A 55,934-nucleotide genomic window follows, 5' to 3' on the forward strand; every position below is an offset into this window, starting at 1 on the left:
TTCGACGAGATCTATGTCCACAATGTGAACCGGAATCAGGAACCGTTCATCAAGACGTATGGCGAGAAGGTGATTCCGAAGCTCAAGTGGTCGAAGTAGCGAAACGCCGTCGGCCGGCGGGCAACTAACTCACTCGTTCGATGGAGCAGGCGGGGCATGGGCCCCGCCTGTCTTGTTGGCTGCCTTGGGTGGAGTGCCCACAGACTGCGCACGAAGATGGAACTCAGGCAAAGGTTCGCGGGTTCGCTATCTGCTATTCGGCTCAATCGCCCTGCAGATCGTCGAAGGCGCATTCTTTGGAGTTCGGGAGGAATCCGCGCGGTGCGCGTGAATACGGATCAATCGGTGCGGTTTATTCCCCAGCCTCGAATTCTCATGTTCTTCTCATAAGTTCATCATCACCCGCCCTCCCGGCACGTCTATTGTGATCGTGGGCCGCGCGCGAGGCTCGAAGGTGAATAGGTGATGTAGCAGTAATGGAGCACACACAATGTCTGCGGAATTGTTCGATAGTCAACGGGCACAGAGCATCGCAATGAAGGTGCTGACCGATGCAACTGCCACGCAAATGGGGACATTGCACGCCATTGGGCAGCGGCTCGGTTTGTTCGCGACAGTAGCAAGCGAGGGACCGCTGACGGCCCAGTCGCTGGCAACTGCGGCAGGAATCGATGAGCGCTACGCCATCGAATGGCTCGCTGCTATGGCGTGCGACCGATTCCTGGACTACGAACCGGCTACACGTCAATTCTGGATGTCACCCGAGCAACAAGCGTGTCTTGTGGATCAAACCAACCCGTTCTTTGTGGGGGGATTCGCCCTGCTCATGCCGGACTTCTGGAAGAACGTAGATCAGCTGCAACAAGCGTTTGTCACCGGCGGCGGGGTGCACCGGGAGAACTTCGGCGAGGAGTGGAATTGCGGTTTCGAGTTGGCCAGCGGTCCCGCCTTTGTGAACCGCCTGGTGCAAGAATGGCTTCCCGCGTTGCCCGGTGTCGTGTCGAAGCTACGCAATGGTGGATCCATGGCGGATGTCGGGTGCGGCAATGGCCGGGCGTTGATCGAGGTCGCGAAGGCCTTTCCAACTGCGCGCCTGGTCGGATTCGATGTGCATGCGCCGGTGTTGGAGCAGGCGCGCGCCAATGCGGAGATGGCGGACGTTGGCGATCGTATCACCTTCCTGCAAGGCGATGCGGCCAGCGGGATTCCAGGGAGCTTTGACCTCATCACGTGCCATGACGTGGTGCACGATCTGGCGCAACCGGTCCCGGCCATGACCGCCATTCGCAAGGCGCTCGCCCCTGGTGGAACGTTCTTTGTGCTGGAGTTCAATCTCTATAGCGACCTGGAGGACAACATCGCACATCCATTTGGGCTGGGAGCCTTTGGCTATTCGGCTAGTCTCAATTTCTGCATGACGACCGCGCTCGCGGAAGGCGGAGTTGGAACAGGGACATGCATGGGCGAGCGGCGCTTCCGCGCCTTCGCGGCGGAGGCCGGGTTCAGCAGGGTCGATCGCCTGGATATCCCGAACGATCCGCTGCACATCTTTTTCTCGCTTCGGGCAGAGCCGGAACGGTGGACTGAAGGCCGTCATGGATGGCCGTACGCTGGCAAGTGGTAAGTCGAAAAGCAAAGAGAGGCAATACGAAAATGAACGTACTTGTGATTCGTTTCAGATTGGCTGGAATATCGGCGTCCGACTATTTGGCAATGACGGAGAAGGTGGCGCCTACGGTGGCGCAAGCGCCAGGTCTCGTGCAGAAGGCATGGCTCGCCAACGACGAAGACGGAGTCTATGGAGGAGCCTACATCTTCACCGACCGCGAATCGATCGAGGCATATCTTGGCTCGGAGATCGGTCAAGGGATTCGCAACTCGGGACTCTTCGAGGATCTCTCGATAGAAGTGTTCGACACGATCGAACCCGCAACCTCGATTACGTTTCCCCACGAACTGGCCATCGCGTAGCGGGTCAGTTATCCAATCGATCGACCCGGAGCCCGTTCAGGGCTCCGGGTCGATGCGCTAAGTCGGCGGGACGTAGCGATATCCGACCCCATGCGCGGTCTGGATCACGGCGCGTCGATCTCCGAGTTTCTGGCGGAGAGCGCGGATCACGACATCGACGACATTGCTCCCGCCGGCGTAGTCGATCCCCCAAACCTCCAGAAGGAGCTGATCGCGTGACACGACCTGATTGGGCCGGTCGACGAGATAGCGCATGACCGCGTATTCCAGTCGCGAGAGTGTGATCTGCTGATCGTCCAGGCGGAGCGTGCGGGACGCAGCGTCGAGGAGGTCGTCCTCGCCGGCAAGTTCGAGAGCGAGATGCTGCCCGAGCCAGCCTTCGAACGATTCGGGTCCGAAGTCGAGTACAAGCGTATGGTGCACGATTCCGCCGAGATCGATATCACACGCAGGGACATGTCGGAACCCGAGATCGCCAAGCGACTGCAGGGCGAGGTCCAGATCGCGGACGACGACATACGTGCGGCCGAGCGCCGGCCGCATCTCCACGTAGAGTCGCTTGGCTTCGATCCAGGTAGCAGCCAGCGCCTCCGATGGCCGCTCGCCTCGTTGAGCGCCGAGCGCTTCACGGCAAAAGATGGCGCGCTGATGATTGGGAAGCGGGTTGCGCCGCAAGTGACTCGACCAGACGGCGAGAATGGGATCGGATTGGCCGATATCGGGCGCAAGCATGTCCGAACGAGTGATAGCCATGCACCCTGCAACCGGTTCGGAAAGGGTGCGAACCGCGAAGAACATCTCGGGAGCGCGATCCAGCAGCGCGGAGATCGATTCGCCAGCGGCTCGGCCTCCGTGGCGAACAACGATCGACAGGATCTCGCCAGTGTCGGCGGCCTTGGCGGGTTCGACGATGGCTGTGGAGCTGTTGGTTGGAAAAAACCCCTCACGTAGGACGGGATTCTCGATCAGATACAGGAGATCAGCAGTCAGCCGCCAGAGATCCGAATGCTGCGCGGTGCGAAGCTCTCCCTTGAGGGCGTTCCATGCGGACCAGCGCAACGACCGGAATCGCTGAGGGTCGCTTGTGCGCAGGTGCCCGGCGATCGCGTTTTGCACCGCGTCGTTCAGACCGAGACCGTCGACCCCGGAATCGACAAACGGAAGCTGGGAAAGCCATCGATAGGCAACCATCGGGTCGTGATGCGGCAGCAACGCCGCGAGCATCGGACGAGTAGCGCGGCGCACCAAGGCCGCAGCCTCGAGAACGTCTCTATTCTCTGGATCGGGAAGCGTGTCCAGAAATCGGTGCGTGAGCGCCTCGACCGTGCGCGGTACGGTGGTCTCCGCAAGCTCGATTTCGCTGTGATTCGTACTGGCGCTCAGTGCGAGTTGGATTCCCAATGGATTTCCGCGCGTCAGGCGAGCGAGTGTGGTCGCAGCAGTATCGGTGAACCCTGCTTGACGAAAAATCGAACGGGTGGTTTCGCGGTCGAGCGGTCCGAGCTCCATCACCTCGATCAGCCCATGCCATTCCATTGATGTGGTCCAACCGATGGAAGGTGGGAGTTGACTCACAAACACAATGCGCGCCGTTTCTGGCAGCGTGGGAACGAACTCCTGACGCAGCCACGTCTCCAGCAAGCGAAAAGACTCGAATTCGTCGAGTATCAACACCACCGGTTGCTCGCTCTGCATGACGTGCGCAGACAAGCTGGCAGTGTCGGTGGCGTCGACCCCAAGCAGCGCGGAGACAGCATCGGCGAAGGCAGCCCGAGTCGGCGGTATCGATCGGCAGTCGATCCAAACAACCCTCGCGCCCGAAGTCCTCAGATCGTCCGCCGCGACTCGAGCGAGGGTCGTTTTCCCGATGCCTGTGATGCCGTGCAGGAACCAGACTGGCGCATGGCCCGGAGCGCACATGGCCGCCAGTCGCATGCGTTCGGAGTCGCGCCCGGCAAGCGAGCGGGCACGGTTCTCAGCGATGCGAGCGGCGATCGATTGGGTCATCGGTCAAGTCGACACCTGCGCGTTCGACGAACAGTCTGGGATCAATCATACGGGGCCGCATGTGCACGATGGGCAGATTGATCGAGACAGTTGGGATGGCGACGACGGGCGCGCACAGAATTCTGGTCTCGAATCTATTGGAACGGTAGCAAGTCGACTCGAGCTCCAGAAGTCGCGCACCGAGCATAGCCCTCTAGCGTTTCGCAGGATCGTGCGATAGACTTACGAGAAATAAGCCTTCGGGGTTTGGGTGAGGCCGCGTGCTATGACGGCCAAGTCCCGACCGGCGGTGAAAGCCCGCGAGCGGCTGGTTGCACCAGTTGCACGATCCGGTGAAATTCCGGAGCCGACGGTAGAGTCCGGATGGGAGAAGGCGCAATTGCGAGCCGGCGGTCCGCCTGGCTCGGTATTGCGAATCCCTTGAAATCGTTCCACGCCCGACGGCCAGCCGTTGCGGGCGTTTTTGTTGCCCCGCGGATGGCCGAAGGCGCGCGTGGCGATTCCGAAGGCATCGTCGTATGCCAGCGCGAATGGATATGCCATTCGACGCCCAATGGAATCGCTCGCAGATGGCGCGATCGCTTGCAACTCGAATCCTGTACACGGTGCTCGTGGTGGCGACTGCCATGAGCATCGTCTTCCTGATGTTGCAGCTTTCCGGCGACCCGGCCGATGCGTTGATTCCGCCCGGGAGCGATCCGGCCGATGTAGCCGCGCTGCGCGCCAAGTTCGGGCTGGACGAGTCGCTGCCGGAGCAGTATCTCGACTACATGCGGCATGCGGCCGTGGGCGATTTCGGGACTTCATGGCGCACGCAGCAACCGGCCATGGCGTTGGTGCTGGAACGCCTCGGCGCGACATTGGTTCTGACCGGCACGGCATTCCTCCTTTCGCTCATCATCGCGATTCCGCTTGGAGTGCTGGCGGGATCGCGCAGCAGTCGCCCGATCGGCTGGTTGGCCAGCGGTGTCGGCGTGCTGGGACAAGCGTTTCCCGCCTTTTGGCTGGGCACGGTGTTGATCCTGTTGTTCAGCGTGCGGCTTGGATGGTTGCCATCGTCTGGCCGGAGTGGTTTCGACTCACTGATCTTGCCAGCGTTGGCGCTGGCCGCGTTCCCCACCGCAACCCTGATGCGCATCGTGCGGGTATCGGTGGCGGATGTGGCGCGTGCGGACTATGTGCGCACGGCGAACGCGAAAGGTCTTCCGGGGAGAGCTGTGCTTTGGCGGCATATCGCGCGAAACGCGTTGTTGCCGACGATCGCCTATGCGGGACTCGTTGGCGGATTCCTGGTTGCCGGGGCGATTGCGGTCGAAGTCGTCTTCGCCTGGCCGGGCATTGGACAACTCGCGATGCAATCGGTCGCCAGCCGGGACCTGCCGGTCATTCAGGCGTTCGTGGCAGTGGTTGCCGTGCTGATCGTGCTGGCGAATCTCGCGGCCGATGCTGTTGCCCTGGCAGTCGATCCTCGCTTGCGGGAAGCGGCGGTCTCGGGGGCATTCCAATGATGCCCACCAATGCCATGCGGCCGGCGTTCGCGCGATCCGACGCTCCCGTCGCGGCGGACGAACCCAGGCGGAGGCGCGCGCTGCCGCGCTATCCGGCGGGAGCCTGGGTTGGACTCGCGATCGTTGCGCTGTTGACGATCCTGGCATTGTTCGGACCGATGGTTGCAGGCGACCCAGACAAACAGGTATTGCGCGATCGGCTCGCGCCTCTGGCTTTCTTCGGGGGAACCTGGGAGCATCCGTTGGGAACCGATCAACTCGGACGTGACCAATTGGCGCGCGTGCTTGCCGGTTGCCGGATCACGCTGTTCTTGTCAGTGGCGGTCTCGCTCGCATCCCTCGTCATCGGCACACTGCTCGGTCTGCTGGGCGGACTACGACCTGGGCGCATCGACCGCGTGATTGGATTCATGGTCGATGTCCAGATCGCGCTGCCGGTGGTGGTGGTTGCCATTGCGGCGTCCGCATTGTTCGACCCTGGTTTTTTACTGGTCTTCCTGGTGCTGCTTTCGACCGGATGGGTTGCGTATCAGCGCGTTGTGCGGTTGCAAGCGCGTGCGTTGGGTCAGACGCAGTTTGTCGAAGCGAGCCGATCGATCGGCGGGAGCCGACTCTGGATTATTCGGCGGCACGTGCTTCCGAACCTGGCCGGCACGGTCGCGGTCCTGGCGACGCAGCAGATGGCGGCGGTGATCCTGTTCGAGGCGGCGTTGAGCTATCTCGGTCTGGGGATGCCAGTCGACGCTATCACCTGGGGACGCATGGTGGCCGATGGACGCGAAACGATGCTCACCGCCTGGTGGGTGCCGGTCGTGCCAGGGTGCTTCATCGCGCTAGCCGTACTTGGATTTCATTTGATCGGCGAATGGTTTGGAACGCGGCAGGCGGCGCCGCTTTTGTAATCGACGAAAGGAACGAACTATGGGTGAACATTGGATACGAACAGTCGACGATTGGAACCTGAACCGGCGACAGTTGCTCGGGGCGCTGGGAATGGGGCTGGGAGCGGCCGTGCTCACGCAAACCCGCGTGTCGGCGCAAACCCCGGAAGCCTCAGCCATTGCCCGGTCGGCCTCGCTGACCATCGACCTCAGCTCGGAGCCGGACACCCTCGACCCAGCCCTTACCTATGCACCGACTGGATGGTCGATCGTGCATTCGGTGTACGACTCGCTGCTGCAATTCGACAATGATGGCAATCTGGAGCTGTTGCTGGCCGAGCGATGGGAATGGACCTCGCCAACGACCATCGCTGTCACGCTGCGACCCGGCATCACCTTCCACAATGGCGAGCCGTTGACCAGCGCCGCGGTGAAGTTCTCGCTCGAGCATCTGACCGCGGAGGAAACCGCGTCGCAGGTGCGCGCGAACTTCGCCGTCATCGAATCGTTGACCGAAATCGACGAACTCAACTTCGAGTTGACGCTCTCGCAGCCGGCTCCCTGGTTGCCAGCGCAAGTAGCCGCCTGGTTGGCCGTGCTGCCGCCGGAGTATGCGGCCAGCAATGACTTTGCCCGCAACCCGGTCGGAACCGGACCGTATGTGTTCGGCGGGTGGTCGGCAGGCGAGGAGATCGCGCTCACTGCCAACGAGCACTACTTCACCGACAGCCCCAAAGGCGTTCCGATTGCCGATGCGGTGGCCTATCGCTTCGTGCCGGACGCCACGACGCGGGTGGCCGATCTGCTGTCAGGGAACGCGCAGCTCGTGCAGGGTGTGCCGGTCGATCAGGTGAGCGCGGTCGAAGACGGCGGCCAACAGGTGATTGCGCAGCAGGTTTCGGGGAGCGTTTTCGTGCGCGTGCCGAATACGGTCGAACCGTTCACCGATCCGCAAGTGCGTGCGGCGCTGAACTTCGCGGTGGATGTGCCGGCCATTGTCGACGCATTGCTTGGTGGGAATGGCGCGCCACTGGCGAATGTCTTCGTGCCGAGCAGCATGGGTTATGACGCGAATCTGTCACCCTATGCCTACGATCCCGACATGGCGAAGGAGCTGCTGGCGGCTGCCGGGTATCCCGACGGTTTTTCGACCACGATGGATGTTTCCGCCACCGAGCGCCTGGATATTGCGCAGGCGGTTGCCGGGATGCTGGGGGAAGTCGGCATCGAGGTCGAGGTCACGCAAAAGGAACTGGCAGTCTTCAATGCGCCCGATCAATGGAGTGGCGCGGCCGCCGATGCCGCCGACTTGCGCCTGATTTCGTGGCGTCCGTTGTTCGATCCCTACACGCTGCTGAGTTTGATGTTTTCCAACACCGGGTTTCTCTCCCGATTCGATGATCCCACGACACAGGAACTCATCGACCGGTTTGCCAACGAGCCCGATCCAGCGCTGCGCGCTTCGATCGGTAGGGAACTGGGCAAGGAGATGCACGACAATCCAGCCGCGATCTATCTCTATGACCTGACCGCGATCTACGGTGTGGCCGAGGGTACGCCCCCTTGGTCGCCGCGGGCAGATGAGTATCTGATCGCCACGTATCGCGGTTGATCGATCTCGCCGGGAGCTTGTGCTCAGAACAGGACGTTGGAGCGAATGTGAGCGAGCGGGAGCAAGAACTCGGGACCGTGATTCGCGGACGGCGGTCGGTGCGGGCGTTCTTGTCCGACCCGGTGCCATCCACCGTCGTGCGTGATGCCATCGCGGCTGCTGGTTGGGCGCCGTCTCCCCACGGGCGGCAGCCGTGGCGATTTGCAGTGGTGGAAGCTCCCGAACGGCGGCGCGGGCTGGCCGAGGCGATGGCCGCAACCTGGGATGAGCAACTGCGGCTCGACGGGCAGGATGAGGAGATCGTGCGTATCCGGTTGGAGAAGAGCAAGCAGCGTTTGATCGAGGCGCCGGTGCTGGTGATTCCATGCCTTTACCTCGCGGATCTCGATGTCTATCCCGATCCAGACCGGCAGGAAGCGGAACGAATCATGGCGATCCAGAGTATTGGGTCCGCGATCCAGAACTTCCTGTTGTCGGTCTACGCGTCCGGATTCGATGCTGGCTGGATGTGCGCGCCGCTCTTTTGTCCCGATGTCGTGGCGGGTTTTCTGGGGTTGGACCCAAAGTTGATCCCGCATGCCTTGTTGCCGGTGGGGAAGGCCGCAAAGGATCCGGTGCGTCGCGCCCGCATGCCGGTGAATGCGCTCATCGTGCAATGGGAGTGACGCGATCCTCGTCATTCCGAGCTTGCCGAGGAATCTCTTGGTGCGCGCAGCTTGGCATCCGGGAAGGACGCGCGGTTGTGTGGGAACGATAGAGAGATCCCTCCGCTTCGGTCGGGATGACGGAAGGGGCGGTCGGGATGACCAGGCTTCCGTCATTCCGAGCTTGTCGAGGAATCTCCTGGTGGGAGCAGCCCGGCATCCGGGGTCAATCGGCGGTGAAGCCGCCGTCGATATAGAGGGTTTGTCCGGTGACGAACCGGGCCGACTCTGAGCAGAGGAAGACCGAGGCTCCGACCAGGTCTTCGGGCAAACCGAAGCGGCCGGTGGGGATTCGGCTGACGAGTTTGGCCTGGACTTGCGGATCGGCCAGGATGTTGCGGGTGAGTTCGGTCTGGGTGTACGCCGGTCCGATGGCATTCACGGTCACCCAAAGGGAGCCCATTCGGTGGCGAAGGATTTGGTCATGATCGCGATTCCGCCCTTTGCGGCTGCATAGGGCGCGTTCTCCGGGTGGCCGAGCAGGCTGGAGACCGACCCGATCGAGAGAATCCGGCCATATCCCCGTTGAATCATGCCGCGGCCAACTGCCTGCGTGACATAAAAGACGCCGGAAAGATTGGTGTTGATCACTGCCATCCAGTCTTCCGGGGTGAAGTCGACCGCTGGCTTGCGAATGGTGATCCCGGCGCCGTTCAGCAGGATATCGATCCCGCCGGTGAGTTCGTCGATCTGTGAAATGACGTCTTCGACCATGTCCGGGTCGGTGACATCGAGCATCGCGGCCATCGCGTCCATACCCGGTCGGTCACACGCCGCGGCGGTTATCTCCGCATTGTCCAGATTGAGATCGGCAATGGCGATGCGCGCGCCGAAGTCCGCCATGGCGCTGGCGATCGCGCGCGCGAGGCCGCCTCCGCCGCCGACGATGAGCGCGGTCTTCCCGGTGAGATCGAACATGTTTGCGAAGATGCCGGGTGGATAGGGAAAGGGCATGCCCGGCCGAGCGGCTGGCGGCGGCGCGGCGGCAGTGGCTGGAGGTTCTTCGCCCGGACGCACGAGGCGCAGCCGTCGTCTGGAATCGTCTTCGCTCACGCGCTGCCCTCATTCTCCGCGCGGCCCATGGGAGCCGAAACCCGTCGTGGCGCCATTGTATTCAAAGTCTCGACGATTTCGCGCCCGGTCACCGTTGCGCCGTGCGGAACGTTGGCCGGGATAAGCGCGACATCACCTGCCGACAGCGTGAGCGGCGCGCCGTCGACCGTGAAGTCGATCGAGCCGCCAAGAATGATGGTGATCTGTTCCTCGGGGTGCTGATGAACGGGAAAGACCGATCCGGGCTGGTAGACATAGCGCACCAGCGTCTGATTCTCGCCGTGGATGGTCTGTCGGGTGATGCCGGCGAGCGGATGCTCGACCGGGATCGCGCTCCAGTCGATGGCAGACGGATCGGACATCGGTTTCTGTGTCAGAAGACGAACCAGCCGCAGAAGAGCGCCAGCGCGAGCAGGAAGAAGAAGACACTGGAAACGCCGCCACCGAAGACGAGGTAGAGAATGATCGCCAATGCGAGCAGCGCGGCAAGGATCCCAAGGTAGATCCACTGCGGGCTCGACATCGGCCCCTCTTCTTCATAGGAGACATAGCGCTGAGGAGCGCCAGGGTAGGGCGCAGAGGGGCTCGGCGGGCGAATATCGCTGCCGGAAATCACCTGACGGGCGCGATTGGCCCGTTGTTTCGCATCGTCGTTATACGGACTCGCCATCGCTCACACCTTCCCTTACTTCGGTCCGCCAGCAGGCGGCGGTCCATCGGATTGGGCGGGGGCATCGACGGGGATCGAAAAGAACGACTTCCAGATCGCGATCATGGCGATCTTCACCGTTCCCGCCACGAAGAGGAGCATGCCGGTCAGCGTCACGATCGGACTCAGATCGGCGACGGCTGCAGCCCCGACCAGCAACAGACCGATGACGGTCATGGCGACTGATACGATTCGGGCATGGGCCACGGGCCGGCTCGTTTCACTGGAACAGGAGCGTCTGTTGCGCCGCGAGGCGTCAACCGCTGGGATAATCCTATCCCGGCATCAGGGGCAGTGCAAACCAGTACCCGCGCTGCAGTTGTCGTCGATGGGTCACAATGCGCGGGTTTAGCGCAAGCTCAGGCGGAGGGACGGAGATGTTGCTCGAGGCGCAGCGGCGCAGGATCGTCGAAACCGGGATGGAGGCGTTGCGGCGGGGCATCGTGCATGGCACGGCCGGCAATTTCAGCGAGCGCGACCGCGCGACCGGATTGATCGCGATTTCGCCCAGCGGGATCCCGTATCCGGAAACGACGATCGAGGATGTGGTGATCGTCGACCTGGACGGCAACATCGTCGAGGGGCGCCGCCGGCCGAGTTCCGAGACGCCGATGCACACCATGGTGATGCGGCAATTCGATCATGTCGATGCCATCGTGCATACCCATTCGCACTACGCGACGGTGGTGAGCACGATTCGGTCCTACCTTCCACCGATTCTTACTGAGACATCCCTTGTGGTTGGCGCGCGCGTGCCAGTGACGCGCTATGGGTTGACCGCGCTCGATGATATCGGTCTGAGTGTTGTCGAGGTGATGACGCCTGCGTCCCGCGCGGTCATCATGCGCAACCATGGGCTGATTACCTTTGGGCAGAGTTTCGATCAGGCGTTGCTCTATTCGATGCTGGTCGAGGAAGCGGCTGAGGTCTATGTTCAGGCGTTGGCCGCAAATGGCGGCCGCGAGCCCAACCTGGTGCCGGAAGAACTCATCGATGAAATGACCGAGCGGTTCAATGCGGGATATGGACAGCCGCGGAACGAGGGGTGAGGAGAGACGTCGTCAGCTCCGGGTTCGGATCGCGAGCTGTTCGGCGGCGTAGCGGGCGTAGAGGTCGTTGTAGATAGCGACGGTTGCGGGATCTGGGGTGACTTCGGCGGTTGGAGCGGTCCAGGCGACGTGATCGTAGGGAATCTCGGCAGCAAGCATTCCGGCGATCACCGCGCCGCGGGCGGCAGTTTCTGGTTGTGGCGCGATATGGAGTGGAACGCCGAGGACGTCGGCCAGGAGCTGGCGAAAGGCAGGAGCACGCGAGCCGCCACCGGTGAGGGTGACCACGCCAAGCGGCAGTTCAGACGAAGCGATGCAAGCACGCGCCTGGAGCGCCAGGGCTTCGCATGACGCGCGAGCGAGGTCGTCTTTGGTGGTTGCGGTCGATAGCCCGGCGATGACACCGCGCGCGGCGGAGTCGAGATATGGCGCTGTTTCGCCCCCCTCGGAGAAGGACGGGATGATCGACGCACCATTGGATCCCGGTGGCGTACGTTTCAAAACTGCGTCGAGTCCGGCATAGGTGACGGATACCAGCGGCAGTAGCCAGTCGAGCAGTGTCATTCCGCTGGCCGACGTCAACAGCCGAATCCAGCGGTCATACCGTGGCAAGCAGACGGTGCGTCCGGCGGGGGAACCGTTCAATTCCAGGCGCTCGATCTGCACGCCGGTGAGCAGTTGCGGTCCCAGGATGATGAACGCGTCACCGGTGCCCTGCAAACCGGCGGCCAGACCGACCGCGATCGCGTCGAATGGCGCCGCATGCACTGCCAGGCCAGCTGGGAGCCCGGTCAGATCCGCGCCCGCATTGCTCAAGGGCCAAAGCGAACCAGTGGCGACATCGAGTTCCGGCAGGATCGCCCGCACTGTCCGAAGCCGGAGCAGATCGATGAGCTCTTCGTCGTAGACGCGCGAGCGGATGTCGAGAAACGGCGCCGACGCGTCGGTGATATCGGTGGCCCGGGCGCCGGTCAGCCGAAAGAGAAGCGCGTCTTTATAGGAGAACGCGGTCGCGGATCGCTCGATGGATGCTGGTTCGTGATCGATGAGCCACCGCAAGAGCGCGGCCTGCGTTTGGGGCGCAAGCGCGTATCCTGCGCGACGAAAGACTCCAGCGAGAATTCCGGTGCCCGCCCACTCCTGGGTATACGGGCTTGCTCGTCGGTCGGTGGACAGAATGGCATGCCGCGCCGGGGCGCCGTCTCGCTCCAGGAGCCAGAGACCGTCGGCTGGGGCGGTCAGGCAGAGCAGCTCGGGTGTTTCGGGGAGATTCGGTTTCAGTTCCTGAATTGCCTGGCCGACGGCAGCGAACACTGCGGACTGTTCGAGCTCGGCCCACCCCGGATGGGGCGAGATGGGGGTGAGCGCACGCGCGGCAGCCGACACGATCTGGCCGCGTTCGTCGAACGCGGTCGCGCGGACCGAGGTGGAACCAGCTTCGACACCGATGAGGATCATGCGGGCATTGTAGAAGCTCCGGGTCAGATACCGCGCGCGTTCAGGCGCGCGTGAACATCTCGTATTGCCCTACGCGAGGCTGCTGTCCCTGCAAGTTGACCCTTCTGCTCCTTCATGTCAGAATTGCCCGGTTCGCACTGCGGAAGCGGTGCGTTTTGGTTGTGCTCGCCTCATCACGTGTTTACTGCCACGGTCTTCGGACGAGCCTCCTTTGAGTTTGTTGAGCTTTTCGATATTCGAACTGGAGTCGTTCGTGATCAAACTTCGTCTTCGCCGCATGGGAGCCAAGAAGCGCCCGAGCTATCGCATCGTGGCGGCCGACAGCCGCTCGAAGCGCGACGGCCGCATCATCGAGCAGATCGGGTTCTATGACCCGCTGACCGAGCCGGCCACCCTCAAGGTGAACGAGGAACGCGCCGCGTACTGGCTTAGCGTTGGCGCTCAGCCGACCGAGACCGTGCACATTCTGCTGCGCAACCTGGGGCTCATCCCGGATGACAAGGCCGAGCGCGCTGCCCAGCACGCCAAGCCAGCCGCAAGCTAAGGCTTCCACGGGCGGCGAGAGCCGCCCGTTTTCACACGTATTCGTTCTTCACCGTCGGAGCGCATTATGTCGGCTGTAACCCCCGAGCAGCAGCTTCAGGGTCTCATCGAGTACATCGCGGGCGAGCTCGTCGATTCTCCGGACGATTTCGAGGTCATCTCTGAACGCCGCGGGGGTTCGGTGCATGTGACCCTGAAGGTAAAGGAAGAGGCGATGGGCCGGGTGATCGGCCGCCAGGGCCGTATCGCCAAGGCGATGCGCACGCTGGTCATGATTACCGGATCGCGCAACAACGTCCGTGCCAGCCTCGACATCGAAGGATAGTTCCAGCACTCCGGGCACACCTCGTCGCCGGGCGGCGCCGGTTGCCGTGCGTCCGAAGCGTGACCCTTCACCCGCGGCGGCGCAATCTGCGCCCTCCAGGGCTCCGCGACGGCGGCCACCGCCTCCCTCTGGACCGCTCATCGACAGCGCTGGACCCGAACCGGATACGCCGCTCGATCGTGTGTTTCTCACGATCGGCATCATCGTCGGCACGCACGGCGTCGTCGGCGAGTTGAAGGTCCGCCCGGTGACGGACGTACCTGAGCAGTTCGAAGCGCTCTCGTCGGTCTACGTCGGCGAAGAATCCCGACCGCGCAAGGTTCAGAATGCCCGGTTCCATTCCGGGAACTGGCTGCTCAAGCTGCGGGGTATCACGACCCCGGAGGAAGGAGCCGAGTTGCGGGGACAGGCGATCCGCATTTCCGGCAGAGATGCGATTCCACCGGAAGCGGGAGAGTTCCTGCTCTACCAGCTCATTGGGTTGACCGCATTCGACGAGGCGGGTCAGAAGATCGGCACCACTGTCGATCTGATCGAGACAGGTTCGCGCGATGTTTTCGTCATTCGGCCGGAGAGCGGACCGGATATCCTGCTGCCGAACACGGATACAGCGGTGCTGGAAATTGTGCCGACAGAGAAGCGCATGGTGGTGCGGCTGCTCGATTACCTGTAGTTCGTCACCTGTTCACTCGCCCACACTGCCCACTTGAAGCCGTAGGCTTCCGTGCCTCCTCTCGCCGAAATTGGCAGGCACAGAGGCCTGCGCCTACGGAATTCTGAGAGCGAAGCGTCCGGGCAGCCCGGAATGTTCAGATTGGATTCCTTCTGTCCCCAAACCCCGTAGTGGCAGCCCTCCGTGGCTGCTCCTGGCTCCTGTCCCCAAACCTGTAGCCGCAGCCTCCGTGGCTGCTCCCGCCAGTCAGCAGGCACAGAGGCCTGCGACTACGTGAGGAAGAGGTTGGCGGGCACAGAGGCCTGCGCCTACGGAGTTCTGAGAGCGAAGCGTCTGGGCAGCCCGGATTGTTCAGATTGGATTCCTACTGTCCCCAAACCCCGTAGTGGCAGCCCTCCGTGGAGCGAAGCGTCTGGGCAGCCGGATTGTTCAGTTGCTGCTCCTGGCTCCTGTCCCCAAACCTCGTAGCCGCAGCCCTCCGTGGCTGCTCCTGGCGCCAGACTGCAGGCACAGAGGCCTGCGACTACGTGAGGAGGAAGTTGGTAGGCACGGAGGGCTGCGCCTGCGTGAGGAGGAAGTTGGTAGGCACGGAGGGCTGCGACGACGTGAGGAAATGGGCGTGACCGGAGAATACGAAAAGCCCGGGCTAGAGGAGCGCGATGGTGTGAGCGAGCAGCGCGGCAGCCCGCTTGCCAACCTCGGCGACCGGGAAGTCAGAGAACTCCTGCAGATCGCTCTCGCGCAGGTACTCGTTGTTCGAGATGTCCTTGATGAACAGTGTCGGTATCCCGTGCAATCCGGCGATACGGCCGACGGCGGCGGCTTCCATCTCTTCGCAGAGCGAACCGTGCCGGTCGTGCAGGATGTCCAGCCGGGAATGCGCCTGGGTCCATGTGTCGGCAGAAACAACTGGTCCGAGATAGACGTTTGGCAAGCGGTATGGCATGGACGCAGGCCAGTAGAGCTCCTGTGGCCAGGGCTCCGGTGAGTTTGCCGCGGCGGCCTGTTGGGCCAACTCGACCAGTTTGGGATCGGGTTTCAACTCGAGTCCGTGCTGGTGCTCACCTTCGGATTCGGTGGCATAGCCGGTGTAGCGTTCGCTGCCATCGGGCAGGACCTGCATCAGGGCGTGATTGATGACCTCGGTTGCGATGATGACATCGCCGGGGAGCAGATCGCGCCGGTGCGCGCCCGCGCAGCCGAAGTTCGCGATTGCCGCTGGGTGTTCGGTTTGAATCAGGAATTCGGTTCCTGCGGCGGCATTCGCCATGCCGATACCGGAGGTGACGGCGACGACGTCATGTCCTCCAATGGCATAGCGGTCGACCCGCCAGGGCCCATGCTGCTCGGTGACCTGCGACGTTGCGTGCGGGTCGAGCTGCACCCGCTCGCTCGACATGGCGATGACGACTCCGATGTTCATTTGAGCAATGAGATGACGATGGAGGTGATCAAGATGGCGAGCACCCCCAGCGACAACGTGACGAACTTGCGCTCGCCAAGACGAAAGAAATCCACGGCAATCACGAGCACCGTCACTACCGGGGTCAGCATCATCAAGAGGATGCCCAGATCGATCAGCGACGACGGATTGCCATCGGCCAGCGCTCCGGGAATGTCCTGGAACGGAAGGACATCGGTCGACAGCGGGTGCCGGTCGACGATCGACCAGGCGGCGCCCAGCACCAGCGTCACAGCGGAGATGAGAAAGCCATAGCGCAACACCTTGGCGGCGCTGTGATAGATGAGGTCTTCGCGTGGAATCTGCTGCTCGGTCATCAGCGAATACTCGGTAGTTCGATGTTCAGCGCTTCGAGAATGAGGCGCATTCCAAGATAGAGCAAGACGACCACGAAAACGATGATCAGGCGGTCGGTGCGCACCTTGCGAGTGAGGCGCGAGCCGATCTGCGCTCCCGCGATGATGCCAATCATGGCTGGCAGTACGACGTGCGGGTCGATCTTGTTGTCGGAATAGAAGACGAACGATGTTGCCACCGCGGTGATACCGACCATCAGCGCGCTCGTGCCAGCGGCGGCTTTGACGGGAATAGACATGATCAGATTCATGGCGGGAACCTGGATCACCCCGCCCCCCACGCCGAGCATGCCGGAGATCATGCCGGCAAGCCCGCTGATCCCCATGCCTTTGTAGACCTGTCGAGGCACATAGGTGACTTCCCGCTGTGTTGCCGGATCGAAAAACGTGTCTCCCAGCAGCATTGGGTCAGGATCGGCGCTGGTGTCGACATGCGAGGTCTTGCGGCGCAGGAACATGGAGACCGCTGCATAGGTCAGGACCGCCCCGAACAGCGCATTGAGAATCCGGTCCGGAGCGCGCACCGCGAGGAGCGCTCCGACGAGCGCGCCGGCGGCGGTGGGCACCTGCAGCAGCATAGCGAGCCGAAGATTCGTGAAGCGGGAGTTCAGGTGTACGGTCGAGCCAACGACCGAGTTGGTCACGACGGCCACCGCGCTGGCGCCAATGGCCAGCTTGGGATCGATGCCGAAAAAGAGCGTGAAGATGGGCACCAGGAAGACGCCGCCGCCCAGACCGAGCATGGAACCCAGCACCGCGGCCCCGGCCGCGACGATGCTGAGCTCGATTGCTTGCGTCCAGTCCACGAAACAGGGGCTCCTTGCCGATCTCGCTGATTTATCGCACGATCCGGCGCTTCACGGTCAGCGGCGATCCGGGATTTGACGAGGTGAGTTTGGCGGAGGATACTGCAAAGGTCGCCGATGGACGGCGCTTTAACAATCTGGTCCGTGCGAGTCGGGGCGCTCTTCGCGAGCGCAGCAGGGGGAAGCCGGTGAGATGCCGGCGCTGATCCGCAACTGTATCGCCAGGTAGTTGTTCTGCCCGGCGGAGCCAGGTTTCCTGCCCGATTTCGCTCCGGCGCCCTTCGTGAAGGAGAGGGAGGACGGAATGCAAACGGCGCGCACCGAGTCATTCGACTCAGACGTTCCCGTAAATTCGATCCACCGCTCGCAAGAGCGGTTTTTTGTTGCCAGGCAAATTCGCCGCCTGACCGCGACCGGTGTGTTGCTGGTCGCGTTGGTGCTGTCTGCGTTTGCCGCGCCAGTTTCCGCGCAGGACAACACGCAATCGGTCGAGGCGGCGGTTCAGTGGTTACTGGCCCAGCAAGCTGAAGATGGCGGCTTCATCGGCTTTTCCGGAGAGAGCGATCCGGGGGCCACGGTCGATGCCGTGTTGGCGCTCGCGTCCGCGCAGCAGGTGGGCATCGATATCGATCTCGAAACGGCAATGAAGTACCTGGAGTCGCAGGCGCTTGTGTACGCGCAGTTCAGCCCGGGGGCGGCAGCGAAGCTCTCGATGGCGTTGGTTGCGGCCGGTATGGATCCGCACAATATCGACAATGTCGACCCGATGTCCATTGTGATCGTAGCGGCCGGGTTGGGCATGATCGGCCTCGGTCCGTATGACCATGCGCTTGGGTTGCAGGCCCTGGTGGCGACTGGCGAGCCGGTGCCCGATACGGCAATTCAGGCGGCACGGGACAGCCAGATCGAGGACGGTTCCTGGGCCTTCGACGGTTCGACCACCGCAGGGGCAGGGGATACCAACACTACGGCTCAGATGGTGATGGGTTTGATCGCGGCCGGCGTGCACGACGAAATGGTGGACCGCGGTCTGGCGTACCTTGCTGGCGCGACGAACGACGACGGCGGCTATCCCTATCAACCGGGCGCCGAGTCGGACGCGAATTCGACCGCGCTGGTGCTGCAGGCATTCATTGCGAGTGGCGATCCGGCGCTGGCCGATGCGCTGGACGAGGCGCTCGGCGCGCTGCTCGATATGCAGAACGAGAGTGGCGCGTTCGCGTATATGCGCTCAGTGCCGGATGACAACCAGTTCGCGACAGCCCAGGCCATTCCAGCGGTGGCGGGGGTTGCGTTCCCATTGCCGGTGAAGCTGGCCGTGCTGGCGACGCCGGAGGCGACTCCGGCCGGGTAGCGGCATGCAGGGGCGGCAGCAGCCCACCACCCTGAAGAATGGGGCAGCACGTAGCCAAGGCGCTCAGCGCCTGACGTGGCGAGGAGCCGGATCGAGGATCTGGCTTCTCGTCGTGCTGTTCGGGGTTCTCGGCCTCTTCGAAGCGACTGCTGCACAGGAGTCGCCAGACTATGCAGGCATCGTCATCCGCCCCGGCGATGGCACGGTGACGTATGCCTATGTGCCGCTCGAGGAACCAGTTTCCGGGATCGAGCTGCTGCGAAGGTCGGGGGTGTCGCTCGTCGCCATCGGGTTTGGCGGGCTTGGGGAAGGCGTTTGCCAAATCGCAGAGACGGGCTGCGATATCGACTCCTGCCGCTCTCGGTTGTGCCAGACCGGCGACCGGAATTCCCCTTACTGGCGCTACTTTCAGGCCGATCACGACGGGAATTGGGTAGCGTCGCCACTCGGAGGAAGTGCGACCAAGGTCGAACCGGGAGGAATCGACGGATGGTCGTGGACTCCTGATGAATCGTTGCTGCCCGACGTCGACATCGAGGACATTCCGGCGCTGGCCGGAGCGCTCGAAGCGCCTGGTGAGGCGCATTTCGCGCGGTACGACGCCAATGGCAATCTCGTCGATCGCGCGGACGTATCGGATGTGGAACAGCGGTCATACGTCGCGGTGATCGGTGTGCTGGGAGCAGTGGCGCTCTTCACGGTGGGTCTGCGGGCGCGTCAGCGAGGCGCCGCGTGAGCCGTGTCGTCATCGATCCACGAGCGTGGCTCTGCTGGGCGGCAGCAGCGATGCTGGTCCCATTGATGGGGCGCAACCCCTTCGCGCTGCTATCTGTTCTGCTGGCCGTGGTTGCTGTGCGCGAGACATTGCCACCCGAGAGCCGCGCTGGTTGGGGCTGGGTGATCCGAATGGGGATCGTGTTCGGGGCGATCGCTGTGTTCTTCAATCTCCTGACGGTACGGGTGGGCGATCGCGTGTTCGGCACGATCCCGGATTGGGTGCCCCTGATCGATGGGGACTTGACGGTGAACTCGATCGTTTTTGGACTGCTCAGCGGTCTGGCGGTGCTGACGCTGGTTCTCATCGGGGTCACCCTGGCGGCAGTGCTGGATTGGAGCGCTGTCCTGCGGATGCTGCCCCAGTCGTTGGTCGGGGCAGGCGTGGCCGGTTCGGTCGCGTTCTCGTTCTTCCCGCAGATGATTGCCACGTATCGTGAGATCGTGGACGCGCAAGCGATTCGGGGACAGGAGCTCAAGGGGCCGCGCGACTACCTGAATCTTGGTCCTCTGCTTCTCGCCGGCGGAATCGAACGAGCGGTGACCATGTCCGAGCTGTTGGAATCACGTGGTTTTGGTGGCGCGCCCGTCCGGCAACGGGCACCCTGGTTGCGATTGGCGCCCGCCGTGGCGCTGGCGCTGATCTGTGTGGCGGCGTATCTCTTTGCGGTGGGTGAAACCGTGGTCTCGCTTGCCTGCGCTCTTGGGGCCGGAGCGTTGCTGTTTGCCGCCTATCGATTCGGCCGTTCGACCGGTCATCAGCGGACTCGATATCGACAACTGCACTGGCAACGGACTGATTCTGTTGTGCTCGCTGGGGCGATGCTGGCGGCCATGTCGGTCGTCCTGGCAGAACCGCAAGCCACTCGATACGAACCGTATCCCACCTTGACCTGGCCGGTGGCGAGTCCCTTGCTGGCGCTGGGGTTGCTCGGGTTGCTCGGTCCGGCGATCGCCTTGCTGTGGTTGGAGCGGTCGCAACCATGAGCGGCGGACTCGATGTCGTCTTCGAATCGGTTTCGTTTCGCTATCCGAACGCGGAACGTGCGGTGCTGCGGGATTTCGACTGGGAGATCGGGGAATCGGAGTTGGTTCTCCTTGCGGGAGCATCGGGCAGCGGCAAATCGACAATCCTTCGCTGCCTGAACGGGTTGACACCGCATTTTTCCGGGGGGTCGTTTGGCGGTCGCGTGCTGGTGCGGGGCGAAGATACCCGCATGTTGCCCACAAGGGCGCTGGCGCGTTCGGTCGGCTTCGTCTTTCAGGACCCCGGCGCGCATTCCGTCTCGACCACGGTCGAAGACGAGGTGGCGTTCGGGTTGGAGCAACTGGGTGTCCCGGTCCCGGCCATGCGCCGGCGGGTCGAGGAAGCGCTCGATCTCACTGGCGCCGAACGCATCCGCAGGCGGAGCATCGCCACGCTTTCAGGGGGCGAACGGCAACGGGTTGCCATTGCCGCGGCACTGGCCTTGCAGCCGCGCATTCTGGCGCTCGACGAGCCGACCAGCCAGCTCGACCCCTCTGGCGCTGAAGATGTGCTGGATGCGGTGCGCCGATTGAATGAAGAGCTCGGCATCACCGTGGTGCTGGCCGAGCAACGGCTGGAGCGGGTGGCGGGTTTTGCCGATCGGATGCGGCTGCTGCGCCCCGATGGACTCGATCTCGACGGAGCCACGGCCGAAGTGTTGCGGAGTTGCGATCCGCGACTCGTTCCTCCGGTGGCGTTGCTCGGCCGAATCGAGGGTTGGGATCCGCTGCCGCTAACGGTGAAAGCGGCCAGGCGGATGGCGCGTGAGACAGGATTCGAGCCCGCAGTTTCGCCGGTCGATCATCCACGCCCGGACGTCGAGCCAGCCATCGCCGTCGACCGGATCTCGATCGGATACGACAAACGCCGTGTGCTCGACGAGGTTTCTTTCGATGTGCGCCCAGGCGAGCTGGTGGCCATCATGGGCCGCAATGGCACCGGGAAGTCGACGCTGTTGCGCGCCCTGATGGGGCTGCATCCCATGATTGGTGGGAGAGCGCGGATCGCAGGGTTCGACCCAACAACGGCGCGCACGCAGGAGATTGGTCGCAGAGTCGGTTTCTTGCCGCAACGCGCGGCGAGCCTGCTCTTTCACGAGACGGTGGCGGACGATGTCTCGGCGGCGCTCGCGAGCCGGGGCGCTTCGGCAACCGAGCTCGATCCATTGCTCGAACGCTTTGCGCTTGGCCAACTGCGGGAGCGGAATCCGCTCGATCTCAGCGCCGGTGAGCAGGAACGGGCCGCGTTGGCCGTGACGCTGGCGGGGGACCCATGCGTGGTCTTGCTCGATGAGCCGACCAGGGGAATGGACGCGCTGCGCAAGCATGAGCTGGCGCAGCACTTCATCGCGTTGCGGGAACGCGGGGTGGCGATCCTGATGGCGACGCACGATGTCGAGCTGGTGGCGCAGGTGGCCACGCGGGTGATTTTGCTCGGCGATGGTGGGATCGTCGCGCAGGGGGGAACGCGTGAGGTGCTGGCAGGATCATTGACCTTTGGAACGCAGATGAATCGGGTGTTCGGCAATGGCTGGCTCACGGTGGATGACGTGCTGCATGCGCGCATGCAGGACTGGGACACTATGCGCAGCGATTTGGGCGTTGTGAGAGTGGATCGATCCGAATGAGCATGAATCAGGGCGACTTGCGAAAGGACTATGTGCGAGCATCGCTCGATCCCAGCGATGTCACGCCAGATCCGCTGGATCAGTTCCGTCTCTGGTATGAGGAACAGAAGCGCACCACCTCGATCGAACCCAACGCCATGACGGTTGCCACCGCGAGCAAAGACGGCTGCCCCTCCGCGCGTGTGGTGCTCATGAAACACTGGGATGCCGACGGCTTTGTCTTCTTTTCCAGCTACAACAGTCCGAAGGGACAGGATCTGGAAGAAAACCCACGAGCGGCGTTGCTTTTTTATTGGCCGGAGACCGAGCGGCAGGTGCGCATCGAAGGAACGGTGACGCCGACCAGCCGCGAGGAAGCCATCGCGTACTTCCAAAGTCGACCGCGGGGCAGCCAGATCGCCGCGAACATTGCCCGGCAGAGCCAGCCGGTCGCATCGCGCGAGGTGCTTGAGATGGAGATTGCCGAACTCACCGAGCGATTCTCCGAGGGTGAAGTGGATATTCCCGACACCTGGGGAGGATTCCGGGTTTTTCCGGAGCGAGTCGAGTTTTGGCAGGGGCGCCCCAGTCGCTTGCACGATCGAGTGCAATACACGCGCAAGAACGGCGGCTGGGAGATCGAACGGCTGGCGCCGTGAACCGCACGCTATTCGAGATTCGAATGCCGCGCGCGGATCTCTTCCAGTGTTTGGCCGGTTCGCTCGCGAAGCTCGACGGCCACCAGGTCGAGATAGATCAACAACGCGATTTCATACACGGTGCCCATCGGCAGAATCGATTCGCTGCCGGTGTCATCGGCCATGGTTTGCGCGGGAATGACCACGACGGCATCGGCCATCTGCGGAATCGCCGCCTGCGGTTGCGCGGTGAGGACGACAAGGCGGGCGCCTGACTTGAGCGCGAGTCCCGCCATCGCGCGGTGCATATCCAGATCGCCGGTACCGACCGACAGGATGACCAGGTCGCCCTGAGTCACCGGGGGCGCGGTGACGTCTCCTGCGATGTGAGCATCGAAGCCATGATGGACGAGTCGCATGCCGAACGCCTTGAGCTGGAGCAATTCGCGGCCCATACCGAACAGGACGATCCGCCGGGCAGCGAGCACTTCATCGGCGAGCCGGCTCACCGCGTCCTCGTCCATTGCCAATAGCGGGGTCGTGATCTCAGCGATGGCCTGTGTGATCCGTTCATGTTGTTCCGACATCATTTGCTCCTTTGCCAAAGACCGCTGCCGACTAGACGGAACATGGATGGAATGTCGTCATCCGTCCGTGATCGAATTCTCATCCGTGCGAGCCGTCGTGGAACCATCGCTCGCATCGCAATCGGTATAGCGATCTGGTAGATGGATCGTGAAGGTCGCGCCCTGTCCAAGCGAGGTATCGAGTGAGATCGTGCCGTGATGTGCATCGACGATCCCCTTGGCGATCGCGAGGCCGAGACCGGATCCTCCCGCGGCGCCGCGTTTGCGCGAGGATTCTCCGCGCCAGAAACGGTCGAAGGCATGAGCGGCGGATTCTGGATCGAGGCCTGGGCCAGTGTCGGAAATGGTGATGACGGCGCCTCTTGGCTCGGCCGCCACCCGAAGAACGATCGCCGCGTCCACGGGGGTGTGGCGTAGCGCATTCGAGGTGAGAATGCTCACCAGTTGCACGATCAATCCTTCATCGGCACAGACGATCGGTCCAGTTTCCGGTGTGTCCGACGCGATGGGGCGACCCGGTTGCACCGCCTGAGCGTCTTGAGCGGCGTCGCGAAGGATACGTCCGAGATCGACCAGTTCATTGCGAAGCGGGCGACCTTCGTCGAGGTTCGCGAGGGAGAGCAGGTCCTTGACCAGGTCGGTCATGCGATTGGTTTCCGATGAGAGCCTGCGGACCATATCGTCCATCTGCGCAGTTTCCCGGAACGCGCCCTGGCGATAGAGATCGAGATACCCACGCATGGACGTCAGCGGTGTGCGCAGCTCATGGGAGGCGTCCGCCACGAACTGTTTCAGGCGTGCGTCGGTTTCGTCCCGTTCATCGAGCATCAGATTGAAAGCGATGCCCAGCTTGCCCGCTTCAGTGTGCGGATCGACATCGGGCGCCCGCAGACTGTGATCTCCGGCCGTAATGGCTTCGGCTGTTTGCGCAAGCCGGGTGATCGGTGCGATGCCGAGTCGCTGGATCCAGACATAAAGCGCCGCCAGCACCACAGCAATCAGCACGCCGGCCAGGGACAGGGTGCGTTCCAGACGCCCAATGGCGTCGTCGAGTTCCTGCAGCGGCAACGCAGTCATGATCGTGCCTTGTCCACCGGGATCGGGCCGCAGCAGGGCCCGGAAGCTCATCGATGAATCGGACGCAGCGATCGTCTCGAAGTGTGGGCCCGCTTCGTCGACCGTTTCTGGCAGATCTAGTACCGGCGCGGCGGAGAGCAGCGATCCGAGGACTTGCGGCTCGACGGCGCCGTCCGGTGTGACGAGCGCAATGTAGATATCCGAATACGAATCGGCCGGCGGCATGGGGGGGCTCCCCGCGGATGTTGGAGCGTCGATCGTGTCGCCTTGGTCGATGCGGAATGGGGGTACAGAGCTGAGACGGCGATCGATCTGCTCGAGAAGCAGCGATCGCTGGTTCTGAATGACCAGCAACGATGTCACGGCATACGTGAAGAGAAGGATCGCTATGACGATGAGCAGGCGCGCCCGCAGGCTCACTGTTCGACTCGAAGCGTGAACCCGACTCCGCGCACCGTGTGAATGAGCTTCGGACCTGCTCGGTCGATCTTCTTGCGAAGATAGCTGATGTAGGTGTCGACCACGGACGGATCGACATCGACTTCATAGGACCAGACATGCTCCAGGATCTGGCTCCGGTTGAGTACACGGCCGACATTCGTCAAGAGATAGTGGAGCAGCTTGTATTCTGTGGGGGAGAGATAGATCTCCTCCCCTCCACGGAACACCTGGTGCAGTTCAGTGTCCATTTCGAGATCATCGCAACGGAGCCTTCGGCTGGCGGCGGACTTTTCGGCGCGTTTCATGCGCAACTGAACTCTCGCCACTAGTTCGGCGACATCGAAGGGTTTGACGATGTAGTCGTCGCCCCCTTCACTCAGTCCCTTGACCCGATCGGCCGATTGGTCGCGCGCGGTGAGAAAGATGATCGGTGTCTGGTTCCCCTGATCCCGAAGTCGTCGCAGAATGGCGAAACCGTCGAGGTCCGGCAACATGACATCGAGCACGATGAGGTCCGGCCGCTCGCGGTAGATCTGGTCGAGCGCTTCGAATCCGGTCGCCGCGGTAACCGTGTCCATCCCGGAAAGGGAAAGCGCGGTGGTCACCAGAAAGCGAATGTTCTCCTCGTCGTCGACGACGAGGATGCGCGGCCGGGCATCGGTCATGCGGCGTCGATCTGCTCCTGAACTCGTTGAGATTCGCTCTCGATGGTCGCTTGTTCGACGAGATCGATTGCCTGAGTTTCCAACAACTCGACCCAACGTGCCAAGATGTCCGTGGCGACGCCACCAGCAAAGAGTTCAGCGTGTAGGCGTTGTTTGGCTTCGTTCTGCAAGGCGACGAAATCGGAATTGGCTTCCCAACGCGAAACGAGCGGGTTGTTCATGCCCGACATGTCGCCCCCAGGAACTCCTCCAACGAAATCGCCGTCGGCGGGAGGTTGCGGCATCTGGCCCCCGGGACCGCCGGATGTGCCCACGGGTGGTGTGCCGACGATCACATTCGGTCGACCTTGACCGGCGCCTTCGGGATTGCCGCCTGGCCCTCCCCGGAACTCACCACCCTGTACGGTCATTCCATTGAACGCGAGATTCATATCCCATGGGACCACGGTGAACTTGCTGGTCGCATTGTCATAGTAGAGGTAGGAATTGTTGCCTGGACCATTGATGTCATCGAAGTTCTGCACGAGATCCATCATCGCCAGATAGATCGCAAATTCGTCGATATCGAGTCGTTGGGCGAGACCTGCCGCAAAGGTGGTGTCGTCACTGTTGTTGACGAAGTCGAGAAATGAGATCAGTGGCGCGTAGTTCTCGGCATCATCATCTCCGCCGCCAGCCTCGAGATCGAACGCGGTCATGTACGCATCGAGGTCGTCGTCCTTGTAGCTCCAGTTTCCGACCGACTCCGACTTGAAGAGGAGACCATCGGCTGCGAAGTGCGCGTCCATCCACGTATCGTCCGGGTTCTCGATGGCGATGCGCAAGCGGGGAGTGCTCTCGTTCACGCTGAAACTGACATATGCGGCGGCTTGCGACGCGAGACCGGCGGCTGCGAGCAGATCGAGCGCCAACGCCTCATTGAGCGCGGTCGCCGAATTGTTGGATCGGATCACGAACTCCGTCAGCCCATTCAGGTTCTGGTCATCGACGAACTTGTCGAGTCGCACGAGCCACGGAAGACCTTCAGGCTCGTCGGCTGAGAGCGGGCTACTCGGCCCGATGATGTCTTCAGTCATGCCGGCGCCGGCGGGTTGGGCATTCTGGCCGTTGTCCGGAGCCTGAAATCCACCATTGCCGCGCAGAGCCATCAACGAAGAGTTGCCCTTCAGACGAAATCCAACCTCTTCGTATGTCTGACCGTCGATGGTAGCGGTGGCCGAGATCCATTCCTTGTCACCGGTGTCCCGGAAGGTGGCAATCATGGCGTCGTATTCGGCTTCATCGAACGTGGCTGAAATCGTATGAAGCTCCGCAGCATCGAAGAAGACCCCGGTCGTGGCCACTGAGCCTTGCGCGGCGAGCGCGAATGATCCGAATCGGGAGCCTGGAGACGCAAGCAAGGCGGCTGCCGAGGCGGATGAGATGAGCAGTGAGCGGCGCGTCAGACGCAGCGTCGGCTCCGAAATCGAAAGGAGCACAGGAACCTCCATGTCCGTTGTCAGATCGAGCGGCGTATGTTGCCGCATGTGCCTTTCGAGTGTCCGGGTGCGATTTGGGAGATTTCTGTGAAAAGAGCGGGTGGAAGTCTCAAGAATTTCACAAAGTCATAACATTCAATTGCCTCCAGAACGGTTCCACGTGCAGGAGGTCCGCGTGTCTCAGCAGATCATTCCGATCGTCGCGAATTTCGTGGCGATCCTTGTGCTCATCTTTGGGGTGTATTTCCCGCGGCATCGGCGGCGAGATATGATCGTCGCCTATCTCGCGATCAATACTGGCGTTCTCGCGATCGCCACCGTACTTTCATCGGTCGATGCGTCGGTGGGACTGGGTGTCGGGCTATTCGGAGTGCTGTCGATTATCCGCTTGCGGTCGGACGAGCTCACCCAGCGGGAAGTTTCCTATTACTTCGCAGCTCTGGCGCTTGGACTCCTGGGAGGAACGAGAGTCGATCAGCACATCTTGACCGTTTCCCCGATGGCCGTCATCGTGTGCGCGCTTGCCTTCGCCGATAGTCCGCGGTTGCTGGGCCGGTATCACATCAGACTGATGACGCTCGACCGGGCGTTCGTGGCTGAAGAGCAACTCATCGCCTATCTGGCAAATCTGCTGCACGCGGATATCAAACAAGTGGCGGTGCATCAGATCGACCTGGTGAACGACACCACCCGAGTCGAGGTCCGCTATGAGCTGCCGGTCGTGTGGACGACCGAAGCCGAGATCGTCGAGATTCGCCCCATGGTGGTTTCGTGATGCACAGTTTCGAGCCCATGGCCTTCGCGCCGATTGACGAGCTTCCCGCACTTTCGTTGCCGCAGCTTCAGGATGCAGCCTCCTTCCTGACCCGCCGTGACCGCAAGTACATCGTTCCGGCCGACACCGTTGCCAGTCTGCTCGACGGGCTGGAAGCTGGAACACGAGTCCTCGAGATCGATGGCCGGCGCACGTTTCGATATTCGACTCGCTATTTCGACGATCGTCATGCGGCGTATTTCCGCGCGCTGCGTAAGCGTCCCGACCGATTCAAGGTGCGCACCCGGCGATACGAAGAAAGCGGAGAGTGCCAGCTCGAAGTCAAGCTGCTCGATGTCCGCGGTCGCACGGTCAAGTCACGATTTCCGCACGAGAGCGGTGAAATGGAAACGCTGTCGACACTCGACCGCGCATGGCTCCGATCGTTTGAGCCGGTGCGCGCGGTCGCCAGCCAGCTTGAGCCGAGCGTTGCCACGTGGTATCACCGCTCCACGCTCGTGTTTCCCGATGGTAGTGGGCGCATGACAATCGATCAGGGACTGACTTTCGTCGGCGAGGATGGTCTTTGGCAACGTCTCGAATCGCATTGTGTGATCGAAACGAAGGGCCCCGGGCATCCGCTGCCGTTCGATCGTCTTCTTTGGTCAGCCGGATTTCGCCCGGCGCCGGCGAGCAAATTCGCGCTTGGTGTCTGTCTGACGAATCCCGACCTGCCACACAACCGCTGGCGACGACTTCGCGCACGCTTGGCTCCGGCACTGAGCGGACCCATGGTGGCGAGTCCGCGCTGAACTGGTGTTGCGCTAAACCGGGCATTGGAGGAGTTCCATGCTAGCCCGGTCGAATCGGATCGGGCTAGAATTGCGGATTGGACGAGCGCGTGCAACGCCATTGCAGACCGTTCGTATTTTCGCCTTTGACGATCTCCGCTGGTACGAACACGCACGGCTCCAGCGTTGGCCTAGACGCATCGGAAAGCCCCAATGCCATCCAAGACGACAGCGAGCGACGAGTCCGTCGTTCCGAACGACGACGCTTCTCTACCCCGCTCCAAACCGAAGCGAGTCCGTGAGGGCGCGACCAAGACACCGCGCCGGAGGCCGATCGCGTTGCCGGTGCTGGTGGTGGACGAAACGTTTCTGCTGCCGCACATGTCGATTCCCTATCCGATCGAGGATGACGAAGCGGCGATGGTGATCGACCGCAGCTTGCGCATGCCGCTGCGGCAGGTGTTGGTGCTGACCGAGCGAATGGTGCAGGAAGGCGCCGATCCGGGAACTGCCGAATCGGAGTTCGCGCCGCTCTTTTCCGATCTCCTGCTGGACCATGAGCTGCCATCCGGTGGCGATGGTGACGAGCCGGGCGGCTGGACCCCGGAGAATCAGGACGATGGGGTGCAGTTCGAGCTCTGCACGGTTGGCGTCATCGCCGAGGTCGGGCAACGCATCTCGCCCCCGGGCAGCACTTCGCATGTGATTCTCCAGGGAGTGGCTCGCGGTGTCGTCAAGGAACTGATCCAGGAGGACCCCTATCTGGTTGCCCGGGTCGTGCGCCATGACGATCCGGTCACTGGTTCGAGCGATTCCGAAGCGGCCATGTCCGCCGTGTTGGAGCAGGTCGAGCACTACATCGCCATGTTGCCGAATGTTCCAGAAGAAGTGCTGGCCATGGTGCGCAGCGTCGAAGAGCCGGGCTGGCTGGCCGACTTGATCGCGTTTTCACCGGAGTTCAGTTCGGCGCAGCGGCAAGAGTTGCTGGAGATCCTCGATCCGGTTGCGCGTTTGCGGCGCTTGTCGGTCATGATCCAGAAGCGGCTGAACGTGCTCAATTTGCGCCAGCAGATTGCAACCGAGGCCCAGGCCGGCATGGACCGGCAGCAGCGCGACTACTTCCTGCGCGAACAAATTCGCGCCATCCAGAAAGAGCTTGGCGAAGGGTCCGCGGAAGAAACGCTGGCCGGCGAGATGCGCGCCAAGATCGAAGAAGTCGGCATGCCCGAGGAGACCAAGCAGAAGGCGTTGGTCCAGGTGGAGCGGCTGGAACAGCAACACCCCTTCTCGCCCGAGATCGGGGTCATTCGCGGGTATCTCGAGTGGCTGATCGAGCTTCCCTGGGCGATCGAAACCGAGGACCGTCTCGATCTCAACGAGGCGAAAGACATTCTCGAAGCCGACCATTACGGGCTGGAGAAGGTCAAGGACCGCATCATCGAGTACATCGCCGTGCGCAAGCTGGCAGGCGACAAACAGAAGACGCCGATCATCTGCTTCGTGGGTCCTCCGGGTGTGGGCAAGACCAGCCTGGGACGTTCGATCGCGCGGGCAATCGGCCGCAACTACGTGCGCATGTCGCTCGGTGGTGTGCGCGACGAGGCGGAGATTCGCGGCCACCGGCGCACCTATGTCGGCGCCATGCCGGGCAGGGTTATCAAGGCGCTGCGTGATGCCAAGAGCCGCAACCCGGTGATCGTGCTGGACGAGATCGACAAGGTTGGTTCCGATGCGTTTCGGGGCGATCCGTCTTCCGCGCTGCTGGAGGTGCTCGACCCGGAGCAAAACTCGACCTTCTCCGATCACTACCTGGAGGTTCCCTTCGATCTTTCCAAGGTGATCTTCATTACCACGGCGAACATGCTGGAACCGATTCCACCAGCGCTCCGCGACCGGATGGAAGTGATCGAGGTCCCGGGTTATACCGAGGTCGAGAAGATGGAAATTGCCAGGCGCTACCTCGTCCCCAAGACGATGGAGTCGCATGGTGTGTCCGAGGACCAACTCACGCTGACCGAGGATGCGCTCAAGCGCGTGATCCGCGAGTACACCAGCGAGTCAGGCGTGCGCAATCTCGAGCGCGAGATCGGATCGCTTTGCCGCAAGGCAGCCCGCCAGCTGGCTGGAGACGATCCGCCCGAGCACATCACGATCGATAGCGAGGCCGTGGAAGCGTTTCTCGGCATCCCGAAGTACGAGTTCGGGCTTGCGGAAGAAAATGATGAGGTCGGGGTCGCGACCGGGGCAGCCGTGACGAGTGTGGGCGGAGACCTGCTGTCCATCGAGGTCACGGTCATGGAAGGCAAGGGCGATCTGATCCTCACCGGACAACTCGGTGAGGTGATGCAGGAATCGGGCCGCGCAGCGATCAGCTATGCGCGAGCGCATGCGAGCGAGTTCGGCCTCGAGCCGGGCTTCTTCGACAAGCACAACATCCACGTCCATATTCCCGCTGGCGCGATCCCCAAAGACGGTCCGTCTGCAGGTATCACCATCGCAACCGCGCTCATTTCCGCTCTGACCGGACGAAAGGTGCGGAAAGATGTGGCGATGACCGGTGAGATCACCCTGCGCGGCAAAGTGCTGCCAATTGGCGGACTGCGCGAGAAGACGCTGGCCGCGCATCGGGGCGGGATCAAGACCTTCCTGCTCCCGAAGCGGAACGCCAAGGACCTTTCCGAATTGCCGGATGTCGTCAAGAGCGACATCGAGCTGATCCAGGTCGCATCGCTCGACGAGGTGCTGGATGTGGCGCTCTTGCCGAAGGTCGACTTGACCTTGCAGGTGGCCTGACGGCGCTAACGCCCGGTACTGGCGAACGCGGCCAGACCGGCAGACCAGGCGCGCTCGAGATCCGCAGTGGGTGGAAATCGGCGATCGATTTCCATGATGGCCATGCCGTGCATGAAGGCCCAGAATGCGCGCGCCGTGTCTGCGTCGGCGAACAGCTCACCAAGCGGCGCGCCTGACCAGTCTTCGATCCCCGGAGTCAAACGGGCGCGATCGAGCTCGCCCGCGGTCAGGAGGCGATAGACGTGGGGCCACTCCCTGGCAAGCGATCGGTAGGCGGCCGCGACATTCGTCAGGCGGTCTCCCGGTTCGCCAAGCGCGATGCGGGCACGTTCCCCCCAGATCAGAAAGCCGCGGTCGATCATTGCCGCTTCGACCGCGGCCTTGTCGGGAAAGTGCTTGTAGAGCGACGGCGCCTTGATGCCCAGTTCGCTTGCCAATCTGCGCATGGTCAGGGCATCCCGCCCTTCGGCGTTCAGGATCGTCCAGGCAGTATCGACGATCTGCTCCCGGCGAGCCTGGCTCGCAGAGCTAGGAGCGTTGGAAGCCATTCTCGTCCCGCAATCCATAGCCGAAGGTATGGTCGACCGCGATATGCAGCGCCCAGCCGAGCGCGGCTGAGAGCCATATCATCGGCGCCACACCGGTCAATGCGAGCAGCGCCAACAGAGCAGGGCCGATGAAGCGATGCAGCGCGTTGTAGATCGGAACTGCCTTAGGCGCGAGTTGCCCCTTCTCCAGCCCGCGGTCGATTCCCGCCAGCAGCCCCAAATCGGGCATGAGGGCGAACCCGAGCGCAAGCCAGCCATTACCATGCTCCCGCACCTGGAGCACCGTTGCTCCCAGCAGGCCGAGCGCGGCGACTCCCCAGGCGATGCGGGGAAGCAGGCGACGACCTGATGCAGCAGGTGTGAGTGAGAACGTCGAATGGTCGAGAAACATAGCCGAACCTCCATGGCTAACATCGTTAGCCGAATTGTAGGCTAACACTGTTAGCCTGTCAAGCCCGCCTACTGTTGATGCGCGAATCTGGAATGCCTCTCCTCGAACGTATCGATCTGCTGGACCCAGGTGAGGGGAAACGCGCGTCGTTTCCGTTCTCGGTGCCGTCGATTGCCGCGCAGCTTGGGCAATCGTTGCGCTTCGACGGCGCAGTGACCTTCCTGGTGGGTGAGAACGGCAGCGGGAAATCGACCTTGCTCGAGGGCATCGCATGTGCGGTATCGCTGCCGGGAATTGGATCGGACAATCCCGACCGCGACCCCACTTTGGTGCATGGGCGCGCGCTCGCCGAGGCGATCCGGCTACGCTGGGCATTGCGTCACCCACACCGCGGATATTTCTTCCGGGCGGAGGACTTCTTCGGGTTCACCAAGCGAATGGATCGGCTGAAAGCCGAGTTGCTGGCCGAGGCGGCGGAAATGCGCAATGACCGGACGAGCTCGGAGTTCGCGCGGAACCTTGGCGCAGGAGTGATTGCCGGGCAGGCGCGCGCGATCGAGCAGCAATACGGCGCCAGTGGTCTCGATGCCGCGTCCCACGGCGAGCAGTTTCTCGATCTCTTTTCCGCGCGATGCCGTCCGGGAGGTATCTATCTGATGGACGAACCGGAAGCTCCGCTTTCCCCGGCCCGCCAACTGACCTTCCTCTCGATGCTGCGCGCGATGGCCGAAGATGGCTCGCAGTTCATCATCGCAACGCACTCTCCCATGCTGCTGGCGCTGCCCGGAGCGGCGATTCTCAGTTTCGACGGAGGCGCGATTCGCCCGGCCAGGTACGACACGCTGGAGCATGTGCAGATCATGCGTTCATTTCTGGACGATCCGGAGGCCTACCTGCGCCATCTTTAGGTGGCGGAGCCCGTGGGTCTGGTAGGCTTGCCGCCATGAGCGCACACGGCACCTCTCCAGCTTCGCAGTCTCACGATCCGGCCCCGCAGGGACCAACTCGCCAGGCAACGGCGCGTTCGTCGGTGGGCATCAGCCGCGATTGGCGGATGGCGCTCGACATGGCGTTGGATGGGATTCGCGATGTCGTGCCAGATGCGATTTTCGCCTTTGCATCCGCATCGTTCGACGAAGACCTGCCGTCGATCTCGGAGGCGATTTGGCATCACGCGGGTTCGATGATCGTCGTCGGGTGTTCCAGTAGTGGCGTCATCGGACGTGGCGCGGAATGGAGCACGAACCGGCGATCTCCCTGCTCGCCCTGGAGTTGCCGGGTGCGATCTTGCGTCCCGTGCGTTTCACTCAGGGAATGCTCGAGGAATCGCGTGGCGGCAGTCTGGCCGAGCGGCTTGGCGTCGATCCGGCGCTCGTGAACGGCTGGACTGTGCTCGCAGATCCGTTTCGCATGGATGGCGCGTTGCTCGTCGAGCAGCTGAACTCCGCCTATCCCGGCTTGCCGGTGATCGGCGGTTTGCTGGCGCCGGGTCCGGGACAGCGGCAAACCTGGGTCATGCTCAACGGCCGGATCTACAACGATGGCGGGGTCGGCCTATCGATCGGTGGCGCCTACGATGTGCTGCCAATCGTTTCACAGGGATGCGAGCCAATCGGTGAGCCCTGGACGATCACGGCTGTCGATGAAAAATGGATCGAAACGATCTCGAATCGGCCAGCTTTGCAGATGTTGACCGACACGCTTTCGACCCTGCCGGGCGAGATTCAGCAAGAGGTGCGCGATCACCTCGTCGCGGGACTGGCTGCCAACGAGTATCGCGAAACGTTCGGGCGAGGAGATTTCCTGATACGCAACATCATCGGGATACGGCGGGAATCGGGCGCTATCGCGTTGGGCGCCAGACCGCGAGTGGGCCAGACGATTCAGTTTCAGCTGCGCGACGCCGCCACGGCCGATCTCGATCTCACTGCCACTCTGCTCGAGGCGCATCTCCGGCTGGGAGGGCGCGATCCGATTGCCGGGTTGCTGGCCTCGTGCAATGGCCGGGGGACCGGTATGTTCGATGTACCCCATCACGATGCCGCGGCAATCGAGCGCCGTTTCCCCGGATTGCCACTGGCCGGTTTGATCGCGGCGGGCGAGATCGGCCCGGTGGGCTCCAAAACGTTCATTCATGGCTTTACGAGCAGTCTTGGGCTGATCGTTCCGGCTTGACAAGAATCGAGGAGAACCGTGCGCGACGCGTTGTTCATCCCGTTGTTGTTGGGTTTGGCCTATGCGGCAGCACCCGGCGTGGTCAACACCGAATGCCTCCGGCGGGGAGTGAGCTTCGGTTTTCGGCCAGCGTTCCTGGTGCAACTCGGCGCGTTCGCCGGGAGCGGGGCATGGGCGGTGTTGGCGTTTTCCGGGTTGGCCGCGCTCTCGAGCGCGGCGACCGTGCTCGACGTGATCGGCCTGATGGGCGGCCTCTTTCTGTGCAAGATCGCCATCGACGCGTTTCGCACTGCCTTGCACGGGCGATCCGCTACCGAGCGCTCCAGTGAGGCGAGCGCGTTGCGCACCGGCCTCATCTTTGGACTGGCAAACCCCGCCGCGTTGCCATTCTGGACCGGGATTGGCGGTGGGATGTTGGCAACGCACGGCGAGCCAACCTTCGCAACGACCATCGAGTTTCTGGCGGCATTCCTGATTGGGACCCTGGCCTGGGCGATCGGTTTTTGCGCGCTCGCCAGCGCGGGACGAAAATATGCGCGCCCCCGCGTCTTTCAAGCCATCGATGCTGTCTGCGGGACGATCATTGGTTTCTTTGGTGTGCGGCTGGTTTGGGCATCGGCTCGCCGGCTCGTTCGTGTGGTGTAAGGCATGACGTCTTTCCGGCTGGAGCGAGATTTCCTCGAGCTCTTTCCAAACGCGACGATCGCGATAGCAGTGGTGCGCGGTGTCGACAACATGGTCGACGATCCCGAGATCTGGCCGATGCTGGACGTGGAGATCGAACGGGCGGCGGCCCTGGTCGGCGCGGGCGAGATCAGCCAGCATCCGGCGCAGTGGCTCCCTGGCGAGCGGCCTTCGCCCGGTTTGGCGTGAAGCCGTCGAAATACCGGTCGTCGATCGAGGCGATGCTTCGTTCCGCGCAGTCAGGGAGATTGCGGCCCATCAACCCATTGGTCGATCTCTACAACGCGATCTCGTTGCGCCACCTGCTTCCGGTGGGTGGAGAGGACTTGGCAGCCATCGTTGGGGATGTGCGTCTGACGCGAGCGCAGGGGGACGAGGAGTTCACCCCGTTGGGCTCGAAGGACCGGAGACACCGCCGCCCGGCGCCGTCATCTACCGCGATGACGATTCTGTGATCTGTTCATGCTGGAACTGGCGTGAAGCCGAGCGAACGATGCTCACACCGGCTACCAGGGACGCCGTGCTTGTGATCGAGTCGATTCCGCCGCTGGACCCACTGGCGACGCGGATCGCGATCGACGACCTGGCCGCGCTGGTGACCCGACACCTGGGCGGAACAGCCGAGGTGTCGATCCTGAATGCCGAGCGACCGATCGTCGAGCTGTGACCGCCAGCCAAGGACCCCAAGGCCTCGATTGACGTTTCGCTTGATCTACTCTTGCTCGATTGCCGATGTGGCCTTCTCCAGCGCCCGTTCTTCCCGAAGAAGCCTGACTTCTTCCTGAATGGAGTCATCGACTGCTTTGAGCAAGATGACCAGCGCAGCAAGCACGATACCGACGGCGATACCGAGATAGACGATATCTTTGCCGCCCGACCACTCGGCCACATTGCTGAGAAAGTTCACTCCCAATACGACGCAGATCACGCCAATGATGCGGTGTTTCAACTCGTCGAGGGTATGAATCTTGAGCCAGGAGGGGAGGGTCGTCTTCTCGTCGATGAAGAGCTGATAGAGTCCGAGCGCGACGATGAGCAGGATGACTCCGATCAGGAAGACGTCGATGAGCTCGATGAATTCGATCGAGAGTTTTTCTTCGCGCGCGTCGGTGAGGTCACGACTCGAGATGAGGTCCCAGATGACCGCCAACACCCGCAGGAACCCATAGATGATGAGCGTGAACGCGGCCAGCAGCGAACCGATCACCGCCAGGATGATCATCGAAGGAGAGAGATCGAAGAGGCGCGACATCCAGAAGCGCACGATTTCCATGATCTGCATTGGGTGCGCCATACCTCCCGCGTTGGCCGGCCGGTCGCCGATGGACTGGGAGCATCATACCGTCAAACGAATGAACCCTCGCCTGCCGCGACCTGCCGCATGATGTCGATGAGAGCGCCCTTTTCCTCGAACCCGATGCCGGGGCTTTGCGGGAGTCCGACCATTCCATGCTCGACCCGGATGCTGTCCGCGAATCCGCCAAACGGCTGGAAAACGCCCGGATAGCTCTCATTTCCGCCGAGACCAAGTCCTGCCGCCATGTTCAGTGACATCTGGTGTCCGCCATGCGGCACGATGCGGGTGCGTGACCAGCCATTGGCTTCCACCATTTCGATAGTGCGCAAATACTCGACCAGGCCATAGGAAAGCGCGCAGTCGAACTGGAGCCAGTCGGAGGATGGATGCATACCGCCGTAGCGGATGAGATTGCGCGCGTCCTGCATCGAAAAGAGGTTCTCCGGTGGCCATGGGGTTGGGATAGCGTTGTGAGTTCTGCCTGGAGCGCGAAGTCGAGCGGGTCGCCAGCCTCCTCGTACCAGAGATCGTAGGGCGCGAGCGCATCGGCATAGGCGATAGCGGTTGGGAGATCGAATCGGCCGTTCGCATCGACTGCAAGGTGGGATCCGTCGCCAACGACCTCGAGCACGGCCTCGATTCGCTCCAGGTCCCTGGCGAGCGGGACACCACCGATTTTCATCTTGACGACCTCGTAGCCAAGATCGAGATAGCCGCGCATTTCTTCACGAAGCTCTGGCAGGCCCTTTCCCGGTGCGTAATAGCCGCCGGCTGCGTAGACCCATACGGGCTCGTGGACCGTTCCGCCGTTGTACCGATCGGCCAACAGACGGTAGAGCGGCACGCCCTCGATCTTGGCGACGGCGTCCCAGACGGCCATGTCGATGGTGCCGACCGCGACCGAGCGTTCCCCGTGGCCACCGGGTTTTTCGGCAGCCATGAGCAGCGACCAGATCTTTCGCGGATCGAGGTTTCCACCCGATTCGTCGATGATGGCGGCCGGCTCGGCCTCGAGCAGGCGCGGAACGAAGCGCTCGTTCAGCAAGCCAATCGGAGCGTAGCGGCCGTTCGAGTTGAACCCGTATCCGACGACGGGCTCGCCCTCCCGAATGACGTCGGTGATGATCGCGACCACGGCCGCGTCCATTTTGCTGAAGTCGATGTAGGCATTGCTCATCGGCGAGCTTATCGGAACAGACGCAACGCGAATATCGGTAATCTTCATTTCGTTCGGTATGCCCCTGGAATGGTCTGCGATCGATTCTTCGATAGCCACCTTCGAGCCATCGTCGTTTGAGATTATCCCGCACGCGAACGTGCCAATCTCGTGCCCATTGGACCGCTGCAGATCTCTTGAGGAAGCAACGGACACGTTGGGTCCCTGAGTGTCGATGTTCTCGCTCCGGGGTTGGGCAGTTTCTGAGATCATGATCAACGTTCTGGAATCGCCGCGTCCGAACAATGAGGTGTCGCGGTCGATTTTGCTCATTGCTTCCAAGGAGCGTCACGAGAGTGTCCGCAGATTTCATCTTTCGCAATGGACCGATCATCACAATCGACCCTGCGGCACGAGACGCCGAAGCAGTTGCGGTTCAGGGCAATCGAATCACCCGTGTCGGAACCCTTGACGTGGTCCTGGACGAAGCGGGACCAGGCACGAAGACGATCGATCTCGCAGGCCGAGCGCTCCTGCCGGGTCTGAACGACAACCACAACCACCCGATCTATTTTGGGCAGGGATTGAGCCAGATCGACGCTTCGCCCGGCGCGGCTCCCACCTTGGCAGCACTGCAAGACGCCTTTCGCACACGAGCCAATGAGCAGCCCAGCGGCTGGCTGATCGCCCGGGGCTATGACGATTCCCGCCTCGATATTCACCGGCACCCGACCCGCCATGAGTTGGACGAAGCCACGGGTGGACGTCCCGCCTATCTGGTGCGTACGTGTGGACACCTCGCAGTGGCGAACTCGGCAGCGCTCGGGCTGGCCGGGATAACGGCGGACACGCCGGATCCGGTTGGCGGCCAGATCGACCGCGACGAGCATGGCGAGCCGATTGGCTTGCTGCGTGAAACCGCAATGAAGCTGGTTTCAGATCAGATCGCGGCGCCGACGACCGATGACATGAAGGACTACTTGCGCGCAGCTGGCAAGCGATTCAACGAATACGGCATTACCAGCGTCGGCGAAGCGGCGATCAGCAACTCTCGGCAGTTCTCCGCGTATCAAGAGCTCGCCCGCGATGGCGAGTTGCCGATGCGCACCTTCACCATGATGTTGATCGACGACACGCTGGACAATCTGGAGCATCTTGGTGTGCAGACCGGATTCGGCGATGCCTGGTTCCGCATCGGGCCGGCAAAGGTGTTCCAGGACGGCTCGGGTGGTGGACGAACTGCGGCCATGACCACCGAGTACCGGAACGATCCCGGCAATATGGGGATCACGATCTATGACCAGGACGGTCTCAACGAACGGTTCACCCGCGCCAACGCGGCCGGTTTTCAGATGGCGGCGCATGCCATTGGTGATCGGGCAATCTCGATGATCCTGACGGCCTACGAGACCGCGTTGGCGGCGAATCCGCGTTCCGATGCGCGCCCGCGCATCGAGCACTGCGGGATGTGCACGCAGGAGCATCTGGATCGCATGAAGAAGATCGGCGCGCTGGCGATTCCGCAGCCATCCTTCATCTACTACCTCGGCGATTCCTACATCGAGAACTTCACCGAGGACCAACTGGCGATGGCCTATCCTGGGCGCTCGTGGTTCGACCAGGGGATCGTGGCGGTGGGAAGCTCGGATGTCCCGGTCGTTTCCTGCGACCCGTTCGTCAATCTTCGCTCTGCGGTCACGCGCCTGACCCAGGACGGCCAGTACATGGGCGGCAATCAAGGCGTGACGATCGACGAGGCGCTACAGATGTTCACCATCAATGGCGCCTTTGCCTCGTTCGAGGAAGCGATCAAGGGAAGCATCACCGAAGGCAAACTGGCGGACCTGACGGTGTTGAGCGCTGACCCGCGCAAGGTCGAGCCGGAGGAACTGAACACCCTTCGAGCGGAGCTGACGATGATCGATGGACGGGTGGTGTTCGAGCGGTAGGGGGAGCCAGGCAACAGGCCAGAGGCAAGAGGCAACAGTTTGGAGGCATCCTGGGAAGGATGCCTGGGGATTCGGGCCTAGTACGCCGGGACGTAGTCGGGGTCGACGGCGCGGATGCCGCCAGCGTAATGCAACCGGCGATGGTGTCCACCACTTGCTGGATGACCTGATCCGGTGTCGATGCACCGGCGGTAACCCCAACGGTGGTCTTGCCTTCGAGCCATTCTGCCTGAATGTCTTCCGGCCGCTCGATGTGATGACTTTCGACCCCCATGTGCGACGCCACTTCGGCCAAACGGGCGGTGTTGCTGCTCTTGCGGCCGCCGATGGCGAAGACGACATCGCAATGGTCGCGGTCGATCAGGCGTTTGAGCGCGTTCTGGCGTTCACTCGTGGGTTCGCAAATCGTATTGCAGAGCCGGAATTCGCCGCCGAGCGGCACCACCATCGCCTGTAGCTCCAGGGCGAATACCATCAGCTCGTCAACGTTCTTGGTGGTTTGACTGACGAGCGCAACCTTGCGTGGCGGCGCAATCTTGCCTTCGCCTTCTTCACCTCGCTTGGCGTTCCATGGAAGATCCTCGATGTGCTTGGCGGCCACCGACTTGCTGGTGGCGGCCCAGCCGAGCACACTCTTGACTTCCGGATGATACGAATCGCCATAGACGACAAGGAAATATCCCTGCCGGACGAGTTTCTGGGCGAGGCGCTGCACCTTGGTGACGAGCGGACAGGTGGTATCGATCAACTCCAGGTGCGCTTCGGAGGCCTGCTGCGCCAGGTGCGGCCCCATGCCATGCGCGGTGATCGCGACCCGTTTGAACCCTTCCCGGGCGGCAGCGTCGACCGATTCCGCGCCGACCACGCCGCGCTCCCGCAACCGTGACACGACCTGAGGATTGTGGATGATGTCACCGATGGGCGCGACGGGCGCGGTGGGGTCGGCAGCGTCTTCGATGATATCGAGCGCCCGGCGGACGCCCCAGCAATAGCCGAGCTCATCGGCGACGACAATGCGCCGTTCGGCAGCGGATTCAGAGGGAGGCGAGACGGTCAATTCCTAACTCATTTCGGTGGGGTCATTGCCGGGAACGCTCGTTGCGCTCGACCGGTACCTGTCGACCGGAAAGTATAGCGGTTGCTCTGGTTCACCGAAGAAATCGCGCGGCCGGACACGGTTGGGTGAGCCCGGAAGCTCACTAGTACTCGATCAATTCCTTCCCATCGGCGGCGATTTTTTCGGTGTCGAGCAGGCCGTCGAGTTCCGGAGGGAGGACGGACGGAACGGTAATGGTGTCCGGGTTGCCGTCGCTGGTGTAGAGCAGGTCGGGACGCGCTTCGAACTGACCGAACCAGTAGTCGAGGAAGAGATTCCCTTCGCCTTCCAGCGGTTCGTCCTTGGCTCCGATGCGGGCGATCGAATAGGGATCGAAGTTTATCGAGTTGGGCGATGGAGCTGGTTCGGCGCCGGCCGCCAGCAGACTGATCAGCTGCACTTGCTGTCCGTTGTATTCGAATCCGTGGCGCGCCATCTTCCACTGGTCGAGCGCTTCCGGGTTGATGTCGGTGTCGGGGAACAGCCCATAGGGAAGCACGACCGCGCCCGTGGCGCTTTCTTGTCCTGTCTGCTGTTGGAGCCAGAGTGTCGTTCCACCGACCTTTTCCATGAAGATGTCGGTCGTGACATCACTGAGGTCCTGGTGATCCTTTGTGTGGTTGGCGACCTCGTAGCCATTGTCGACCAGCCACTGCAGCTTCTGCTGGCAATACGGCGTCTGCTCCGGCGCTTCGTAATCGAAGCACCAAATCTCGATGATGGCGAACATGGCCGTGTGGCCGAAATTCGGATGCGTGGAAAAGAAATCTTCCAGAATGCCGATGGCCGAATGGGGGTCGATGGTTACGGAGCCGTCCGCGGCGATGTCGTAATAGAACTGATTTGGACGCGAGTCGTCGAAGACAAGTACGGCCGGGTGCTTTCCAGCGGGCGCGCTAATGCGGTTCTCGACGAACTCCCGATAGGGAATGATGTAGAAGTTGTGGTCGTAGAGCCACTGCAAGTCGGCGCGCAGCTCTTCTTCCGTCCGGTAAAGAACATCCCCCTCTGGCTCGTCCGAAGAGTATTCCTGGATGATGTTGTGATACATGAACACCGGCACCGAGCCGAGCTCGTTCGGCTGGAATTCGGCGAGCTGATCGGGCGAAAGGATTTGCCCGGTGACGATCGGTTGGGTCGGCTGTGCGGGCGCGGATGTCGGCGCGACGGTCGGGGCCAGCGTGGCAGCAACTGTGGTGCTGGCGGCAGTCGAGGCTGGTTCCGCGACCTGGGTGAACGCGACGGTCGGTTGGATTTCCTGCGTAGGCGCCGGGGCCACCCCTTCGGCCGGGCGAGTTCCTTGCGTCCAGGAGATTTGTCCGTCGTTGCCGCTCTCCGATCCAAACCCGCAGGCAGCCAGCACGGGCAGCAACAAGACAACCAGCGCAGCGATCCGGAACCAGGGAGAGATCGAAGAAACGGCGCGGCGCGGGAGACCAAAGACGTTCGGATTAGGTGCGATCAACGAACCGGACCCTCCGCCGGAAGCTCGGGCATGGCAACGCCCGGTGAATCGAATGGCCACATTCTGCGCCGCCTGGCGAACGTGACAGGGAAAGAGTACAGGATTCGCCGAGCAGGGTGTCAGACGCGCCCGGAACGACGGAAACGCGGGTCGACCGTTTCTGCGAAGTGATGTTGGCCCCAGCAGTCTTGTGACGGATGGAACTGGATGCGCTAGGCAAGGAGTCGCCGTACATCGGACAGGTTGTGCGCGACTCGGGTCGGGAGCGGGATCTCGATCGGCCATGGGTGCGCGTGTCGATTCATCCAAATCGTCGGAATACCGGTTGCCTCAGCGCCAGCCATGTCGTGCTCGGGCGAGTCTCCAATCATCACCGACAGGTCGGCCTCGGTGCGGCCCAGGCCAAGCGCTTCCTGAAAGATCGCTCGATCGGGCTTCCAGAATCCGAATTCGCCGGAGATCAGGCAGAAATCGAAAAACGGCCGCAACCCCAGGAGGTCGATCTTGGCGGACTGCACATCTGCCGGGCCGTTCGTGATCATGCCAAGCCGGCGGTGCGGCCTTGCGGTCCGGACGGAGCGCAAGGTCTCGATGGTATCGGGGAAGAGCTGCAATCCATGGAAGCGGTTGTTCACAAACCAGCGCGCGGCCGCGGAAACCGCATTCGGATCGTCGATGCCATAGCGGGCGAGCAGTTCCGGGAAATGATCGACTCCATGTGGTTGCATCTGAATCGATGCGGCCACCACCTCGTCGATCGGCAGGCTGAGGTCCTGCCCAGACGTCTCTTGCGCCAGCTCGAACGCGATCCGCAACCGCCCAACCCGGGCGCCCGCGTAGTCGCATAACGTGTCATCGAGATCGAAGAGCACGAGCTCAGGTTGCGGTGTCAGGCCCGTCATGCTGCTTTCTTCTGCAGCACGTGCTTGAGCAAGGGGATCGAGCTGTGGTCGTCGAAATCATGTCCGCCCAGGATGCACCACGCCGATTCGATCATGGCCCCGACGGTGACGGTTTGGAACAAGCGAAGGAGCCACTTTGGCGCCGTCCCACGCCAGAGGAGGCCGAGCACATAGACGTGCCCAACGACGGCAGCCGCGCGGGCCGACCAGATGTGCAACGCTCCGAACTGGCGATGGCGCCGCCATTCGATCGAAAGCAGTGCGCTGGCGACCGCAGCGATTGCCAGCACGGTCCGCTTCAGAGGCTGGAACCGGCCGGGACGGGCCAGCGCCAACCATCCCAATGCGGAAAGCATGACCGCACTGTCGGCAACCGCATCGAGTTGCCGCGAGTAGTTCGAACGATTTCCAAGGAGCCAGGCGACCGCGCCATCGGCGATGTCCGAGAGGGCCGACAGCACGATCCCTCCCGCGACGATGCGCGGCTTCCGAAGGATCGCCGGATACCAGAGCAGCACGGCAAGCAATAGCCGCCCGCTCGCGATCCACTCGTCGGGCGTTCGCGGAACGATCTGCCGGGGCGACGAGCGGTCAGGCAATGAGTTCCCTCCCCTGATGACCGACCAGGTGCTCTCCCGCGTCGACGATCTCGCGCAGCATTTGCACGGTCTGCCAGCAGTCTTCGAACGAGTTGTAGAGAGCCACCGGGGCGATACGGATGACGTTCGGCGCACGGAAGTCGGGAACGATACCGCGCTGTTTGATCGCTCGGGCGATCGCGGCGGCGGCGGAGTGCTCGACCGCGACATGCCCGCCACGGCGATCGTCTTCTCGTGGCGATCCGATTGCATAGCCGTAGTCTGGCCCAGTCAGGCCAGAGGCTTCGATGAGCTCGATCAGGTAATTCGTCATCTGCAGTGACTTGGCGCGGACCGATTCAATACCGGCCTCGGCAAAGATACCGAGCGATCCAAGCATCGATGCGCCGTAGAAGAGGGGTGTGGTGCTGATCTGCCAGGCGCCGGCTCCGGGCGCTCCTTCCCAATCGTGCACCATGTCGAACTGCTTTTCCTTGAGATAGCCCCACCAGCCGGAGAGACCGGGCCGCACCCCAAAGTGCTTTCGGTTGACATAGAGCGCCCCGACGCTGCCGGGACCGCCATTGAGGTACTTGTAGGAGCACCAAAAGGCGAAATCGACACCCCAGTCGTCGAACCGATGAGGGACTGCGCCGATGGAGTGGGCGCAGTCGAACCCGGCGATGATGCCGCGCTCGCGGGCAGCGGCCGCAAGGCGTTCGATGTCGAGCAGCTGGCCCGATCGGTAGAGCACGGACGGCAGCAAGACGAGCGCAACGTCCTCGGTCATGGCGGCGATGATGTCGGATTCGTCGATGGTGCGGCCGTCTCGCGACGCAACCCGAATGAGGTCATGATCGGGATTGCCGCCGTGCAGAAGGATCTGGCTCTGCAGCGCGTAGATGTCGGACGGAAAGTCGAGCTCGGTAGCCACGATCTTTCGGCGGCGGTCACTGGGGTGATAGAACGTCGACACGAGATTGTGCTGATTGACCGTGGTGGTGCCGGTGGCGACCACCTCGTCTGCGTCTGCCCCAACAAGCGGGGCCATCTGTTCGCCGAGCGTTTCCCCCATGGTGAACCAACCTGCATCGGCGGACATCCAGCCGTCGATGCCGAGTGTCTTCCATTGGTCGATTGCTTTCAGGATGGCGGTTTCCGAGTCTTTGGCCATGAGCCCAAGCGAATTGCCATCCATATAGATCTTGCCGGGCAAGAGGTGGAACCGATCACGGAAACGTGCGAGTGAATCGGCGGAGTCAAGCGATCGGGCGAATTCGAGCGTTCCTGCGTCTGGCATTCGTGGTGCTCCCGTGAACCTTCGAGTCAATGGTGGGAGCGATTGTACTGGCCTTGTGAACGATAGGGCATGCTGCGAGCATGGCGGGTTCGACGCTTCCCACGATGGCTCCTGGTACGTCAGCGGGGACGCATCCAAACGAGGGGTTGCTACGTATTGTTCGTGCACGGTTCTCGAGTTCGACCGACTCCGCCCACGCCTCGACCAAGGCTACGCACGTGCCAGCTACGTGCAACAGGGCGCCAAGCGCGGACGCAACTGAGAACCAGCAGTCTGATTCACCTGCCGTATCCTTACTTAGTGAGACGACAGCACCATGCGCTTTCCGATTCGATCGGGCGAGCGCGGGAGGTAAGACGATGTCTTTGCTCGATAGCCTGTTTGGGGGACGAAAGTCCGAAATGGTTTCGGCCGAGCAGGCGCTTGCGGGGAGCGATGCGCCGCGATTCTCCATACCCTCCACCCACGAGGTGCTCGGCACACCGCTTCAGGGGCCGTTTCCTGCCAATCTCGAAGTGGCGTACTTTGCGATGGGATGTTTTTGGGGTGCGGAACGGCTCTTCTGGCAATTGCCGGGTGTGTACACCACCGCGGTCGGCTACATGGGTGGATTCACCCCGAATCCGACCTACGAGGAAGTCTGTTCCAGCAAGACTGGCCATGCCGAGGCGGTGATGGTCGTCTTCGATCCCGACGTCGTCAGCTACGCCGACCTCGTCAAGACGTTCTTCGAGGAACACGATCCTACCCAGGGCATGCGCCAGGGGAATGACTGGGGTACCCAATACCGTTCGGCGATCTACACAACGTCGGACGCGCAGGCCGAGACGGCGCGAATGATTGCCGGCGAGTTCGGCCCGAAGCTGAGAGCCGCCGGATATGGCGACATCACGACCGAGATCGAACCGGCGGGCGAGTTCTATTACGCCGAGGACTATCACCAGCAGTACTTGCACAAGGTGCCAAACGGCTATTGCGGACTGGCGGGGACTGGTGTTTCTTGCCCGGTTCCGTGGGCGACCGCGCCGGTCAGCGGCGGCAGCGGAGAAGTGGATGTGGTCAACATCCAGCTTCCGCAGAGCGACGACGAGTGGCGCGCCAGGCTGACGCCAATGCAGTATCACGTCCTGCGTGAGGCCGGCACCGAGCGCGCGTTCACGGGTGAATATGTCGACACCGAAACGGACGGCATCTATCGCTGCGCTGCTTGTGGCAATCAACTTTTCGACAGCGACACAAAGTATCACTCCGGGTGCGGTTGGCCCAGCTTCACCGAAGCGCTCCCCGGCGCCACGGAATACGTGCGCGACACGTCCCATGGCATGATCCGGACAGAAGTGCGCTGCGCCAGATGCCACTCGCACCTGGGGCACGTCTTCCCGGACGGTCCCCGCGAGGCTGGCGGGAACCGGTACTGCATGAACTCGGTGTCGCTGGACTTGATCGAGCGATAGCCACACGTCGAGTATCGATCGCGACTTGAGTTTGATGGTTTGGCCCGCTGCCGTTCGGCAGCGGGCCATCTGTGTTCGAGGATCGCTCTTCCGCGGCTCACGTCTCCGTGACGCAATGACGCGCAGGGCCCCGCGGCGGATGCGGGGAGCTTCCGGCGCAGGTTGCCGAGCGTATGTTGTCAGAATTCGGAAGCGTTCACTGTCTTACTAACAGGAGTTCACCTGCTTCCCAAGCGGATCGGTGCAGAAGCGTGCTGAACGACCAAGTGCGCGGAGACTCGATTGAGTTCGCAAAGGATGAGGTAATCGCTCAATGGGCGATAGACGACACGCGTCTTTTCGGTGAGCTGTACAACCGGTATTTCGACCGGGTCTATCGCTACTGCGCGGTGCGGCTCGGCGATGCCGAGGCGGCGCAGGATACCGCGAGCATCACATTCACCAAGGCGATGTTGGGAATCGCAAGCTTCCAGGGAGGGCTCTTCTCCGCGTGGCTCTTTCGCATTGCCCACAACGTTGTTATTGATCATCAGCGGTCGATCAAACCGACCGTTCCGCTCGAGTTTGCTGGCGTGGCGCTCGATCCATCGGATTCGCCGGAGGTTATAGCCGTCCGCAACGACGAAGCACGGCGACTCTACAGCCTGCTCTCGCAGTTGACTCATGACCAGCGAAGCGTGATCGAGTTGCGCCTGGCGGGACTCAACGGCAACGAGATCGCAGAGGCATTGGGCATGCGCCGCAACACGGTCGATGTCAATGCCCGGAGAGCGATCCTCAAGCTGCGAGATCTGATGGCCGAATCCGGAGGGGCGCCATGATGCGGCCGGAACAAGAGCTGAGCCAGTTCTGGGATGACCTGCTTACGGGTACGGAAACGGTCGGCCCTCTGCAAGAACTTGAACTTGCCGATTTGATCGTCGAGCTGCACCAGCGAGCTCAGGGCATCGTGCCGTCATCAGGGCAAGTCTTGCAGGGGCGCCGGCAGTTGCTGCTCCTGTCCGAATCCAGACCTCAGGTGGTGTCTCCCATCACGCGGCAGGCAACGGACGAGGCACGCCGCTATCAAATCTCGACCGCGCTGCGGATTGCGGCGCTTGTTCTCATCTGTGTCGGCGCACTCGGAATCGTGCAACTCCTGGGCGGAGTCGACCAGCCTGACACGGAAACCATACCGGCTCCTGCTGGCGAGGTTCTGGGGTATCGAACCTATCTCGGGGACAGCAGCAGGTCCGGGGTCGTGACAGAGAGTGGTCCCACCTCGAACCCAATCGAGCGTTGGCAATTCTCGTTCGATGCGTCTGATTCGATCCTGGCTGCTCCTGTGACGACCGATGGAATGGTGTTTGCCGGTAGCGACGGTGGGCGCGTTGTTGCATTGCGGGCTGACACGCACGAGCTCGTCTGGTCGGTTGAGCTGGACGGAGCAGTCGGGCAACTCCGGTAGTCATGGAGAGCCGATTGATCGTGCCGGTCAGTCGATCGGACGGCACTGCGCTCATCGTTGCCCTGAGCCTCGATTCGGGAGACGAGCTTTGGAGCGCGACGATCCAGGGGAGTCTGCTTGCGCCACTTGCCGGAATGGGCGGCTTCGTGATTGCGGTGGCCAACGATGGAGGCGTTTCGGCCTTCGATGCCGGGACCGGGGCGCAGGTATGGGCAATGCAGCTGGGTGGTCCGATCCTGGCGGCCCCCGCGATATCGGATGGCAGGGTTGTCATTGCGAGTAGAGACCAGGCAGTTACGGCGCTCGATCTGGCAACGGGAGAAACTCTCTGGGCGTTCACCGATGCGGCGTATCCCCTGTGGTCGGCGCCGATGGTCAGCGAAGGCACCGTGTATCTCTTCAACCAGCCCACCGCGAACGCGGGATCGACGCAGAATCTCGATTTCGAGAACCTATCCGCGGCCCTGATCGCCCTCGATCTCACGAGCGGAAGGCAGGTCTGGAAACAGGAGTTCGATTGGGCGGCGTCCTCTCCCCCTCCGTCTCCAGTGGTGATCGGCGAGACCGTGAACGTCTTCTCGATCGATCGCCAATGGCGCTCTTTCGATGCCCGCACAGGCACGCCCGTTGAGCGTGGTGAGCAGCCTGAGTTTGGACACACTACCTATCTGATTGGGAATGGCGTGCTTTATCTGGGAGGCCGTAGCTCAGTACTGGCCGCCGTTGAGATCGATTCGATGACAAGTCTGTGGTCGCTTCCGGTTGGCGCGACCGATCACACGCGCCTCGGGGCGCCTGTGGTCGAGAACGGATTGGTGCTCGTGGCGGACGACGCAGGTGTCCTGCATGCAATCGGAACAGAAGAGTCCAGTTGACCGCGGATGTTCGTTCCGAGCGGTCTCAGCTGACTGGAGCGGAAGCACCATGCGAACCTCGCTCATCGCGACAAACACCCGCAATCGAGAAGGTAGCGGATTGACCCTGCTACTGGTCATCTTGCTCGCTGCATCAGCCCAAGCCGTGCTTGCGGTCGAATCTCTCATCGAGCAGCAAACCCACATGCAGTACCACTCTGTCGGCCAGGAAGCTTCTCGTGTCGCCACGGACTTCTATCTGGCATTGAACACTGCCTATTCGCGGGGTGCTGTCGACTCACTGAACTCAATCCTGGCTGCTGACTTCGTCGATCATCCGGTCTCCCAGGAACCTGCTCAGTCTCGAATGCAACTCATCGAGTTCGCTCAACTCGTTCACAGTGCCGTTCCTGATACCCGCGTTCGGCTTGTGAATCTCGATGGAGACCGCGAGCTCGTGCATGCAACCTTCACCGTTGAGTCGTCGGAACATGGGGAGCGATCATGGTCTCAGAGCGAAACTCTGATGATTCGCGATGGCAGGGTTCGAGAACGATGGCGAGCACCTTTTCCGCGCCCCGTCGGGAACCCGATAGTACTCGCGGAGTGGCGGGGAATCGATTGGTCCGAGGGCGCCTTGGCGCTGCTGGAAATTTCTGGAGAACCAGGCAAGCCGGAAAGCACCATCGAGATCGATGGACCCGCACTGGTGTGGTTGAGAACCGGTGAGCTGTTCGACGCATCGGAGGCGCTTTCGTCCAGCGGACCGATCTCGCCAGCAACGCCACTGGTCGTCGAGAAGGGAATGCGAATCGACCTGGGTCGTAATAGGGGAAGCGTCCATGGGTGGATCGTGCTGGCGCGCCCGGTCAACAGTCCTCCCGGGAGATACGAACATGCCGAGTCTGCGATCAACGGTGGAAACCGCCTCGAGCGCATGATCAACCGTGCGTCGCCTGGTGACACCTGGACGGCGGCTTCGTTTCAACTCCGGCTTCTCGCGAGGACGACGTTCCGAAACGCGACTGACCGGGTGACGATTACCGTCGATCGATGGGTGCTCCCGCCAGGCGCGAATGTTCCTGAGACGTCACCTGGGAAGGCTGGAATCGTTGCAGTCCAGCTGGGCAGCATTATGGAGACGCAAACCGGGCGAACGATCGATGTCGCCAACGCGGTGGCTATGGCTGCGGGTTGGCTCGATGACTGGCAAGTGCCGCGCACGGGGACGGCAACCATTGAGAGAGTCGTCGTCACCTGACCAAATCTTGTCATCCACATCGGGTGAGGTAGCACTTGCACGTGGCTGCCATATCCCCGGCGAAGCCGGACTGAAGGCGTTGACTCGCGTTGTCAGCCCTTCGTGGCGCCGGCGGTCAGGCCAGAGACGTAGTTGTCGACGAAGAAGGAATAGGCAACCGCGACCGGGACCGAGCCGAGCACAGCCGCGGCCATCAGCGGGCCCCAGAAGTAGACGTCGGCCTTGATCAGATCGCTCACCACACCAACCGGCACGGTTTTCATGTTGCCGGTGCCCATGAAAACGAGCGCATAGAGGAACTCGTTCCAGGCGAGTGTGAAGCAGAAGATTCCGGCGGAAAGTACCCCTGGCATTGCCAACGGCAGGATGATCTGCCGCATCGCCTGCAACCGGCTCGCGCCATCCACCAAGGCGGCATCTTCCAGTTCATGCGAGATCGTTTGGAAGTACCCCATGAGGAGCCAACTGGCGAATGGGATCAGGAAGGTCGGATAGGTCAGGATGAGCGCCCAGTAGCGGTTGTAGAGCCCGAAGCGCGCCACGATCTCGGCCAAGGGGATGAAAAGCAGCGTCGGTGGAACCAGGTAGGCTATGAAGATGGCTGCCCCCATGATGGTTCCGCCGCGGAATCTGAATCGCCCCAGCGCATACCCAATGAAGACGCTGCAGGCCAGCGCCAGGGCAGTGGCGCCGACGGTGACGATGATCGAGTTCTGCAGCCAGCGCACGAAATCGGTGTCGTTGAAGAGGAATCTGTAGTGTCGCAACGTTACGCCGGCCGAATCGAGCTCGAACCAGGGGAAGCCGTCGGTACGTTGCAGCAGATTGGGGAGGAACGGATTCCGATCGGTGTTGAGCAAGTCCTTGTCTGGCCGGAACGAGACGATGAGCATCCAATAGAACGGGAAGAGCAACAGCACGACGAAGATGCCCAGCGGGAGATAGAAGTAGAGCAGACGCTGCCACCATCGGTTTTCGCCAACGATGTTCATCGGTTGTCGCTCCTGAGCGATCGCAGCAACAGAATGGCTCCCAACGCCAGGGCCGGGAACATATAGAGCGAGATGGCGGCGGCCTGCCCAATCTCAGTGGCATTCATGCCGATCTGATAGGCGTAGGTTCCCAGCACATGCGTCGTATTGGCGGGTCCGCCCTTGGTGAGCACGTAGACCAGTTGGAAGTCAGAGATAGTCCAGATAATGGAGAAAAGCGTGGTGATGAGCACGATTGGCTTGATCACCGGAAAGACGACCGCGCGGAATCGTTGCCAGCGGGAAGCGCCGTCGAGCGCGGCGGCTTCCACGAGCTCGGTTGGCACGGCCTGAAGACCGGCCAGGATCGAGATGGCGAAGAACGGAACACCACGCCAGATATTGGCGATGCAGAGCGAAATGCGGGCGTGCCAGGGATCTCCCAGGAAGTTGATGTTCTGATCGATCAGGCCCCATTCCTTCAGCACGATCGAGATGGGGCTGAGGACGGAACTGAAGAGCATGAGCCACGCCAGACTGCTGAGCGCGGTCGGCACGATCCAGGGCAGGAGCAGTCCGGCGCGGAAGAAACGACTGAAGCGGAACTGCCGGTTCAGCAGCAGCGCCAGTCCGAGTCCGAGCAGGAGCTTGAACGGCACGGTCCCCACACCGTAGATGACGGTGTTGCGCAGTGTCTGCTGGAAGATCGAGTCCGTCCAGAGGTAGCGGTAGTTCTCGAGTCCGATGTAGTCGTACTTGGAAAACCCAAGCATCTTGTCGGTGAGGGAAAGATAGATCCCGAGAAAGAACGGATAGGCCATGAAGAGCAGGAGGATGCTCCAGCCCGGGATCATGAAGAGCCAGGCGAGCACGCCATCTCGCTGCAGGAGCGAACCGCGCCCCTGGACCGGTTGAAGTTGGCCTTGTTCGGCGGAGGAGGTCGATTGCGCTACTGCCATCGAGGGTTCCTAAGAGAGGGGGCCGGCAGCGCCATACGCGCTGCCGGTTGTTGCGTCCTGGGCGAATATCCGCCTATCAGCCGTAAATGCGCTCGAGCTGATCGGCGCCCCATTCGATGGCGCCTTGCGCGTCGCCATCCTGCACCGCCTTGGCAAAGGTGTCGATGACGATGTACTTGGAGTAGGAGAGCGCGGCCTTGTCGTCCGATGGTCCCGCATACCCCTTGTTGCGGCCGTAGTTGACCAGGTTCAGATAGGGAAGCAGGATCGGGTTGGCGGTGTAGACCTCCAGCTCGGTGTAGTTCGGCGTGGCCGGAATGTAGTATCCGCCGTTGGCCTCGTACCACGAGGTGAGCATGTCGGTGGAATAGAAGGTTTCCAGGAACGACTTCGCTCCGTCGATGTTGTCGGAGTAGGACGTGATCCCCCACGACTGCGCGCCGATGTTGGTGAATCGGCCTGCCGGGCCTTGCGGGAAGTCCGCATGGTTCATGTCAGCGGCAATGGCCGGAACGCCGCCGTCGGCTTCGGGGCCAGCCGCCTTCAGGTAGATGCTGCTCCCGTTGAGGGTGGCGGAAATCTGGTCCGAGAGGAACGCGGTGTTGTTCGCGCTGTCATCCCAGGCGAGTCCGGTCTCATCGAAGGCGTCTTTCCATCCCTGGATGAAGGTGTTCATACCTTCGACGAACTCGGGTTTGTTGAAGGCAACGGTGGTTCCGTCGTCCTCGACCTCCATCGCGCCATAGGCCCACATATAGGCATAGGTGAAGCTGGGAGGATCGCCGAGGCTGTGTCCGAGCGCCTGTCCAAGCGGTTTGCCCATCTCCTTGAGCGCTTTGCCCACGGTGAAGAGCTCTTCCCATGTGTCCGGGAATGTTTCCGCGCCGGCCTCAGCGAAATAGCTCGGGCGGTAGGCATATGCCGATGAAGAAGTGCCGTACGGAATGCTATGCCAGGAGCCGTCGACAGATGCTGTCTTGACGACCCAGTCGTAGTACCCGCCGCCTGCTTCTCCCAGCGGACCCGCGATGTCGTTCACATCGACCAGGTTCTCTTGATAGAGATAGGGCCACGGGTCCCAGAGCTGGACGATGTCTGGGCCGGATTTGGCCTGGATCGAGGCGCCGATTTTCGCCTGCAAGTCCGGCCAGGCGACATAGTCGACGCTGACTTCGACTCCGTTCTGTTCGCCCCACTCGGACAGAATGGCATCGAACCGTTCCTGGCCCGCCGGGACGAAATAGGATGCGCCCAGAATGTTGAGCTTGGTGCCCTCCAACTGGGCAGGCGCCTGGGCGAACTTGCGCACCTGGTTGGGGGCGGCATACGCCGAAGCGGAAAGCGCCAGAGAAACGGCTGGAACCGAGAGTCCGAGCGCGGTTGCACGGCGCATGACCTGACGACGGGAATAGCGGAGCGTCTTCGCTTCCGAAACGAGGTCATCGATCCGACGATCGTTCATCGAGGAGCACCTCCCTGTGCAGTCGATCCGGAGACTCGTTGTCCGGAACTCATTGCCTGCGTATCGGCGAAATGGGTGCTGGCCGCCCAATTCTGGTGGACATCCATCGTCACGGACCGCCGCTGGCCGCTGTTCGCTTGTCGATACGTGTTCGATAGCATCCTACTGTATTTGTCGAGAATTGTGAAATCGTGCGCGGGTCTTCTTCCGCGGCGCGTCCAGTCGAAAATCGATCAGTTGGAGGACTAGGCACCTTTCAGCGCCCCATGAAGGGCGCGCATCTCCGTCGGCCTGTCAGTGCAAATGAGGTCGGGTTGAAGCGCTAGGGCCCGCTCCAGCTCGTCGGGGGAATTACACGGCCAGACGACAACTCTCCATCCACGTTCTTTACCTTGGCGAACGAGCGTCGGGTCGGCGGTCGGAATATGAGCATCGACCTGAGTGCATCCCAACTCGATCGACGTGTCGATGAAGGCGGGATCGTCCCAGTTCCCGATGTAGCCATGCCGAATTGCTGGGCGAAGCCGGTGAACGATGCCGACGGCGACAGGGTCGAACGATGTGATCGTTACCTGATCGGTAAGTCCGCGTGCTTCGACTTCCTCGATCACACGTGAAATGATGCGCTCGAGGCGAACGGGTGTGTCCTTCTTGATTTCGATGATGAGATCGGGGACCGATGCGACCGTATCCAGAACCTGGTCGAGGGTCGGGACGATGCAGATTTCCGGCCAGTCCGGAAAAATCGAGCGCGCGTCGAGTGACTGGATCTCGGCCACGGAGAGTTGGGAAATCAGCCCAGTTCCGTTCGTCGTGCGGTCGACGGATTCGTCGTGAATGATGACCAACTCGTGATCGGCCGTCATTCGGACGTCGAATTCAATGGCATGGATGCCAATGCCGATCGCATACCGAAAGCCGGGAAGCGTGTTCTCGGGCGCTTCGAATCGTGCTCCACGATGCCCGATGAACTCCGGGGTCTCTGTCATTTCCCTCTCCTAACCACCGTGCAGACGCTCGAAGACTGCGCGACCACGGGCTGAACACGCCCCATGGAAGTTCCGCACATCGTGCCATCCTCGAGTGGCGCCGTGACGAATCTATGTTGAGACAAAGAACTTCACACGCTCATAGCAATCCTGGAAGTACACTATGGCTTCCTATGCAACGGTGCATCGGGCGCTGAGCCTGTGAGGCTTCGGCAACAAGAAAGAGGTGAGCGAAGATGATCACTCGACGTCAGTTCGTGGGGCGGAGTGCGGCCGCAGGGATGACGGCAGCTGGGATTTTGAGCGCTGGAGGACGGTTTGCTCGGCGGGCAGCCGCGCAAGACAAGACCGAGATCACCGTCTATCACATTTGGGGAACCCCTCCTGGGGGCACTCCGGCCGCAAATCCACATCCGATGACGCAAGTCATCGATGCCTTCAACGCACAAAGCGCGACCGTTTCCGTTGTTTCCAGTACTCCAGGCAACTACTACGAGACCCTGCAAAAGACCCAGGCCGATATCGCGGCCGGCAATCCGCCGGATCTTGTCTCCGTGCCATGGGCATTCCTGAATTATGCGGTTGAGGGACTCGGAATCAACACGCTGGAGTCCGTTTCCGGCGACCGGTACGCGGAACTTCAGGGGCTCATGACCGAATCGTCTTGGCCACTCGTCACGCTGGACGAAACGGTGTACGGCTTTCCGTGGGGTCTGTCAACGCCGATCCTCTACTACAATGCCGATCTCTTCGAGCAAGCTGGAGTCGATCCTGCGGTCGCGTTCGATACGTGGGAATCCTTCGCTGCCGAGGCCGTCAAGCTGCAAGAAGCATTGGGCGGCGGAGCGGTGCTCGGTCTTTCGTACAACAAGGATTGGCCGGCGCAAACGATCATCCAGAGCAATGGCGGTCGTGTCATGTATGACGATGGCACGTTTGGAATCACGAGCGAGGAGGCTCGTGGCGCCTTGCAAACGATTGCCGACCTGGATACCGCCGGACTGTACGATCGGTCGGGAACGAATGACGAAATTCGAGGCAATTTTGTTGCCGGCACTACCGCGGTGATGCAGGCAAGTGTCGCGTCGCTCGGTGGACTGAACAAAGATACCGAATTCACCCTGGGCACCAACACCTGGCCGAAGTTTGGTGAGAATCCGGTCGTCGCGTCGACCGGCGGATCTTTCCTCGGCTCATTTACGCAGGACGAAGGCAAGTTCCCGGCGGTAGCCGAGTTCCTTGCATTCTGTGGCAGTGAAGAGGGGTACACCCTCTGGAATCAAACCGGGTACGTCAACATCTCAAATCTCGAACTAGAGCGGCTTCCGGGCCAGGATCCGGCGTACGCCCAGTTCGATGCCGGGTTGATTCGTGAGACGAACTGGCCGGGCCCGCGTGGCACCGAAGCTGGCGGCACATGGGATGTGTACGTCCAACGAATGTGGGCCAATGACATAAGCGTCGAAGAGGGCACATCCGCAGCGCTTGCCGAAATCGAGGCAATCGTCGGCTAAACGTGACCGCGTCCTCCTCCGAAACCAGCGCCGGCAGAACGGCGCTGGTTTCGACTCATTCCATTTCATCGAACAGCGCCGAGGTCGTGCGTCCCAACCGTAGGCTCACCTGGTACCGCTTTTCGGAGGGGATTACACCCTACCTCCTGGTGGCGCCATTGCTGCTGCTCATGGTGGTGTTCATTTATTGGCCACTCATCTACTCGGCGTACCTTTCGACCTTCGATTGGAACTTTGTGCGGCCCGACAAAGACTTTGTCGGCGTCGACAACTACACGCGCCTCACAGACGATCCGCGGTTCGAACGCGCATTGCATGGGACGGTGGTCTATACCCTCGCGCTGATCCCACTGCAGGTCTTTCTTCCGCTCGGGCTGGCG

At 61.9% G+C, this 55,934-nt stretch carries 59 protein-coding genes, 2 pseudogenes and 2 riboswitches (1 of these 63 running past the window's edge); of the genes and pseudogenes, 32 read left to right on the forward strand and 29 right to left on the reverse strand.

Going from position 1 to position 55,934, the window contains the following annotated elements:
* Positions 1-826: 826 nt before the first annotated feature.
* Both R2855_01175 and R2855_01180 read left to right on the forward strand, forming a co-directional pair.
* Positions 827-1,624: a class I SAM-dependent methyltransferase gene (locus R2855_01175; GenBank protein MEZ4529615.1), complete on the forward strand. Its 798-nt coding sequence runs from the start codon at positions 827-829 to the stop codon at positions 1,622-1,624.
* 29 nt (positions 1,625-1,653) lie between these two features.
* Entirely contained in the window at positions 1,654-1,971 is a 318-nt protein-coding gene (locus R2855_01180; GenBank protein MEZ4529616.1) for a YdhR family protein, read from the forward strand.
* A gap of 57 nt (positions 1,972-2,028) precedes the next feature.
* Here the strand turns inward: R2855_01180 and R2855_01185 are convergent, their stop codons facing one another.
* A complete protein-coding gene (locus R2855_01185) occupies positions 2,029-3,978 on the reverse strand; it encodes a winged helix-turn-helix domain-containing protein (protein ID MEZ4529617.1) in 1,950 nt (649 codons plus the stop codon).
* Positions 3,979-4,209: 231 nt separating this feature from the next.
* Positions 4,210-4,357: riboswitch (FMN riboswitch) on the forward strand.
* A 190-nt stretch (positions 4,358-4,547) separates the two neighbouring features.
* On the opposite strand from R2855_01185, the gene R2855_01190 reads away from it, so the two are divergent.
* From R2855_01190 to R2855_01205, 4 genes are read left to right on the forward strand one after another with little or no spacing between them, the layout of a single operon-like run.
* Positions 4,548-5,486: an ABC transporter permease gene (locus R2855_01190; GenBank protein MEZ4529618.1), complete on the forward strand. Its 939-nt coding sequence runs from the start codon at positions 4,548-4,550 to the stop codon at positions 5,484-5,486.
* Positions 5,483-6,388: an ABC transporter permease gene (locus R2855_01195; protein ID MEZ4529619.1), complete on the forward strand. Its 906-nt coding sequence runs from the start codon at positions 5,483-5,485 to the stop codon at positions 6,386-6,388. The genes R2855_01190 and R2855_01195 overlap by 4 nt, the downstream gene beginning before the upstream one ends.
* Before the next feature lie 19 nt (positions 6,389-6,407).
* Entirely contained in the window at positions 6,408-7,979 is a 1,572-nt protein-coding gene (locus R2855_01200; protein ID MEZ4529620.1) for an ABC transporter substrate-binding protein, read from the forward strand.
* 47 nt (positions 7,980-8,026) lie between these two features.
* Positions 8,027-8,644, forward strand: a complete 618-nt coding sequence (locus R2855_01205; protein MEZ4529621.1) for a nitroreductase family protein — start codon at positions 8,027-8,029, stop codon at positions 8,642-8,644.
* A gap of 205 nt (positions 8,645-8,849) precedes the next feature.
* Here the strand turns inward: R2855_01205 and R2855_01210 are convergent, their stop codons facing one another.
* The 5 genes from R2855_01210 to R2855_01230 are packed head-to-tail and all read right to left on the reverse strand — an operon-like array spanning position 8,850 to position 10,652.
* Positions 8,850-9,071, reverse strand: coding sequence for an SDR family oxidoreductase (locus tag R2855_01210; protein MEZ4529622.1), 222 nt, complete (start codon positions 9,069-9,071; stop codon positions 8,850-8,852).
* On the reverse strand, positions 9,068-9,736 hold the full coding sequence (locus R2855_01215; protein MEZ4529623.1) for an SDR family NAD(P)-dependent oxidoreductase: 669 nt from the start codon (positions 9,734-9,736) through the stop codon (positions 9,068-9,070). Before R2855_01215 ends, R2855_01210 begins: the two co-directional genes overlap by 4 nt.
* Complete coding sequence (locus R2855_01220) at positions 9,733-10,098, reverse strand: cupin domain-containing protein (protein MEZ4529624.1); 366 nt, start codon at positions 10,096-10,098, stop codon at positions 9,733-9,735. Before R2855_01220 ends, R2855_01215 begins: the two co-directional genes overlap by 4 nt.
* 11 nt (positions 10,099-10,109) lie before the next feature.
* Positions 10,110-10,406: a hypothetical protein gene (locus R2855_01225; protein MEZ4529625.1), complete on the reverse strand. Its 297-nt coding sequence runs from the start codon at positions 10,404-10,406 to the stop codon at positions 10,110-10,112.
* A gap of 15 nt (positions 10,407-10,421) precedes the next feature.
* Positions 10,422-10,652, reverse strand: a complete 231-nt coding sequence (locus R2855_01230; GenBank protein MEZ4529626.1) for a hypothetical protein — start codon at positions 10,650-10,652, stop codon at positions 10,422-10,424.
* 170 nt (positions 10,653-10,822) lie between these two features.
* Here R2855_01230 and R2855_01235 point away from each other — a divergent pair, with 170 nt between their 5' ends.
* The gene (locus R2855_01235) at positions 10,823-11,494 is read left to right on the forward strand and encodes a class II aldolase/adducin family protein (protein ID MEZ4529627.1); all 672 of its coding nucleotides are present in this window, start codon (positions 10,823-10,825) and stop codon (positions 11,492-11,494) included.
* A gap of 12 nt (positions 11,495-11,506) precedes the next feature.
* Here R2855_01235 and R2855_01240 read toward each other — a convergent pair whose 3' ends face one another.
* Entirely contained in the window at positions 11,507-12,952 is a 1,446-nt protein-coding gene (locus R2855_01240) for an FGGY family carbohydrate kinase (protein MEZ4529628.1), read from the reverse strand.
* A 253-nt stretch (positions 12,953-13,205) separates the two neighbouring features.
* Here R2855_01240 and rpsP point away from each other — a divergent pair, with 253 nt between their 5' ends.
* The 3 genes from rpsP to rimM all read left to right on the forward strand — a co-directional run bounded on the left by rpsP (position 13,206) and on the right by rimM (position 14,493).
* Positions 13,206-13,496, forward strand: coding sequence for a 30S ribosomal protein S16 (gene rpsP, locus R2855_01245; protein ID MEZ4529629.1), 291 nt, complete (start codon positions 13,206-13,208; stop codon positions 13,494-13,496).
* Between the two features lie 66 nt (positions 13,497-13,562).
* Complete coding sequence (locus R2855_01250) at positions 13,563-13,820, forward strand: KH domain-containing protein (GenBank protein ID MEZ4529630.1); 258 nt, start codon at positions 13,563-13,565, stop codon at positions 13,818-13,820.
* A gap of 181 nt (positions 13,821-14,001) precedes the next feature.
* Positions 14,002-14,493, forward strand: coding sequence for a ribosome maturation factor RimM (gene rimM, locus R2855_01255; GenBank protein ID MEZ4529631.1), 492 nt, complete (start codon positions 14,002-14,004; stop codon positions 14,491-14,493).
* Positions 14,494-15,139: 646 nt separating this feature from the next.
* Here rimM and R2855_01260 read toward each other — a convergent pair.
* From R2855_01260 to R2855_01270, 3 genes are read right to left on the reverse strand one after another with little or no spacing between them, the layout of a single operon-like run.
* The gene (locus R2855_01260) at positions 15,140-15,916 is read right to left on the reverse strand and encodes a 5'-methylthioadenosine/S-adenosylhomocysteine nucleosidase (protein ID MEZ4529632.1); all 777 of its coding nucleotides are present in this window, start codon (positions 15,914-15,916) and stop codon (positions 15,140-15,142) included.
* Complete coding sequence (locus R2855_01265; protein ID MEZ4529633.1) at positions 15,913-16,272, reverse strand: DUF1634 domain-containing protein; 360 nt, start codon at positions 16,270-16,272, stop codon at positions 15,913-15,915. The genes R2855_01260 and R2855_01265 overlap by 4 nt, the downstream gene beginning before the upstream one ends.
* Positions 16,272-17,117 (reverse strand): sulfite exporter TauE/SafE family protein, encoded by an 846-nt coding sequence (locus R2855_01270; GenBank protein MEZ4529634.1) that lies wholly within the window; start codon positions 17,115-17,117, stop codon positions 16,272-16,274. Before R2855_01270 ends, R2855_01265 begins: the two co-directional genes overlap by 1 nt.
* Before the next feature lie 136 nt (positions 17,118-17,253).
* Positions 17,254-17,396: riboswitch (cobalamin riboswitch) on the forward strand.
* A gap of 25 nt (positions 17,397-17,421) precedes the next feature.
* Between R2855_01270 and R2855_01275 the strand changes: the two genes are divergently transcribed.
* The 5 genes from R2855_01275 (at position 17,422) to pdxH (ending at position 22,537) form a co-directional block, all read left to right on the forward strand.
* Positions 17,422-18,471 carry a prenyltransferase/squalene oxidase repeat-containing protein gene (locus R2855_01275; GenBank protein MEZ4529635.1) on the forward strand — a complete coding sequence of 350 codons (1,050 nt, stop codon included), beginning with the start codon at positions 17,422-17,424 and terminating at the stop codon, positions 18,469-18,471.
* Positions 18,472-18,583: 112 nt separating this feature from the next.
* On the forward strand, positions 18,584-19,207 hold the full coding sequence (locus R2855_01280; protein ID MEZ4529636.1) for a hypothetical protein: 624 nt from the start codon (positions 18,584-18,586) through the stop codon (positions 19,205-19,207).
* A complete protein-coding gene (locus R2855_01285) occupies positions 19,204-20,232 on the forward strand; it encodes an energy-coupling factor transporter transmembrane component T (protein ID MEZ4529637.1) in 1,029 nt (342 codons plus the stop codon). Before R2855_01280 ends, R2855_01285 begins: the two co-directional genes overlap by 4 nt.
* Positions 20,229-21,899: an ATP-binding cassette domain-containing protein gene (locus R2855_01290; protein ID MEZ4529638.1), complete on the forward strand. Its 1,671-nt coding sequence runs from the start codon at positions 20,229-20,231 to the stop codon at positions 21,897-21,899. The genes R2855_01285 and R2855_01290 overlap by 4 nt, the downstream gene beginning before the upstream one ends.
* Positions 21,896-22,537 (forward strand): pyridoxamine 5'-phosphate oxidase, encoded by a 642-nt coding sequence (pdxH, locus tag R2855_01295; GenBank protein ID MEZ4529639.1) that lies wholly within the window; start codon positions 21,896-21,898, stop codon positions 22,535-22,537. Before R2855_01290 ends, pdxH begins: the two co-directional genes overlap by 4 nt.
* Before the next feature lie 8 nt (positions 22,538-22,545).
* Here pdxH and R2855_01300 read toward each other — a convergent pair whose 3' ends face one another.
* The 4 genes from R2855_01300 to R2855_01315 are packed head-to-tail and all read right to left on the reverse strand — an operon-like array spanning position 22,546 to position 26,812.
* Positions 22,546-23,103, reverse strand: coding sequence for a hypothetical protein (locus tag R2855_01300; GenBank protein MEZ4529640.1), 558 nt, complete (start codon positions 23,101-23,103; stop codon positions 22,546-22,548).
* 57 nt (positions 23,104-23,160) lie between these two features.
* Positions 23,161-24,600, reverse strand: a complete 1,440-nt coding sequence (locus tag R2855_01305) for a HAMP domain-containing sensor histidine kinase (protein MEZ4529641.1) — start codon at positions 24,598-24,600, stop codon at positions 23,161-23,163.
* Positions 24,597-25,286 carry a response regulator transcription factor gene (locus R2855_01310; GenBank protein ID MEZ4529642.1) on the reverse strand — a complete coding sequence of 230 codons (690 nt, stop codon included), beginning with the start codon at positions 25,284-25,286 and terminating at the stop codon, positions 24,597-24,599. Before R2855_01310 ends, R2855_01305 begins: the two co-directional genes overlap by 4 nt.
* Positions 25,283-26,812, reverse strand: coding sequence for a CotH kinase family protein (locus R2855_01315; GenBank protein MEZ4529643.1), 1,530 nt, complete (start codon positions 26,810-26,812; stop codon positions 25,283-25,285). The genes R2855_01310 and R2855_01315 overlap by 4 nt, the downstream gene beginning before the upstream one ends.
* A gap of 127 nt (positions 26,813-26,939) precedes the next feature.
* On the opposite strand from R2855_01315, the gene R2855_01320 reads away from it, so the two are divergent.
* The 3 genes from R2855_01320 to lon all read left to right on the forward strand — a co-directional run bounded on the left by R2855_01320 (position 26,940) and on the right by lon (position 31,102).
* A complete protein-coding gene (locus R2855_01320) occupies positions 26,940-27,539 on the forward strand; it encodes a DUF4956 domain-containing protein (protein MEZ4529644.1) in 600 nt (199 codons plus the stop codon).
* The gene (locus tag R2855_01325) at positions 27,539-28,330 is read left to right on the forward strand and encodes a polyphosphate polymerase domain-containing protein (protein ID MEZ4529645.1); all 792 of its coding nucleotides are present in this window, start codon (positions 27,539-27,541) and stop codon (positions 28,328-28,330) included. Before R2855_01320 ends, R2855_01325 begins: the two co-directional genes overlap by 1 nt.
* A gap of 192 nt (positions 28,331-28,522) precedes the next feature.
* The gene (lon, locus tag R2855_01330; protein ID MEZ4529646.1) at positions 28,523-31,102 is read left to right on the forward strand and encodes an endopeptidase La; all 2,580 of its coding nucleotides are present in this window, start codon (positions 28,523-28,525) and stop codon (positions 31,100-31,102) included.
* Positions 31,103-31,107: 5 nt separating this feature from the next.
* On the opposite strand, the gene R2855_01335 is transcribed toward lon, so the two are convergent.
* Complete coding sequence (locus tag R2855_01335; GenBank protein ID MEZ4529647.1) at positions 31,108-31,650, reverse strand: TetR/AcrR family transcriptional regulator; 543 nt, start codon at positions 31,648-31,650, stop codon at positions 31,108-31,110.
* Positions 31,631-32,041 carry a DUF4260 family protein gene (locus R2855_01340; GenBank protein ID MEZ4529648.1) on the reverse strand — a complete coding sequence of 137 codons (411 nt, stop codon included), beginning with the start codon at positions 32,039-32,041 and terminating at the stop codon, positions 31,631-31,633. Before R2855_01340 ends, R2855_01335 begins: the two co-directional genes overlap by 20 nt.
* A gap of 92 nt (positions 32,042-32,133) precedes the next feature.
* Between R2855_01340 and R2855_01345 the strand changes: the two genes are divergently transcribed.
* The 6 genes from R2855_01345 (at position 32,134) to R2855_01370 (ending at position 35,567) form a co-directional block, all read left to right on the forward strand.
* Positions 32,134-32,949: an AAA family ATPase gene (locus R2855_01345; GenBank protein ID MEZ4529649.1), complete on the forward strand. Its 816-nt coding sequence runs from the start codon at positions 32,134-32,136 to the stop codon at positions 32,947-32,949.
* A 325-nt stretch (positions 32,950-33,274) separates the two neighbouring features.
* Positions 33,275-34,216, forward strand: coding sequence for an FIST N-terminal domain-containing protein (locus R2855_01350; GenBank protein MEZ4529650.1), 942 nt, complete (start codon positions 33,275-33,277; stop codon positions 34,214-34,216).
* A gap of 18 nt (positions 34,217-34,234) precedes the next feature.
* Positions 34,235-34,861 carry a LysE family transporter gene (locus R2855_01355; protein MEZ4529651.1) on the forward strand — a complete coding sequence of 209 codons (627 nt, stop codon included), beginning with the start codon at positions 34,235-34,237 and terminating at the stop codon, positions 34,859-34,861.
* A 3-nt stretch (positions 34,862-34,864) separates the two neighbouring features.
* On the forward strand, positions 34,865-35,089 hold the full coding sequence (locus R2855_01360; protein MEZ4529652.1) for a hypothetical protein: 225 nt from the start codon (positions 34,865-34,867) through the stop codon (positions 35,087-35,089).
* Complete coding sequence (locus R2855_01365) at positions 35,086-35,355, forward strand: phenylalanine--tRNA ligase beta subunit-related protein (protein MEZ4529653.1); 270 nt, start codon at positions 35,086-35,088, stop codon at positions 35,353-35,355. The genes R2855_01360 and R2855_01365 overlap by 4 nt, the downstream gene beginning before the upstream one ends.
* Before the next feature lie 38 nt (positions 35,356-35,393).
* On the forward strand, positions 35,394-35,567 hold the full coding sequence (locus R2855_01370) for a hypothetical protein (GenBank protein ID MEZ4529654.1): 174 nt from the start codon (positions 35,394-35,396) through the stop codon (positions 35,565-35,567).
* A 45-nt stretch (positions 35,568-35,612) separates the two neighbouring features.
* On the opposite strand, the gene R2855_01375 is transcribed toward R2855_01370, so the two are convergent.
* The 3 genes and pseudogenes from R2855_01375 to R2855_01385 form a co-directional block, all read right to left on the reverse strand.
* The gene (locus tag R2855_01375; GenBank protein ID MEZ4529655.1) at positions 35,613-36,194 is read right to left on the reverse strand and encodes a YqhA family protein; all 582 of its coding nucleotides are present in this window, start codon (positions 36,192-36,194) and stop codon (positions 35,613-35,615) included.
* 50 nt (positions 36,195-36,244) lie between these two features.
* Positions 36,245-36,625: an enolase C-terminal domain-like protein gene (locus R2855_01380; GenBank protein MEZ4529656.1), complete on the reverse strand. Its 381-nt coding sequence runs from the start codon at positions 36,623-36,625 to the stop codon at positions 36,245-36,247.
* 53 nt (positions 36,626-36,678) lie between these two features.
* Positions 36,679-37,686, reverse strand: a pseudogene (locus R2855_01385) (enolase C-terminal domain-like protein).
* A gap of 23 nt (positions 37,687-37,709) precedes the next feature.
* Between R2855_01385 and R2855_01390 the strand changes: the two are divergent.
* Complete coding sequence (locus tag R2855_01390; protein ID MEZ4529657.1) at positions 37,710-39,302, forward strand: amidohydrolase; 1,593 nt, start codon at positions 37,710-37,712, stop codon at positions 39,300-39,302.
* 151 nt (positions 39,303-39,453) lie between these two features.
* Here R2855_01390 and ispH read toward each other — a convergent pair.
* From ispH to kynU, 5 genes and pseudogenes are all read right to left on the reverse strand, one after another.
* Positions 39,454-40,359, reverse strand: a pseudogene (gene ispH, locus R2855_01395) (4-hydroxy-3-methylbut-2-enyl diphosphate reductase).
* A 142-nt stretch (positions 40,360-40,501) separates the two neighbouring features.
* Positions 40,502-41,863 carry a polysaccharide deacetylase family protein gene (locus R2855_01400; protein ID MEZ4529658.1) on the reverse strand — a complete coding sequence of 454 codons (1,362 nt, stop codon included), beginning with the start codon at positions 41,861-41,863 and terminating at the stop codon, positions 40,502-40,504.
* 212 nt (positions 41,864-42,075) lie between these two features.
* Positions 42,076-42,765 (reverse strand): HAD family hydrolase, encoded by a 690-nt coding sequence (locus R2855_01405; GenBank protein ID MEZ4529659.1) that lies wholly within the window; start codon positions 42,763-42,765, stop codon positions 42,076-42,078.
* A complete protein-coding gene (locus tag R2855_01410; protein MEZ4529660.1) occupies positions 42,762-43,364 on the reverse strand; it encodes a CDP-alcohol phosphatidyltransferase family protein in 603 nt (200 codons plus the stop codon). The genes R2855_01405 and R2855_01410 overlap by 4 nt, the downstream gene beginning before the upstream one ends.
* On the reverse strand, positions 43,357-44,643 hold the full coding sequence (kynU, locus tag R2855_01415; GenBank protein MEZ4529661.1) for a kynureninase: 1,287 nt from the start codon (positions 44,641-44,643) through the stop codon (positions 43,357-43,359). The genes R2855_01410 and kynU overlap by 8 nt, the downstream gene beginning before the upstream one ends.
* 359 nt (positions 44,644-45,002) lie before the next feature.
* On the opposite strand from kynU, the gene msrA reads away from it, so the two are divergent.
* From msrA to R2855_01435, 4 genes are all read left to right on the forward strand, one after another.
* Entirely contained in the window at positions 45,003-46,097 is a 1,095-nt protein-coding gene (gene msrA / locus R2855_01420; GenBank protein ID MEZ4529662.1) for a peptide-methionine (S)-S-oxide reductase MsrA, read from the forward strand.
* 251 nt (positions 46,098-46,348) lie between these two features.
* Positions 46,349-46,918, forward strand: coding sequence for a sigma-70 family RNA polymerase sigma factor (locus R2855_01425; GenBank protein ID MEZ4529663.1), 570 nt, complete (start codon positions 46,349-46,351; stop codon positions 46,916-46,918).
* Positions 46,915-47,544 (forward strand): PQQ-binding-like beta-propeller repeat protein, encoded by a 630-nt coding sequence (locus R2855_01430; GenBank protein MEZ4529664.1) that lies wholly within the window; start codon positions 46,915-46,917, stop codon positions 47,542-47,544. Before R2855_01425 ends, R2855_01430 begins: the two co-directional genes overlap by 4 nt.
* Before the next feature lie 20 nt (positions 47,545-47,564).
* On the forward strand, positions 47,565-48,419 hold the full coding sequence (locus R2855_01435) for a PQQ-binding-like beta-propeller repeat protein (protein MEZ4529665.1): 855 nt from the start codon (positions 47,565-47,567) through the stop codon (positions 48,417-48,419).
* Between the two features lie 286 nt (positions 48,420-48,705).
* Here R2855_01435 and R2855_01440 read toward each other — a convergent pair whose 3' ends face one another.
* On the reverse strand, positions 48,706-48,861 hold the full coding sequence (locus R2855_01440) for a hypothetical protein (protein MEZ4529666.1): 156 nt from the start codon (positions 48,859-48,861) through the stop codon (positions 48,706-48,708).
* Positions 48,862-49,035: 174 nt separating this feature from the next.
* Between R2855_01440 and R2855_01445 the strand changes: the two genes are divergently transcribed.
* A complete protein-coding gene (locus R2855_01445; GenBank protein ID MEZ4529667.1) occupies positions 49,036-49,659 on the forward strand; it encodes a hypothetical protein in 624 nt (207 codons plus the stop codon).
* 92 nt (positions 49,660-49,751) lie between these two features.
* Here R2855_01445 and R2855_01450 read toward each other — a convergent pair whose 3' ends face one another.
* From R2855_01450 to R2855_01465, 4 genes are all read right to left on the reverse strand, one after another.
* Positions 49,752-50,651 carry a carbohydrate ABC transporter permease gene (locus R2855_01450; protein MEZ4529668.1) on the reverse strand — a complete coding sequence of 300 codons (900 nt, stop codon included), beginning with the start codon at positions 50,649-50,651 and terminating at the stop codon, positions 49,752-49,754.
* Positions 50,648-51,589, reverse strand: coding sequence for a sugar ABC transporter permease (locus R2855_01455; GenBank protein MEZ4529669.1), 942 nt, complete (start codon positions 51,587-51,589; stop codon positions 50,648-50,650). Before R2855_01455 ends, R2855_01450 begins: the two co-directional genes overlap by 4 nt.
* 76 nt (positions 51,590-51,665) lie before the next feature.
* Positions 51,666-53,051 carry an extracellular solute-binding protein gene (locus R2855_01460; GenBank protein MEZ4529670.1) on the reverse strand — a complete coding sequence of 462 codons (1,386 nt, stop codon included), beginning with the start codon at positions 53,049-53,051 and terminating at the stop codon, positions 51,666-51,668.
* 245 nt (positions 53,052-53,296) lie between these two features.
* Positions 53,297-54,040 (reverse strand): glycerophosphodiester phosphodiesterase, encoded by a 744-nt coding sequence (locus R2855_01465; protein ID MEZ4529671.1) that lies wholly within the window; start codon positions 54,038-54,040, stop codon positions 53,297-53,299.
* A gap of 236 nt (positions 54,041-54,276) precedes the next feature.
* On the opposite strand from R2855_01465, the gene R2855_01470 reads away from it, so the two are divergent.
* Entirely contained in the window at positions 54,277-55,554 is a 1,278-nt protein-coding gene (locus R2855_01470; protein MEZ4529672.1) for an extracellular solute-binding protein, read from the forward strand.
* A gap of 86 nt (positions 55,555-55,640) precedes the next feature.
* Positions 55,641-55,934 carry the start of a sugar ABC transporter permease gene (locus R2855_01475; protein ID MEZ4529673.1) on the forward strand. Its footprint extends 615 nt past the window's final position, so 294 of the gene's 909 nt are visible here — the first part of the coding sequence; the start codon lies at positions 55,641-55,643; its stop codon lies beyond the right edge, outside the window.

This window comes from Thermomicrobiales bacterium, assembly GCA_041390825.1.
Classification (GTDB): Bacteria; Chloroflexota; Chloroflexia; order Thermomicrobiales; family UBA6265; genus JAMLHN01.

What these genes read in the sequence shown, in the direction of transcription:
- R2855_01175 (MEZ4529615.1), top strand. Translation starts at nt 827, where the DNA reads ATGCCGGACTTCTGGAAGAACGTAGATCAGCTGCAACAAGCGTTTGTC.
- R2855_01180 (MEZ4529616.1), top strand. Translation starts at nt 1,654, where the DNA reads ATGAACGTACTTGTGATTCGTTTCAGATTGGCTGGAATATCGGCGTCC.
- R2855_01185 (MEZ4529617.1), bottom strand. Translation starts at nt 3,978, where the DNA reads ATGACCCAATCGATCGCCGCTCGCATCGCTGAGAACCGTGCCCGCTCG.
- R2855_01190 (MEZ4529618.1), top strand. Translation starts at nt 4,548, where the DNA reads ATGGCGCGATCGCTTGCAACTCGAATCCTGTACACGGTGCTCGTGGTG.
- R2855_01195 (MEZ4529619.1), top strand. Translation starts at nt 5,483, where the DNA reads ATGATGCCCACCAATGCCATGCGGCCGGCGTTCGCGCGATCCGACGCT.
- R2855_01200 (MEZ4529620.1), top strand. Translation starts at nt 6,408, where the DNA reads ATGGGTGAACATTGGATACGAACAGTCGACGATTGGAACCTGAACCGG.
- R2855_01220 (MEZ4529624.1), bottom strand. Translation starts at nt 10,098, where the DNA reads ATGTCCGATCCGTCTGCCATCGACTGGAGCGCGATCCCGGTCGAGCAT.
- R2855_01225 (MEZ4529625.1), bottom strand. Translation starts at nt 10,406, where the DNA reads ATGGCGAGTCCGTATAACGACGATGCGAAACAACGGGCCAATCGCGCC.
- R2855_01235 (MEZ4529627.1), top strand. Translation starts at nt 10,823, where the DNA reads ATGTTGCTCGAGGCGCAGCGGCGCAGGATCGTCGAAACCGGGATGGAG.
- R2855_01240 (MEZ4529628.1), bottom strand. Translation starts at nt 12,952, where the DNA reads ATGATCCTCATCGGTGTCGAAGCTGGTTCCACCTCGGTCCGCGCGACC.
- R2855_01250 (MEZ4529630.1), top strand. Translation starts at nt 13,563, where the DNA reads ATGTCGGCTGTAACCCCCGAGCAGCAGCTTCAGGGTCTCATCGAGTAC.
- R2855_01260 (MEZ4529632.1), bottom strand. Translation starts at nt 15,916, where the DNA reads ATGAACATCGGAGTCGTCATCGCCATGTCGAGCGAGCGGGTGCAGCTC.
- R2855_01265 (MEZ4529633.1), bottom strand. Translation starts at nt 16,272, where the DNA reads ATGACCGAGCAGCAGATTCCACGCGAAGACCTCATCTATCACAGCGCC.
- R2855_01275 (MEZ4529635.1), top strand. Translation starts at nt 17,422, where the DNA reads ATGCAAACGGCGCGCACCGAGTCATTCGACTCAGACGTTCCCGTAAAT.
- R2855_01290 (MEZ4529638.1), top strand. Translation starts at nt 20,229, where the DNA reads ATGAGCGGCGGACTCGATGTCGTCTTCGAATCGGTTTCGTTTCGCTAT.
- pdxH (MEZ4529639.1), top strand. Translation starts at nt 21,896, where the DNA reads ATGAGCATGAATCAGGGCGACTTGCGAAAGGACTATGTGCGAGCATCG.
- R2855_01300 (MEZ4529640.1), bottom strand. Translation starts at nt 23,103, where the DNA reads ATGTCGGAACAACATGAACGGATCACACAGGCCATCGCTGAGATCACG.
- R2855_01310 (MEZ4529642.1), bottom strand. Translation starts at nt 25,286, where the DNA reads ATGACCGATGCCCGGCCGCGCATCCTCGTCGTCGACGACGAGGAGAAC.
- R2855_01315 (MEZ4529643.1), bottom strand. Translation starts at nt 26,812, where the DNA reads ATGCGGCAACATACGCCGCTCGATCTGACAACGGACATGGAGGTTCCT.
- R2855_01325 (MEZ4529645.1), top strand. Translation starts at nt 27,539, where the DNA reads ATGCACAGTTTCGAGCCCATGGCCTTCGCGCCGATTGACGAGCTTCCC.
- lon (MEZ4529646.1), top strand. Translation starts at nt 28,523, where the DNA reads ATGCCATCCAAGACGACAGCGAGCGACGAGTCCGTCGTTCCGAACGAC.
- R2855_01335 (MEZ4529647.1), bottom strand. Translation starts at nt 31,650, where the DNA reads ATGGCTTCCAACGCTCCTAGCTCTGCGAGCCAGGCTCGCCGGGAGCAG.
- R2855_01340 (MEZ4529648.1), bottom strand. Translation starts at nt 32,041, where the DNA reads ATGTTTCTCGACCATTCGACGTTCTCACTCACACCTGCTGCATCAGGT.
- R2855_01345 (MEZ4529649.1), top strand. Translation starts at nt 32,134, where the DNA reads ATGCCTCTCCTCGAACGTATCGATCTGCTGGACCCAGGTGAGGGGAAA.
- R2855_01350 (MEZ4529650.1), top strand. Translation starts at nt 33,275, where the DNA reads ATGGAGCACGAACCGGCGATCTCCCTGCTCGCCCTGGAGTTGCCGGGT.
- R2855_01360 (MEZ4529652.1), top strand. Translation starts at nt 34,865, where the DNA reads ATGACGTCTTTCCGGCTGGAGCGAGATTTCCTCGAGCTCTTTCCAAAC.
- R2855_01370 (MEZ4529654.1), top strand. Translation starts at nt 35,394, where the DNA reads ATGCTCACACCGGCTACCAGGGACGCCGTGCTTGTGATCGAGTCGATT.
- R2855_01375 (MEZ4529655.1), bottom strand. Translation starts at nt 36,194, where the DNA reads ATGGCGCACCCAATGCAGATCATGGAAATCGTGCGCTTCTGGATGTCG.
- R2855_01380 (MEZ4529656.1), bottom strand. Translation starts at nt 36,625, where the DNA reads ATGCAGGACGCGCGCAATCTCATCCGCTACGGCGGTATGCATCCATCC.
- R2855_01405 (MEZ4529659.1), bottom strand. Translation starts at nt 42,765, where the DNA reads ATGACGGGCCTGACACCGCAACCTGAGCTCGTGCTCTTCGATCTCGAT.
- kynU (MEZ4529661.1), bottom strand. Translation starts at nt 44,643, where the DNA reads ATGCCAGACGCAGGAACGCTCGAATTCGCCCGATCGCTTGACTCCGCC.
- msrA (MEZ4529662.1), top strand. Translation starts at nt 45,003, where the DNA reads ATGTCTTTGCTCGATAGCCTGTTTGGGGGACGAAAGTCCGAAATGGTT.
- R2855_01430 (MEZ4529664.1), top strand. Translation starts at nt 46,915, where the DNA reads ATGATGCGGCCGGAACAAGAGCTGAGCCAGTTCTGGGATGACCTGCTT.
- R2855_01440 (MEZ4529666.1), bottom strand. Translation starts at nt 48,861, where the DNA reads ATGCACGAGCTCGCGGTCTCCATCGAGATTCACAAGCCGAACGCGGGT.
- R2855_01450 (MEZ4529668.1), bottom strand. Translation starts at nt 50,651, where the DNA reads ATGAACATCGTTGGCGAAAACCGATGGTGGCAGCGTCTGCTCTACTTC.
- R2855_01455 (MEZ4529669.1), bottom strand. Translation starts at nt 51,589, where the DNA reads ATGGCAGTAGCGCAATCGACCTCCTCCGCCGAACAAGGCCAACTTCAA.
- R2855_01460 (MEZ4529670.1), bottom strand. Translation starts at nt 53,051, where the DNA reads ATGAACGATCGTCGGATCGATGACCTCGTTTCGGAAGCGAAGACGCTC.
- R2855_01465 (MEZ4529671.1), bottom strand. Translation starts at nt 54,040, where the DNA reads ATGACAGAGACCCCGGAGTTCATCGGGCATCGTGGAGCACGATTCGAA.
- R2855_01470 (MEZ4529672.1), top strand. Translation starts at nt 54,277, where the DNA reads ATGATCACTCGACGTCAGTTCGTGGGGCGGAGTGCGGCCGCAGGGATG.